Origin of the sequence: Bartonella sp. AP88HLJMH (assembly GCF_042195605.1) — a bacterium.
Taxonomy (GTDB): domain Bacteria; phylum Pseudomonadota; class Alphaproteobacteria; order Rhizobiales; family Rhizobiaceae; genus Bartonella.
Map to the genome: position 1 here is coordinate 1 of NZ_JBHIOR010000005.1, position 57671 is coordinate 57671.

51 protein-coding genes, 1 other RNA gene and 2 pseudogenes (1 of these 54 running past the window's edge) are annotated in these 57671 nt (G+C 37.8%); 32 read left to right on the forward strand and 22 right to left on the reverse strand.

Annotated features, from left to right (window positions below; all coding sequences use genetic code 11):
- From ACFIMA_RS03605 to ACFIMA_RS03620, 4 genes and pseudogenes are all read right to left on the reverse strand, one after another.
- Nucleotides 1-230 (reverse strand): annotated as a pseudogene (locus ACFIMA_RS03605) (hemagglutinin repeat-containing protein); the annotation flags it as partial.
- Between the two features lie 214 nt (nucleotides 231-444).
- A complete protein-coding gene (locus tag ACFIMA_RS03610; protein WP_375677926.1) occupies nucleotides 445-1326 on the reverse strand; it encodes an outer membrane protein in 882 nt (293 codons plus the stop codon).
- A gap of 182 nt (nucleotides 1327-1508) precedes the next feature.
- Nucleotides 1509-1733: an outer membrane protein gene (locus ACFIMA_RS03615; RefSeq protein ID WP_375652522.1), complete on the reverse strand. Its 225-nt coding sequence runs from the start codon at nucleotides 1731-1733 to the stop codon at nucleotides 1509-1511.
- Nucleotides 1726-1929 carry a hypothetical protein gene (locus tag ACFIMA_RS03620; RefSeq protein WP_375677927.1) on the reverse strand — a complete coding sequence of 68 codons (204 nt, stop codon included), beginning with the start codon at nucleotides 1927-1929 and terminating at the stop codon, nucleotides 1726-1728. The genes ACFIMA_RS03615 and ACFIMA_RS03620 overlap by 8 nt, the downstream gene beginning before the upstream one ends.
- 318 nt (nucleotides 1930-2247) lie before the next feature.
- Between ACFIMA_RS03620 and ACFIMA_RS03625 the strand changes: the two genes are divergently transcribed.
- Nucleotides 2248-2421, forward strand: a complete 174-nt coding sequence (locus ACFIMA_RS03625; protein WP_375652516.1) for a hypothetical protein — start codon at nucleotides 2248-2250, stop codon at nucleotides 2419-2421.
- Nucleotides 2422-2713: 292 nt separating this feature from the next.
- Here ACFIMA_RS03625 and ACFIMA_RS03630 read toward each other — a convergent pair whose 3' ends face one another.
- From ACFIMA_RS03630 to ACFIMA_RS03640, 3 genes are all read right to left on the reverse strand, one after another.
- The gene (locus ACFIMA_RS03630) at nucleotides 2714-3550 is read right to left on the reverse strand and encodes a porin (RefSeq protein WP_375652515.1); all 837 of its coding nucleotides are present in this window, start codon (nucleotides 3548-3550) and stop codon (nucleotides 2714-2716) included.
- A gap of 336 nt (nucleotides 3551-3886) precedes the next feature.
- Nucleotides 3887-4720, reverse strand: a complete 834-nt coding sequence (locus tag ACFIMA_RS03635; RefSeq protein ID WP_375686110.1) for an outer membrane protein — start codon at nucleotides 4718-4720, stop codon at nucleotides 3887-3889.
- 1028 nt (nucleotides 4721-5748) lie between these two features.
- Nucleotides 5749-6078: a hypothetical protein gene (locus ACFIMA_RS03640; RefSeq protein WP_375611785.1), complete on the reverse strand. Its 330-nt coding sequence runs from the start codon at nucleotides 6076-6078 to the stop codon at nucleotides 5749-5751.
- Between the two features lie 414 nt (nucleotides 6079-6492).
- Here ACFIMA_RS03640 and ACFIMA_RS03645 point away from each other — a divergent pair.
- Nucleotides 6493-6935, forward strand: a pseudogene (locus ACFIMA_RS03645) (integrase); the annotation flags it as partial.
- Between the two features lie 250 nt (nucleotides 6936-7185).
- Here the strand turns inward: ACFIMA_RS03645 and ACFIMA_RS03650 are convergent.
- The 11 genes from ACFIMA_RS03650 to gshB all read right to left on the reverse strand — a co-directional run bounded on the left by ACFIMA_RS03650 (nucleotide 7186) and on the right by gshB (nucleotide 19736).
- The gene (locus tag ACFIMA_RS03650; RefSeq protein WP_375611786.1) at nucleotides 7186-7806 is read right to left on the reverse strand and encodes a ribonuclease D; all 621 of its coding nucleotides are present in this window, start codon (nucleotides 7804-7806) and stop codon (nucleotides 7186-7188) included.
- The gene (locus tag ACFIMA_RS03655) at nucleotides 7799-9193 is read right to left on the reverse strand and encodes a M20/M25/M40 family metallo-hydrolase (RefSeq protein ID WP_375652514.1); all 1395 of its coding nucleotides are present in this window, start codon (nucleotides 9191-9193) and stop codon (nucleotides 7799-7801) included. Before ACFIMA_RS03655 ends, ACFIMA_RS03650 begins: the two co-directional genes overlap by 8 nt.
- Nucleotides 9194-9277: 84 nt before the next feature.
- Nucleotides 9278-10153, reverse strand: coding sequence for a bifunctional DNA-formamidopyrimidine glycosylase/DNA-(apurinic or apyrimidinic site) lyase (gene mutM / locus ACFIMA_RS03660; RefSeq protein ID WP_375613328.1), 876 nt, complete (start codon nucleotides 10151-10153; stop codon nucleotides 9278-9280).
- Between the two features lie 271 nt (nucleotides 10154-10424).
- Entirely contained in the window at nucleotides 10425-11672 is a 1248-nt protein-coding gene (locus tag ACFIMA_RS03665) for an aminopeptidase (protein WP_375613327.1), read from the reverse strand.
- A gap of 177 nt (nucleotides 11673-11849) precedes the next feature.
- Complete coding sequence (locus tag ACFIMA_RS03670) at nucleotides 11850-12683, reverse strand: cell wall hydrolase (RefSeq protein ID WP_375613326.1); 834 nt, start codon at nucleotides 12681-12683, stop codon at nucleotides 11850-11852.
- A 549-nt stretch (nucleotides 12684-13232) separates the two neighbouring features.
- Complete coding sequence (gene phoU, locus ACFIMA_RS03675; protein ID WP_375611791.1) at nucleotides 13233-13955, reverse strand: phosphate signaling complex protein PhoU; 723 nt, start codon at nucleotides 13953-13955, stop codon at nucleotides 13233-13235.
- 21 nt (nucleotides 13956-13976) lie between these two features.
- Nucleotides 13977-14735: a phosphate ABC transporter ATP-binding protein PstB gene (pstB, locus tag ACFIMA_RS03680; RefSeq protein WP_375632304.1), complete on the reverse strand. Its 759-nt coding sequence runs from the start codon at nucleotides 14733-14735 to the stop codon at nucleotides 13977-13979.
- 51 nt (nucleotides 14736-14786) lie between these two features.
- Nucleotides 14787-16076 carry a phosphate ABC transporter permease PstA gene (gene pstA / locus ACFIMA_RS03685; RefSeq protein ID WP_375611793.1) on the reverse strand — a complete coding sequence of 430 codons (1290 nt, stop codon included), beginning with the start codon at nucleotides 16074-16076 and terminating at the stop codon, nucleotides 14787-14789.
- Nucleotides 16073-17533 (reverse strand): phosphate ABC transporter permease subunit PstC, encoded by a 1461-nt coding sequence (pstC, locus tag ACFIMA_RS03690; protein WP_375632303.1) that lies wholly within the window; start codon nucleotides 17531-17533, stop codon nucleotides 16073-16075. The genes pstA and pstC overlap by 4 nt, the downstream gene beginning before the upstream one ends.
- Nucleotides 17534-17608: 75 nt before the next feature.
- A complete protein-coding gene (locus tag ACFIMA_RS03695) occupies nucleotides 17609-18655 on the reverse strand; it encodes a PstS family phosphate ABC transporter substrate-binding protein (RefSeq protein WP_375611795.1) in 1047 nt (348 codons plus the stop codon).
- 133 nt (nucleotides 18656-18788) lie between these two features.
- The gene (gene gshB / locus ACFIMA_RS03700; protein WP_375627632.1) at nucleotides 18789-19736 is read right to left on the reverse strand and encodes a glutathione synthase; all 948 of its coding nucleotides are present in this window, start codon (nucleotides 19734-19736) and stop codon (nucleotides 18789-18791) included.
- 87 nt (nucleotides 19737-19823) lie between these two features.
- Between gshB and ACFIMA_RS03705 the strand changes: the two genes are divergently transcribed.
- Nucleotides 19824-20618 (forward strand): molybdopterin-synthase adenylyltransferase MoeB, encoded by a 795-nt coding sequence (locus ACFIMA_RS03705; protein ID WP_375627633.1) that lies wholly within the window; start codon nucleotides 19824-19826, stop codon nucleotides 20616-20618.
- A gap of 927 nt (nucleotides 20619-21545) precedes the next feature.
- Here the strand turns inward: ACFIMA_RS03705 and ACFIMA_RS03710 are convergent.
- The gene (locus ACFIMA_RS03710) at nucleotides 21546-22109 is read right to left on the reverse strand and encodes a c-type cytochrome (RefSeq protein ID WP_375632302.1); all 564 of its coding nucleotides are present in this window, start codon (nucleotides 22107-22109) and stop codon (nucleotides 21546-21548) included.
- Nucleotides 22110-22213: 104 nt separating this feature from the next.
- On the opposite strand from ACFIMA_RS03710, the gene ACFIMA_RS03715 reads away from it, so the two are divergent.
- From ACFIMA_RS03715 to truB, 24 genes are all read left to right on the forward strand, one after another.
- Complete coding sequence (locus ACFIMA_RS03715; protein ID WP_375632301.1) at nucleotides 22214-22945, forward strand: 3-deoxy-manno-octulosonate cytidylyltransferase; 732 nt, start codon at nucleotides 22214-22216, stop codon at nucleotides 22943-22945.
- Nucleotides 22942-23805 (forward strand): prephenate dehydratase, encoded by an 864-nt coding sequence (locus ACFIMA_RS03720; protein ID WP_273790573.1) that lies wholly within the window; start codon nucleotides 22942-22944, stop codon nucleotides 23803-23805. The genes ACFIMA_RS03715 and ACFIMA_RS03720 overlap by 4 nt, the downstream gene beginning before the upstream one ends.
- Before the next feature lie 537 nt (nucleotides 23806-24342).
- Nucleotides 24343-24750: a hypothetical protein gene (locus ACFIMA_RS03725; RefSeq protein ID WP_375677930.1), complete on the forward strand. Its 408-nt coding sequence runs from the start codon at nucleotides 24343-24345 to the stop codon at nucleotides 24748-24750.
- A 1587-nt stretch (nucleotides 24751-26337) separates the two neighbouring features.
- An RNA gene (ffs, locus tag ACFIMA_RS03730) (signal recognition particle sRNA small type) lies at nucleotides 26338-26435 on the forward strand.
- A 223-nt stretch (nucleotides 26436-26658) separates the two neighbouring features.
- Nucleotides 26659-28599: a DNA polymerase III subunit gamma/tau gene (locus ACFIMA_RS03735; RefSeq protein ID WP_375693123.1), complete on the forward strand. Its 1941-nt coding sequence runs from the start codon at nucleotides 26659-26661 to the stop codon at nucleotides 28597-28599.
- Between the two features lie 14 nt (nucleotides 28600-28613).
- Nucleotides 28614-28937 carry a YbaB/EbfC family nucleoid-associated protein gene (locus ACFIMA_RS03740; RefSeq protein ID WP_375632297.1) on the forward strand — a complete coding sequence of 108 codons (324 nt, stop codon included), beginning with the start codon at nucleotides 28614-28616 and terminating at the stop codon, nucleotides 28935-28937.
- A 30-nt stretch (nucleotides 28938-28967) separates the two neighbouring features.
- Nucleotides 28968-29573 (forward strand): recombination mediator RecR, encoded by a 606-nt coding sequence (gene recR, locus ACFIMA_RS03745; protein WP_273790577.1) that lies wholly within the window; start codon nucleotides 28968-28970, stop codon nucleotides 29571-29573.
- A 69-nt stretch (nucleotides 29574-29642) separates the two neighbouring features.
- On the forward strand, nucleotides 29643-30671 hold the full coding sequence (locus ACFIMA_RS03750; protein ID WP_375677931.1) for a YeiH family protein: 1029 nt from the start codon (nucleotides 29643-29645) through the stop codon (nucleotides 30669-30671).
- A 713-nt stretch (nucleotides 30672-31384) separates the two neighbouring features.
- The gene (gene tsaB / locus ACFIMA_RS03755; RefSeq protein ID WP_375677932.1) at nucleotides 31385-32071 is read left to right on the forward strand and encodes a tRNA (adenosine(37)-N6)-threonylcarbamoyltransferase complex dimerization subunit type 1 TsaB; all 687 of its coding nucleotides are present in this window, start codon (nucleotides 31385-31387) and stop codon (nucleotides 32069-32071) included.
- Entirely contained in the window at nucleotides 32071-32562 is a 492-nt protein-coding gene (gene rimI / locus ACFIMA_RS03760) for a ribosomal protein S18-alanine N-acetyltransferase (RefSeq protein ID WP_375627639.1), read from the forward strand. The genes tsaB and rimI overlap by 1 nt, the downstream gene beginning before the upstream one ends.
- A 31-nt stretch (nucleotides 32563-32593) precedes the next feature.
- Entirely contained in the window at nucleotides 32594-33970 is a 1377-nt protein-coding gene (miaB, locus tag ACFIMA_RS03765) for a tRNA (N6-isopentenyl adenosine(37)-C2)-methylthiotransferase MiaB (protein ID WP_375621198.1), read from the forward strand.
- 159 nt (nucleotides 33971-34129) lie between these two features.
- A complete protein-coding gene (locus ACFIMA_RS03770; RefSeq protein ID WP_375621222.1) occupies nucleotides 34130-35254 on the forward strand; it encodes a PhoH family protein in 1125 nt (374 codons plus the stop codon).
- The gene (gene ybeY / locus ACFIMA_RS03775) at nucleotides 35251-35718 is read left to right on the forward strand and encodes an rRNA maturation RNase YbeY (RefSeq protein ID WP_375632293.1); all 468 of its coding nucleotides are present in this window, start codon (nucleotides 35251-35253) and stop codon (nucleotides 35716-35718) included. Before ACFIMA_RS03770 ends, ybeY begins: the two co-directional genes overlap by 4 nt.
- A gap of 109 nt (nucleotides 35719-35827) precedes the next feature.
- A complete protein-coding gene (locus ACFIMA_RS03780; RefSeq protein WP_375613314.1) occupies nucleotides 35828-36853 on the forward strand; it encodes a hemolysin family protein in 1026 nt (341 codons plus the stop codon).
- Nucleotides 36816-38450 carry an apolipoprotein N-acyltransferase gene (gene lnt, locus ACFIMA_RS03785; protein WP_375693122.1) on the forward strand — a complete coding sequence of 545 codons (1635 nt, stop codon included), beginning with the start codon at nucleotides 36816-36818 and terminating at the stop codon, nucleotides 38448-38450. Before ACFIMA_RS03780 ends, lnt begins: the two co-directional genes overlap by 38 nt.
- Nucleotides 38451-38598: 148 nt before the next feature.
- On the forward strand, nucleotides 38599-39012 hold the full coding sequence (locus ACFIMA_RS03790; protein WP_375611810.1) for a helix-turn-helix domain-containing protein: 414 nt from the start codon (nucleotides 38599-38601) through the stop codon (nucleotides 39010-39012).
- Nucleotides 39013-39142: 130 nt separating this feature from the next.
- On the forward strand, nucleotides 39143-40411 hold the full coding sequence (gene metK, locus ACFIMA_RS03795; RefSeq protein ID WP_375613312.1) for a methionine adenosyltransferase: 1269 nt from the start codon (nucleotides 39143-39145) through the stop codon (nucleotides 40409-40411).
- The gene (locus ACFIMA_RS03800) at nucleotides 40408-41109 is read left to right on the forward strand and encodes a tRNA (guanine(46)-N(7))-methyltransferase TrmB (RefSeq protein ID WP_375613311.1); all 702 of its coding nucleotides are present in this window, start codon (nucleotides 40408-40410) and stop codon (nucleotides 41107-41109) included. Before metK ends, ACFIMA_RS03800 begins: the two co-directional genes overlap by 4 nt.
- A gap of 127 nt (nucleotides 41110-41236) precedes the next feature.
- Nucleotides 41237-41887, forward strand: a complete 651-nt coding sequence (rimP, locus tag ACFIMA_RS03805) for a ribosome maturation factor RimP (RefSeq protein WP_375611870.1) — start codon at nucleotides 41237-41239, stop codon at nucleotides 41885-41887.
- 47 nt (nucleotides 41888-41934) lie between these two features.
- Nucleotides 41935-43566, forward strand: coding sequence for a transcription termination factor NusA (gene nusA / locus ACFIMA_RS03810; RefSeq protein ID WP_375639482.1), 1632 nt, complete (start codon nucleotides 41935-41937; stop codon nucleotides 43564-43566).
- Complete coding sequence (locus tag ACFIMA_RS03815) at nucleotides 43567-44202, forward strand: RNA-binding protein (protein WP_375677935.1); 636 nt, start codon at nucleotides 43567-43569, stop codon at nucleotides 44200-44202. It abuts the gene before it with no gap.
- Nucleotides 44199-46718 (forward strand): translation initiation factor IF-2, encoded by a 2520-nt coding sequence (gene infB / locus ACFIMA_RS03820; protein WP_375693734.1) that lies wholly within the window; start codon nucleotides 44199-44201, stop codon nucleotides 46716-46718. The genes ACFIMA_RS03815 and infB overlap by 4 nt, the downstream gene beginning before the upstream one ends.
- A gap of 121 nt (nucleotides 46719-46839) precedes the next feature.
- Nucleotides 46840-47247, forward strand: coding sequence for a 30S ribosome-binding factor RbfA (rbfA, locus tag ACFIMA_RS03825; protein ID WP_375613309.1), 408 nt, complete (start codon nucleotides 46840-46842; stop codon nucleotides 47245-47247).
- A gap of 4 nt (nucleotides 47248-47251) precedes the next feature.
- Complete coding sequence (truB, locus tag ACFIMA_RS03830; RefSeq protein WP_375693126.1) at nucleotides 47252-48214, forward strand: tRNA pseudouridine(55) synthase TruB; 963 nt, start codon at nucleotides 47252-47254, stop codon at nucleotides 48212-48214.
- A gap of 460 nt (nucleotides 48215-48674) precedes the next feature.
- Here the strand turns inward: truB and ACFIMA_RS03835 are convergent, their stop codons facing one another.
- Nucleotides 48675-50303: an MFS transporter gene (locus ACFIMA_RS03835; RefSeq protein WP_375611818.1), complete on the reverse strand. Its 1629-nt coding sequence runs from the start codon at nucleotides 50301-50303 to the stop codon at nucleotides 48675-48677.
- A 314-nt stretch (nucleotides 50304-50617) separates the two neighbouring features.
- Here ACFIMA_RS03835 and rpsO point away from each other — a divergent pair, with 314 nt between their 5' ends.
- The 3 genes from rpsO to ACFIMA_RS03850 all read left to right on the forward strand — a co-directional run bounded on the left by rpsO (nucleotide 50618) and on the right by ACFIMA_RS03850 (nucleotide 54397).
- Nucleotides 50618-50887 carry a 30S ribosomal protein S15 gene (gene rpsO / locus ACFIMA_RS03840; RefSeq protein WP_375611819.1) on the forward strand — a complete coding sequence of 90 codons (270 nt, stop codon included), beginning with the start codon at nucleotides 50618-50620 and terminating at the stop codon, nucleotides 50885-50887.
- A 249-nt stretch (nucleotides 50888-51136) separates the two neighbouring features.
- Nucleotides 51137-53329, forward strand: a complete 2193-nt coding sequence (pnp, locus tag ACFIMA_RS03845) for a polyribonucleotide nucleotidyltransferase (protein WP_375611820.1) — start codon at nucleotides 51137-51139, stop codon at nucleotides 53327-53329.
- A 72-nt stretch (nucleotides 53330-53401) separates the two neighbouring features.
- On the forward strand, nucleotides 53402-54397 hold the full coding sequence (locus ACFIMA_RS03850; protein WP_375613304.1) for a class I SAM-dependent methyltransferase: 996 nt from the start codon (nucleotides 53402-53404) through the stop codon (nucleotides 54395-54397).
- Nucleotides 54398-54416: 19 nt separating this feature from the next.
- On the opposite strand, the gene hslU is transcribed toward ACFIMA_RS03850, so the two are convergent.
- Both hslU and hslV read right to left on the reverse strand, forming a co-directional pair.
- A complete protein-coding gene (hslU, locus tag ACFIMA_RS03855) occupies nucleotides 54417-55727 on the reverse strand; it encodes an ATP-dependent protease ATPase subunit HslU (protein WP_375611822.1) in 1311 nt (436 codons plus the stop codon).
- The gene (gene hslV, locus ACFIMA_RS03860) at nucleotides 55728-56309 is read right to left on the reverse strand and encodes an ATP-dependent protease subunit HslV (RefSeq protein ID WP_375611823.1); all 582 of its coding nucleotides are present in this window, start codon (nucleotides 56307-56309) and stop codon (nucleotides 55728-55730) included.
- Nucleotides 56310-56529: 220 nt separating this feature from the next.
- Here hslV and ACFIMA_RS03865 point away from each other — a divergent pair, with 220 nt between their 5' ends.
- Together ACFIMA_RS03865 and coaA are read left to right on the forward strand one after the other, a co-directional pair.
- A complete protein-coding gene (locus ACFIMA_RS03865) occupies nucleotides 56530-57519 on the forward strand; it encodes an asparaginase (RefSeq protein WP_375693121.1) in 990 nt (329 codons plus the stop codon).
- Between the two features lie 122 nt (nucleotides 57520-57641).
- Nucleotides 57642-57671, forward strand: partial view of a type I pantothenate kinase gene (gene coaA / locus ACFIMA_RS03870; RefSeq protein ID WP_375693120.1) — the beginning only. 969 nt of this gene lie beyond the right edge of the window; only the first 30 of its 999 coding nucleotides appear in the window; the start codon lies at nucleotides 57642-57644; the stop codon falls past the right edge of the window.

The following is a 57671-nucleotide window of genomic DNA, read 5'->3' on the forward strand; positions in this document are numbered from 1 at the left end:
TCGGAAGCAGCCATATGGATATCGCCACCCGATAGAACAGTGGTCTCTTTTCCAGAACTTAAATGAGAGCCATTGTGCAAGGCAACATGAGATGTTTGATCCCCGCGATGGCTATTGGCACTGTTGCGTGTGGCATCAATAGAAACATTCCTCTCAGCCTGCAAGAGAAGTTTATCCGTTGCTTGAACATCAGAGCCTAGAATATTCAAATCTTTTCCAGGGACATAAGTGAGCTTGATATACTTTGAAAAATATTTCTTTAAAACAAATGTGTGAATACACAACAACAAATGTATTCCGTTGGGGCGTTCTGTTTTGCATGAGGAGTATGATCCCATTAAAAATGAAGAGATTAAGAGAAATAAAATAGAGAGATAATAAAATAAAGGCCCCGTTAAACGAGGCCTTAGTATTTTTTGTGCTGATAATTTCATTTTTACGAAATTAGAATTTGTAAGCGACACCTACACGGAAGTCATTGGTTTTGTAGTTGAATTCACGTGTATCGTTGGCGAATTTCTTTTTACCAAAATCGGAGTAACGGTATTCTGCACGTAAAAGAACGTTGTCGGTCATTGCAAAGTCAACACCGCCGCCAATAGTGAAACCAACCATTGTCTTCGTGTCATCAGCCCAAGTACCACCAGTCAAATCTACATTTTGCTTAACTGATGGGTTTTCAACCACACCAGCTTTCTGTTCAACTTTAACTCTCTCTCCTTTTCCTGTAACTGATTGAATACCCTGTACCTGCGCATAGGCAATACCACCAGCAACATAAGGCATAATGCGGTCAACAGCAGCAAAACCGATACGAACGCGTGTAGCACCAGACCATTTTTCTTTGTAACTGTGCTTTTCCGTTACCTTGTCGCCTTTTTCAAACTGTTGCTGACCTTTTAATTCAACCTTAGCTTTTTCAAGGGCAGCATTAAAATCTGCTGCATTTTTTTCAGTAAGAGTCAATTCACGGGCTGTTTTTGATTCTTCACGGTCTGCCCAAACTGCATCGGTTTCAACACCGAGAATGAGACCATTTCCAAGGTCTACGTTAGATCCGGCATAAATCCCACCCATGAAACCAGAAGGACTAGGTGTGTTATCTTTTTTGACAAGTTCTTTATCTTCTCCTGGAATAGTTACTTTAGTTTTACTCGAAAAGTTACCAACTTGACCACCAAGATAAAAGCCTGTCCAAGAAAACGAAGGGGCTGCTGCGATAACTGCTGGGGCTGTTTCACGAGGGATCACCACGTCAGCAGCTTGTGCTGCAGAAGCTGAAATTAAAGCGGCAATAGAAGTTGCTATTAAAGATTTTGTATTCATAATTTTGCTCCTAAATTAACTATAAAACGACCTTACAAGATTATAAATAGAAAAGCTGTAGTAAAAATGTCACAATCACACAAATAAACCCCAGAAAAACAGTGTTTTGATCAAAGTCAAGATCTCTTGAAAATTTAATTTTTTATTAATACTTTTTATTCATAATTGCACTTTTGATGAGATTAGAACTTGTAAGCGACACCTACGTGAAAGTCATTGGTTGTGTAGCCTAGTTTAAGGTAATACTTTTTATATTCCTTCTTACCAAAGTCTGAGTAACGGTACTCCGCACGAAGCAGAACATGATCTGTCATCGCGAAATCTATACCACCACCAAGGGTGAAACCCTCCATCGTTTTTATTTTATCAAATACTGTAGCAGAAACTTCTTTACTTGGCTTACCCATTTGCCAATTTTTTTTGTTCCTGAAACTTTACCAACACCTTGTATTTGCGCATAAGCAATACCATCGCAAGATAAGGCATAATACTGTCAGCGACAGAAAAACCAACACAAACCCGTGTTGCACCAGACCTTTTTTCTTTGAAACCAATGCGATACACTGCTGTGTCACCCTTTTGAAACTTTTTATTTTCATCCAATGTAACACCAGCAATGCAACACCAGCATCTTCAAATTCATCATTAAAATCATTAAATTCATCAATCACAAGAATCTTTGAGACCGTCTTCGTCTCTCCTCAGTCTGCCCAGACTGCATCGGGTTCAACACCTAGGACATTTCTAAGATCTACGTTGAAACCTAAAATAAATACCACCTATGAAACCTGAAGGCTTAGGTAGTGCATCTTTATCTGAAGTTTTTTTCTTTTGTCTCTAAATCAAATACATAAACTTTGACTTGAAAAGTTGCCAACTTGACCACCAAGATAAAAACCTGTCTAAAAAAACGAAAGAGCTATGATAACTGTTGGAGCTTTTTTACGAGGAATGACAATATCAGCAGCTTGTGCCGCAGAAGCTGTAGTCATAGCGATAACAAAAGTTGTTACTGAAGATTTTATATTCGTAAACTTTGCTCCTCATTTATTTACGAGCACAGTATTATACGACTACAAAAAAAAAACGCTGTAGTAAAATGATACAATCATAGGAAACGAAAGCTGACGCAAGATAAAGTCATTTCATAACTTCACGTTTCACAAGAAATTGTAAGTTATGAATACGTATAATTCATTGATTTTACCGCGTAATTATTGCCTGTCGTTTATAAAAATCTTTTTAAGGAAATCTGAATAATATCTTTTACACCGCCAATAAATATGGAGTGTGTAATAATATAACAATAGAAAAATAACAGAGGCTCCGTCTTTAACAGAGCCTCATGACAATTTATTTTATCTTCATCATTTCGTTGTTGACGAAATTAGAATTTGTATGCAACACCTACACGGAAATCATTGGTTTTGTAAGCTATTTTATCCCCGTCCTTTACAAATGCTTTTTTACCAAAGTCTGAGTAACGGTATTCTGCACGCAACAGAACATTGTCTGTCATTGCAAAGTCAATACCACCACCTACAGTGAAACCAACCATCGTTTTCGTTTCATCAAACACTTTAGCAGAAGCGATTTCGGCACCATCAGCTCCTTCCGCCTTAAGAGAATCGACTATCTGGAGCTGCGTATAAGCAATACCACCAGCAACATAAGGCATAATGCGATCAACGGCTGCAAAACCAACACGAACGCGTGTTGCACCAGACCATTTTTCTTTTATAGAGGTGCTATCTACACGTTTGTCAGTCGCCGCGATACCAGTAATAGTTTTTCCTGTAGCAGGTGTAGCTTTCGCTGCTATAAGCTCATCTTTGAAAGCATCAAGGCCAATTGCTCCAATGACTGCTGAATGCGCTTTTGAATCTTCGCGGTCAGCCCAGACGGCATCAGTTTCAACACCTAGAATGAGGCCATTTCCAAGATCCACGTTAGAACCTACATAAATACCCCCCATGAAACCGGAAGGCTTAGGTGTCCAGTCTTTATCTGTAATTTTCTTTTTTGTTTCTGAATCATATTCATCAACTTTACCTGAAAAGTTACCAACTTGACCACCGATATAAAAGCCTGTCCAAGAAAATGAAGGGGCTGCTGCGATGACTGCTGGGGCTGTTTCATGAGGGATGACAACATCAGCAGCTTGTGCTGCAGAAGCTGCCGCTATAGCGATAACAGAAGTTGTTACTAAAGATTTTATATTCATAAACTTTGCTCCTAATTTATTTATGAGCACAGTGCTACAAGATTACAGAAAGAAAAGCTGTAGTAAAAATGATACAGTCACAGAAAATGGAGGGCACATCCCAGACAAAATTGCTTCATAGCTTGATTTTGTACGAGAAACCTAAAGATTATATATAAATAACTTATTGATTTTTAAATGTAATTTTTGTTTGTTGTCTATGAATTTTTTTAAGAAAATCTGAATAATATCTTTTCACATCCACAATAAATTATGTATTGTGTGATAATATAGCAACAAAGAATAACAGAGGCTCGGTCAAAGACAGAGCCTCTTCGTTATTTAACTTACCATCTATTAAAATTTGTAAGCAACACCAACTCGGAAATCATTGGTTTTGTAAGATGTCTCATATTTATCATTTGAGAATTTCTTTTTACCAAAATCTGAGTAACGATATTCCGCACGTACAATAATATTATTGGTCATTGCTAAATCAACACCAGCACCAAGGGTGTAACCAACAAGGGTCTTTGTTTCATCAGACAGAGTACCAGAAGCGATTACTTTGTCTGAATCTTTATCTGTTATTGAAATCAACGCACTATCTTGAAGCTGTGTATAAGCGATACCACCAGCAACATAAGGCATAATGCGTTCAGCTGCAAAACCAATACGCACGCGCGTTGCACCAGCCCACTTTTCTTTAAAAGTGAAACTGTGGGTTCGTTTAGCACCAGGTTTAAGCGCATCTTTACCAATATTAATTGCAGCGTCTTTTAATACCTTGTTAATATAATTGATGTGTTCTGGGGCAATGACATATGTTTTTCCTGTCTTCGTGTCATCTTTATTAGACCACATGATATCTGTATCAACACCTAGAATAAGGCCATTACCAAGATCAACGTTGGAACCTGCATAAAGACCCCCCATGAAACCAGATAGTTTAGGCAAAAGGTCATCAGGCGCTGGAATCTTGTTTCCATTACTGAGAATATCCATTTTCGTTTTACCCGAAAAACCACCAATCTGGCCCCCAACATAAAAACCTGTCCAAGAAAAATTTGGAGCAACAATAACGGGAGCAACAGGTGTTGGTCTTGGGGGAACAATAACATCTGCTGCTTGTGCTGCTGAAGCTGAAACAAAAGCGAAAGCAGAAGCTGTTATTAACCATTTCATATTCATATTTTCTCTCCATAGCTGAATATTTATTTGAACACACCGTTTCATATAGAGCACCATCTTCAGATATCTGTAGCAAAAATGATACACTTATAAAAAAAACAAAAAGCCAATCAAAGTACCCTTAATTGCTTGATCTGTAATAAATGAGAATAAAACTATGCCCATGCACAAATGGTCTCTTTTCCTCACGTTTTCTCTCCTTTATCATTTTGATAAAAAAACTGCGTCACAGTACCCTCCGTGTAAAGCGTGTGCTATTGACATAAAAATATAATATATTGATTTATAATGAAAAAATATCTTTTATATTAATTCGTCTGCAATATTGACGATGCTCTTATCTTAAGCCTTTTTATATTAAAGAAACCAAAACCATCCCTCTGCACCTCACAAACAAGCAAGTGTGTGAATAAATAAAACTATTTAAAAGCTAAAATGCTTCCTATTAATACTCTCAATATTATAATAGTGAAGACCGTTACAATATTGAGGGCAGCTAAATCTAACTGTTCCATTTAAATTCATACAAACAATGTTTTTAGCTTCATCCTTCGCATAACCAAATGTGAATAGCACTTTGATTATTTTTTCATCATTGTAAAGAACGCTTGTAGCGCACATGAACAAGATCTCCACTACCCTATGGACTGCAACAAGATTACATGCAATTTCATCACGCTTGCTCTTTGTTTTTATTTAGGCATTTATTCCTTTTTGACATATTTACCATTTTTTTCTTCTCTCAACCTTATAGTAAAGTCTTTTTCAGAGATTCAGCCTTATTTGTAGGCTATCATTTCATACTCCTTTACAAGACGAAATTGAAAAAAATACCTAAAGACAGACAACCGGTATGATAAACATTAAAACTTATATAGAAATCTCCTTAAAGCTGAAAAAATGAGAAATCTTTCTGAAAGTTTTCAACCCACCCCTTGCTTTAAAAATCATGAATTTGGCAGAAAAAATATCCCTCTTTTTCAACTTCAAAGCATATATTATACTTCTTGATGTTGTTTTTTCACTTTTTAAAAACTCATTGGACCTCGTGCAAATAGGTTTGGCCGTCCTTTTTTCCCTGGTCTTCTTTTAGGATAATGATCTCTTTTTTTACCAGAATGTAACACAGGTACTAACTTAGCTGCTGTTATGCTTTCGCTGTTATTTGTGCAAGAAAGTTCTATCTGAAAAACTTCAGATAATAACTTGCGAAGCTGTTCACCAGTAAAAAAACCTATTGGAGGAACAGCCGAAGATGCTCTCTGTATAAGGTTTTGAGACGCTAAAAAACTTGCACCTTGAGCCATAGAGATTGAAGCAAAAGTAGCAAAAGCTGTAATAAAATATTTTATGTTCATAAATTTAACCTCATCAAATATTCATAATGGATTTTATCTAGTGCCTTCATTGCAAATTTCCAGAAAAAATAGCATGTTTATAGATAAAAAGTGAGAATCCTTAAAAATAAAGCTTTGGAGCATTTTAATTTTAAAATAAAAGAAAATTGCCCTGCTCTGCCAACATAGAAATTACTTATTGAGTAATAAATAAAGGCACGAAGTATCGTCTGAAAATAATAAACTATACGAACTTCATATAATATACTGATTTATAATGATAATATAGCGTTATCCATATTGACTGAGAATCCTAAATACCATAAGATTCTCTCATTCCAAATCTTTTTCATGTTGAATCAATCAAAACCATTTGTTTGCACGTTACAAGTTGAGAGAGCTGTGTGGATAAAAAACACTAAAAAAAGACTAAAAATGCCTCTTATGAACCGTCTCAAGTGCTAAGGACTTACACAACATTGGGAATTGGTACAGTTGTGTGGATGGTAGCGGCTTGTTACTCCATAAGCATAAAGATGGTAGTGTTCAATAGATTTTATATTGGTATTGGAAGCTTTATTGTTATATCTTTTATGAGCGCCACCGTAAAATGAACTTGGGTGTCGGTTTCTTTACAAAAAGCACATGAATTAGCAACACAAATATATTCCGTTTAGGGCGTTCTGTTTTACACGAAGAACGTAAATCCATTAAAAACATGAGGCAATGCGTAATCTCTATTATTTAACAGACATTGCTTTAAATACTTTTGAAAGTCGTAAAGCAGAATTAAAAATGATGGTAAAGATGAGATTTGGTTTTTACATTTACACATTCATATTCTCCCCCAATTAGGCTGTATACCGGTTTCAGAGATTTAAGTCTTCCAACCTACCGTATGTTTCCAGCCTCTCCTCAAAATTGCTTTGTTTCAAATAAAAGCTGTTACAAAAATAAAAAATATGGATTCGCAAAAGTATTTTTATTGCCTAAACTTCAAATGAAATAGCACTTAAGAATTTATTATAATTCTTATCAGAAAAGATGAGAGGATAAAACGCCCATAATGTACAAGCATTTTGTCCTCTCACATCAATAATTAACTCTATTTAAAAGCCAATTTTAAAGTTAGCTATGCGCAAAAATATCAACTTCCGCCCATCCTAAAAGATCAAGCCTAGCTCTCATAGGCAAAAATTGAAAGCATGCCTTGGCAACATTTTCTCGCTCTTCACGTCTTAAACGTTCTTCAAATATAACCTTTAAACGATGTAAATATAACACATCCGACGCAGCATATTCAATTTGTGCCTGTGATAACGTTTCTGCCGCCCAATCCGAAGATTGTTGCTGTTTAGAAATATTCACATTCAGCAATTCATTACAAATTTCTTTCAAACCATGACGATCCGTATAAGTGCGCGTGAGTTTCGAAGCAATCTTTGTACAAAAAATAGCCTCTGGCATAACACCAAATGTATGTGCTAAAATAGCAAGATCAAAACGCCCAAAATGGAATATTTTTACGACCGCTTTATCTTCAAGAAGCTTGACCAAATTAGGTGCATTCTTTTGTCCTTTAGCAATCTGTATAATATCGGCAGTACCATCTCCAGAAGAAAGCTGAACAACGCATAAACGATCACGATAGGGTTGTAATCCTAAAGTCTCGGTATCAATCGCAATGGCATCAGTTTTATAATTGTCTAAGTTTGGTAAATCACCTTGATGAACGCGAATCTCAGCCATTTACCCTCCTACTTGCTAAAGCAGCAAGAATACGCGCCCAAGATCGCTGCCCCTTATGAAACGATTTTAAATTATATTTTTCATTAGGAGAATGAATACGGTCATCAGCCAGTCCAAAACCAACCAAAAGAGTTTCCATACCAAGAATTGACCGAAAATCTGCTACAATTGGGATCGAGCCCCCCATGGCTGTCAAAACAGCAGGCACTTCCCACTCTTGTGATAAGGCATCCTTCGCCTCCTTGATAAAAGATGAATCATCAGAAATCTGAAGTGCCGGAGAAGAACCGTGATTCTTAAATTCAACCTTACAATCAGCAGGAATTGAGCTACGTACATAATCACGCAACGCTTGGCGTATTTTCTCTGGATCTTGCTTATGCACCAAACGACACGATACTTTTGCACTCGCTTGAGAAGCAATAACTGTTTTCATCCCTTCCCCTTCATAGCCGCCACTAATACCATTAATTTCCATGGTAGGACGTGCCCATACAAGCTCTAAAATGCTCCGCCCTTTTTCACCAGCTGGAACGGAAAGTCCTATAGGACCAAGAAAATTTTCAGCAGTACAATTAAGTGCATTCCATGATTGTAAAATCTGTGGAGGTGTTTCTTCTACGCCATCATAAAAACTAGGAAGTGTTGCCCTATTATTTTCATCGTGAAGTCCTGCTAAGATTTTCGTTAAAATACGAATGGGATTAGCTGCTACTCCTCCAAAATAACCAGAATGTAAATCACGATTCGCTGCTGTGATAATAATCTCTTCTGCCATAATTCCCCGAAGAGAAAGAGCAATAGATGGTGTATCCGCATCCCACATTGACGTGTCACAAACCAATGCATAATCTGCCTTAAGTTCATCTGTATTTGCTTTTAAAAAAGGAATAAGGGAAGGAGAAGCACATTCTTCTTCTCCCTCAAATAAAACAGTAACTTTAATAGGAAGCTGCCCTGTTTCTTTCTTAAATGCACGACATGCTTCAATAAAAGTCATCAACTGACCTTTGTCATCTGAAGCTCCACGAGCACAAATAACTTTCTCTCCATCTCTCTCTTTTAAAGAAGGTGTAAATGGATCATCCTCCCATAAACTCAATGGATCAACAGGTTGAACATCATAATGTCCGTAAAACAACACATGCAAACAATCATCTGAAGGTCCAGGATGATGCCCAACAACCATTGGATGCCCCGGCGTATCACGGCGTGAAGCCTCAAAACCAATGCTTTTTAAATCCTCCACTAACCAATCAGCTGCTTTACGACATGCATCCTTGTAAGCCGAGTCTGTAGAAATCGATTGAAAACGTAAAAGAGAAAAAAGGCGTTCAAGGCTCTTCTCTATATTTCCATCAAGATGTGTTAGTACTTTATTCAGCATAAAAAAAACCTTTCAAGCCTTGTGTAATTATATTATAGATGCGATGACTTTAAGCCTCTTGTAAGATTTTGCAAGACACCTTATTCATTTTTGACATTGTGAGCAGTAAAAACTTGAACGTCCAGCCTGTAAAATGCGCATAATAGGCGCTCCACATTCCAAACATTGCTTGCCTTCTCGTCCATAAACTGAAAAAGCATGCTGAAAATAACCAAGCGAACCATCTATATGCATATAATCACGTAAAGAAGAGCCACCAGACAAAATGGCTTCAGAAATCACATTGCGTATATTTTGTGCTAAAGAATCTGCAAATTCACGTGCACGTGCCGTTTTTGATGCCAATGTAAATGCACCACGTTGTGGAGACAAACGACTCCGCCAAAGTGCTTCACAAACATAAATATTCCCAAGACCTGCAACAATAGACTGATCAAGTAAAACACCCTTGAGAGACATTTTTTTATTAACAAAAGCCTTTTGTAAATAACGACCAGAAAACGAATTACTTATAGGTTCAAGACCTAGCTTATTTAAAAGTGGATGTTCATAAAGCTTATCCGTATCGACTAAAAGCATAAACCCAAAGCGACGCACATCATTATAAATAAGACGATAAACGTCACCATTCTTTGTCTGAATATCCATGACAAAATGATCATGTTTAACTAATTTACTTGACGCTGAACAAGCTTTTCTTAAAAAATCATTCTCTATACGCCATGAACCAGACATTCCTAAATGGCTTAAAATCGTTTCATCCTGAGAAAGATGAAATAATAAATATTTCGCACGCCGACCAAGTTCTATAATTGTTCTGCCAATAAGGCGCTCAGAAAAAGCCTCAGGAAAAGGAAAGCGCAAATCTCTACGATTAAGTTTGACAGATACTATCTTTGCATCAGTTACAACGGACTCAAGTCCACGACGAACTGTCTCTACTTCAGGAAGCTCAGGCATTACTCTTCTTTAATAATTATACACTTTCCAATCGTATCACTGATAAATTGACTTCTTCCCCCCTCAAAAAACGAAGACTTCCTCTACATCTACTAAACAAATTCTTGATGAGTCGATTTTACTTGGATTCCTACTCATGTGAATCATTTAACTAAAGGCTTTATGGACAAACCCTGCCTTGAATATATACCACACACTCTAAAATACTTAACGTATCAATAAAGCTTACATCCCACCCCACCTCAAATGACCGCGTTTTATGGTAACAAAATTAAGCCCATTCACCCTTACGAAATACAGGAACTCTTACACCATCTTGGGTAATGCCATCTATGTCAATTTCACCAGAACCAATCATCCAGTCAATATGAATGACACTTTTATTCCCACCACGTGCTGCAATCTCTTCTGACGTCAATGATGCCCCATCTAAAAAGCATTTGGAATAACACTGCCCTAAAGCAATATGACATGCAGCATTTTCATCAAATAAGGTATTATAAAAAAGGAGGCCACTCTTAGAAATTGGTGAAGAATGGGGCACAAGGGCAACTTCGCCCAACCGGCTTGCACCCTCATCACTTTGCAAAACCTGCTGTAAAACTTCTTGGCCTGTTGATGCACGAGCCTCAACAATACGCCCGGCTTCAAAACGTACTTCAATATTATCAATCAGAGTTCCTTGATAGGAAAGGGGCTTTGTTGAGCGAACGAAACCTTCAACCTTATGAGCATGAGGAGTCGTGAAAACTTCTTCTGTCGGAATATTCGGATTGCAAATAACACCATTTTGAGCAACGGATGCACCACCATGCCATTCATGATCATCTGCCAAACCAACAGTTAAATCAGTCCCTGGCCCTGTAAAGTGTAAGGCAGAAAAACGCTGCTCATTAAGCCAAGATGACCGTTTCTTCAAATGTGCATTATGAACAGTCCACGCCTGCACCGGATCTTCTCCTGTAACACGTGAAGCAGAAAAAATTGCATCGGCTAATTTTTTAATCGCCTCATTAAGTGGTAAAGAAGGAAACATTGCCTCAGCCCATCCTGCTGTTGGATAAGCAACAATCGACCAATTCATAGCAAAATTTGATATTTGCTTGAGTGCCGGCTGGTAAGCTATTGAAGTGGCTTTATTTAAACGTGAAACCTTATCAAAATCCTGATTGGAAAGGAGCAAAGGATTATCACCAACAATCGCTAAACGCGCTGCCCCATTTTCAAAAGCCTTTGCCATTCCCTCATAAAGCCAAGAAGGGGCACAATCAAAACTAGCTGTATGGGCATTTTCAAACCGTGTAAGCGATAACATATCATCACTAAAAATTGGTGTAATGACACCAGCACCAACCTTATAAGCATGATATGCAATACGCCGAACAAAAGGTAACGCTGAAACTGGAGCAGTTAAAACAAGATCCTGCCCCTCTTGTAAATTCAACCCCACTTTCACTGTAATTTCTGCAAGACGATTAAGCATTTCAGGCAAAATTGTCTCATGAATATCAAAGTACATTACCAATACCCTTCTTTAAATAGAATGCGTTCTTTATGTCGTCATATTATAAATTGTTTTTCAGATCCTTTGAGTTCGCTTTCTCTACGTATATTTATGCGTATCATTATCGCTAAAATTCACTTAATTCATAAACCGCAATGGGTATATCATCCTTCTTTGGTCATGAAAAACTTACTAGTTCCTGTGTCGTTTTTCTAACATTGCAACAATTGCATTTAACTGATCAGATGAAGGTAAAACCATAATCGTTTTATTTTCCTCTTTCCTAGCTAGATGTTGAGGTGCATAGGCAGGGATAGGAACTTTATCAAGCTGTACCATAGCAAAAGGCGCAGGATGTGCCATCTTGGACTGTGCTACTTCTGTCGAAGGAGATGTACTTTTCTCTGCCTTTACGCCCCTACTCTCTAAGCCTTCATCTATAAAGCTTGGCGCATGACCAGAACGTTCTTGAGCAAAAGCATAAGCAACATCATAAGGGCGATTATTTGTAGGAACTTGAAGCTCTCCATCACGTGATCGTTTTTCATAAAAAGCATTTCCCCCTGCAACCTGAACATAATGCATGTTTTTATACGGAAAAGACAAACCAGCGGTATGAAAAAACTTAGCGTGTTTAACTTTCTTATCTCGTTCACCCCGTAAAACGGCATCAGCCGCCTCTCTTACACGAGCAACAGATGCTTTCTCCGTCATAGGACGCGTTAAAACACCAGGAGCAAATTGCCTATATTGACCAACAACACCACAAATCGTCTTAGGATAGGCGGTTGAATTAACACGATTCATAACAACCGTTCCAACGGCAATCATTCCTTCACGGCTTGTGCGATTTGATTCAAAATACATCGCTCGCATAAGACATTGACGCTCTGTCAATGGATATGTAACCGCTTTTGTCTTATTATTATTTATTTTTCCAGCATCTAAATGACTTGAAGCACATCCCACAACAACTAACGGCGCTACACAACAGGTAACAAAAACATTCCAACGATTTTTTTTCATCTTATGCAACACATTCCTATAATCTCTGAGATATTCAAGTCTTGAAATGAGCTTTAAATGTATCTCTCAATAAAGTACATAGCTAATTGTTACCACTCAGTAAAATTTTAATACAAGAGGTAATCAAAAAGTATCTATGCAAAATAAAAAATAAAAAACTCTTAATTTACAGATCGATATTGTTATTCTTCATGGTTCAATATAGGCTATAATAACCCACACGTTTCAATTACAATAAAGTAACACTATCCACTTCTTCTACATACGAAAAAATAATACAGATATCCCCTTTAATATAAAATTTTAACAAAATGATCTGAAAGGAAATTCCCCTAGAAAACTCCCCTCCTGCCACAATACGAGTGATGATATCATCCAATATACAAATATGTCAAACCAAGAGTTAACAATCTGCCATGCTTCTCTGAAAAAGCTCTTTGTTGCTTCTTTGTGCTTTGCCATAAAATGGTTATCTTATTCTTCTTATAGCTGCACTGTAAGAAAATACTCATATATCTACAAACTTATTTTATACATATAAGAAAAATTTTAATCTATTTTCTTCTCACCTACCCCAACTTTATAAGTAAGGTCATCACGAGGACGATCAGAGGACATATGGTAACCCGTTATGATATAATGCAGCATTTCAGCAATATTAGTAACATGATCACCAATTCGTTCAATATTCTTTAAACAAAACAGTAAGTGCGTACAAACCGTAATATTGCGCATATCTTCCATCATATACGTCAAAAGTTCACGAAAAAGAGAAGTATACAAAGCATCAATCTTCTCATCACGCTCACGCACCGCGTCAACACGCTCTAATAGGCGACTCGTATAAGCATTTAAGACTTCTTTTAATTGATTGAGTGCTAAAGCTGTAATTGTTTCAAGCCCATGATAAACAGAAGCAGATTGACGTATTTCTGAAAGTGCAACAGTCCTTTTAGCAATGTTTTTTGCCATATCCCCAATCCGTTCAAGATCAGAAGAAATACGAATGGCTCCAATAATTTCACGCAAATCGACAGCCATCGGTTGGCGTTTGCAAATAATAGCAACCGCTTTTTCATCAATGTCACGTTCTGCTTCATCTAAAAACACATCATCGGCAATCACTGTCGTTGCAAGTTGAAGATCACTACTCACAACCGATGCGACAGAACGTTCAATCATCCTTTCTGCATGGCTCCCCATTTCTGTAATCCTTACTCTTAAATATTTTAGTTCTGCATCATAAGAACGGACAGTATGTTTCATAGACATATCTTACACTCCTCAATTCACCTATCCAAAACGCCCCGTAATATAATCTTGCGTCCGTTGCTCTTTTGGTGAGGTAAAGATCATTTCAGTCGCACCAACTTCTACCAAATGCCCTAAATGAAACATAGCCGTATGTTGAGAAACACGTGCGGCCTGTTGCATGGAATGCGTTACGATAACAATTGTATAATTTTGCCGTAACGCATCGATAAGCTCTTCAATCCGTGCTGTCGCAATGGGATCAAGAGCTGAACAGGGCTCATCCATCAAAATAACTTCAGGACTAACCGCAATAGCACGTGCAATACACAAACGCTGTTGTTGTCCCCCTGATAAACTTGTTCCAAGATCATGAAGGCGGTCTTTTACTTCTTCAAACAAACCTGCCTGCCTCAAACTCTTTTCAACTACATCATGCAATTCAGAGCGTGTTTTAACTAAACCATGAATGCGTGGACCATACGCAACATTCTCAAATATAGATTTTGGAAAAGGGCTGGGCTTTTGAAAAACCATTCCAACACGAGCGCGCAATTCTACAACATCAATCCGTGTGTCATAAATATTCTCCCCATCTAAGGTAATAAGACCAGTTGTTTTAGCGCCTTCAATCGTATCATTCATACGGTTAAAACAACGCAAAAAAGTTGACTTTCCGCATCCTGATGGACCAATCAAAGCAGTTACTTGATGTTCAGGAATATCAAGTGTAATACCGTGGAGTGCTTCTTTATCTCCGTAAGAAACCTTCACATCCTGACCGCGCATTTTAATCTTCATTACAAAAATTCACCTTACAAAAATCTTATCAAAGCTGTTGTTTTATTAAAATTACTGGCGGCGTTCAAATCGTCGACGTAAAAAAACCGCAGAAATATTCATGATCGCAAGAAAAATCATCAATACAATAATAGCACCTGATGTCTTTTCAACAAAAGCACGCTCTGCTTCACCCGCCCACATAAAAATTTGAACAGGCAAAGCCGTTGCTGGATCCATGGGGGTCGTAGGAATATTAACAACAAAAGCAACCATTCCAATCAAAAGCAAAGGAGCTGTTTCACCCAAAGCCTGAGCGACTCCAATAATTGTGCCTGTTAAAATGCCAGGCGCAGCTAAAGGAACAACATGATGAAAAATCATTTGTGTTTTTGATGCTCCCAACCCCAAAGCTGCAGAACGAATAGAGAGAGGAACAGCACGCAGAGCAGAACGTGTTGCAATAATGATCGTGGGAAGAGTCATGAGCGCTAAAACAAGACCACCAACAAAAGAGGCTGAACGTGGTAATCCTAAAAAATTAACAAAAAAAGAGAGTCCTAAAAGACCAAACACAATTGAAGGAACAGCTGCAAGATTATTGATATTAACCTCTATAAAATCTGTAAATTTATTTTTGCGTGCATATTCTTCTAAATAAAGAGCCGTTGCTATGCCTATCGGAAGGGAAACTAATAAAACGATGCCTATCATATAAAGAGAACCAATGATCGCAACACCTAATCCCGCAGTCTCAGGACGACTTGAAGCGCCAAATGTAAAAAAACCAATATTAAATGTTTTATAAAGCGTACCATCATGCGCTAAACGCTTTATCCATTCTATCTGTCGATTAGAAACTTTACGGTTTTTTTCTGCTACACGCAGATCAATCTGTCCCTTATAAGCAGAATCAATATCCGCAGATGCCAAAACTTTAACTTTTTGCATTGTGCCAATCAGTTTTGGATTTTTTGTCACCATTTCACGCAGTTGAACACGGACACCATTTGAAAACATACGGTTAACGTCCAAAAGAGAGGCTCGATCATTTTGATTGATATTAAGTTTCTTCGCTAAAGCATTGCGTACAAGAAGTGGATAATTCGCCGTCATGAGCACTTGTGGTTTTGTTTTACGTTGACCACTTGGATCAATGATCTTTTCATCCAAATAAATCGATAATGTCATTTCACTTTGAAAAAAAGCTGTATAACCCTGACTAATGATAGACCATAAAAGCGTAAATAAAAAAAATAAACCAATAAAAATGGCAATCAAACCATAGGCACGAAAACGACGTTCAGCCCAATACCGACGCTTGAGACTAATATTGCGACGAGGAAAAAAATCTTCATTCATTCATATTGTTCCCGATATTTACGCACAATATAAAGAGCTAGAATATTCATCAAAAGTGTCATAACAAAGAGCGTCATCCCTAAGGCAAAAGCCACCAGAGTTTGTGGAGAATTAAACTCAAAATCACCGGTCAATTGATTAACAATCTTAACAGTCATCGTAGTCATTGCTTCGAAAGGATTGAGTGTTAAATTTGCTGCAACACCTGCCGCCAAAACCACAATCATTGTTTCTCCAATTGCACGCGATGCCGTCAACAAAATAGCCCCCATAATCCCTGGAAGCGCTGCTGGTATAACAACTTTTTTAATTGTTTCAGATTGCGTTGCGCCTAAACCATAAGAACCTTCACGTAAAATGCGTGGAACAGCCGTAATAACATCATCCGATAAAGAGGAAACAAAAGGTATCAACATAATTCCCATCACAACTCCAGCAGTCAAAACACTTTGTGCCATAATAAAACTAACCCCGTCTGAGAGAGAAGCAGAGAGATCTCGTAAAAATGGTCCCACAACCTTCAAAGCAAAAAAGCCATAAACAATCGTTGGAATGCCAGCAAGAACTTCTAACAATGGCTTCACAATTGCTCGCAATCGCGAAGAAGCATACTCCGCCATATAAAGAGCTGAAAATAGTCCTATAGGTACAGCAAAAAGCATGGCAACAAATGCAATATAAAACGTACCAGCAAGAAGCGGTATTAAACCAAATTGTCCTACTTCATCGCTGGAACCGCTCGCGGAAAAACGCGGATCCCAAACTGTTCCTAAAAAGAAATTTGAAAAGGATACAGACTGAAAAAAGCTTACTGTCTGAAAAAGCATAGAAAGCGCAATGGCTATTGTTGTCAAGACTGCAACAATAGATGCACAAATCAATCCAATAATAATAAAAGATTCAACCTTATTACGGGCACGTTGATGAGGCGCAATTTGCATCATTCCACAGATAAAACCAAAGGACGCAATAGCAAAAAGAAAAACATAACCTATAAACTTAAGCTTTTCAGAAGAGAATACCCACGACTGTGCTATTTTGAACACATCATCCGATGCTTCATCGGATAAAATCAATCCCTTCGCGAGTAATTGTGCCTGCATTTCCTTATAGGAAGCGGTAGAAAGATTCCCCTCAAAGCGATGAATCTTTTTGACGAGACTTCGAAGTGTCTCCCAAAGTAGATCGTGATTTACAGGCTCTGTTACATGCGCACTATACGCCCCCAGCTCTCGAGAGGCATTATACTCTAAATAAATTGTACTCCCAGCATCCCAAACAATTAAAAAAATAAAAGCTGGAATAACCGTAATCAAAAATGTCCACCAGCCATAATAATACGCACGAGAATGCATTTTATGTTGTCTGTATTCAAGAATGCGTGCTCGCATATAAGAAATACAAAAGCCACAAAATCCAAAAATCAATAATAGCAAAACAATGAAGGAAATGCGCATTTTATCTTTCAGTTTTTATAAAAAAATAGCACCCAAATTTCCTATCTCAGAAATCCAACAAATTTTCCCTGCAAATTATTTCAATGTCATTACTCGACCAGCAGAAAAATCAGAACGCTGTGCTTGACGTTCCTTTTCAGGAGAAACAATCAAACCATATTCAGCCAAAGGACCCTCTGGACCAATCATTTGGTCAGAAAGAAAAAAATCAACATACTCTCGCAAACCTGAAATAATACCTAAATGTGCTTTCTTAATATAGAAAAAAAGCGGACGAGAAACTGGATATTGTCCACTAGAAATCGTCTCAACTGTTGGCGCAAAACCGTTAATATCGGCAACCTTTAGCCTATCAGCATTATTTTGATAAAAAGACAAACCAAAAATACCAACCCCTGTTTTATTAGAAATTAGACGCGCAAATGTTTCAGAATAATCACCATCAATATCAACCGCTTTTCCATCCTTACGTACCGCAATACAAGCAGTGTGTATCTCCTTATCATCCATTCCTAAAGACTTCATCACCTCAACTGCCCCACTCTCTTTACACCCCTCAGTAAGTAATTTTTCCTCAAAAACTTCACGTGTCCCATGCTTCTCTCCAGGAATATACGCTGCTATCGTCCAATCAGGAAGAGCACTATTGACTGCACTCCATTTCAAAACATTATTCGGTTGCAACTTTCCGTCTATAATAATTCGAGCAGCAAGGGCTTTATAAACATCTACTGGCTGTAATTTCCAATCAGGTCCCTTAATATCAGTTGCAAAAACAATGCCATCATACCCAATACGTATTTCCTCAACATCTTTTACACCAGCATCAAAACAAGACTGTAATTCACTCGGTTTCATTGCTCGCGAAGCATTAACAATATCAACAGTGTTCTCCCCAATACCACGGCAGAATTCCTTAATACCAGCTCCTGTTCCTCCCGATTCGATAACAGGAACCTTAAAATGGGGATAAATTTCTCCAAATGTTTCAGCAACAATCTTTTGATAAGGTAAAACTGTAGATGAACCAGTAATCTGTATTTGATCGCGCGCATTGCCTCCATTTGCTGACAGCAGTAGCGCAAAAATCAATCCCACTCCAATTGATAATACTTTGTTCATCTATAAACTCCCTAAAAATTGAAAACAAAGCCTCTTAATTTATATTATACGGTCATTCTAGTTCACATTTGCAACATAACAAATATAAAAAACAACATGGATCATTTTTTTAAAACCATGTTTTTGTCCTCTGTCAAATAAATTCGTTTGAACGCTTGAACTCAATAACATCCCAAAACAAATGAGCAACATCCGTACCGCAGAAGCGTTTAATTTCACGAATTCCCGTAGGAGACGTCACATTAATTTCTGTTATATAATCTCCAATCACATCAATCCCCACAAAAAGAAGACCGCGTTCCTTTAAGGCTGGACCAATGCGTTCACAAATTTCATAATCACGTTTTGTTAACTCCACATTTTCCGCGCGACCTCCAACATGCATATTAGAGCGCACATCTGTTTCTGTCGGAATTCGATTAATAGCTCCAACAGGTGTACCATCAAGCAAAATAATCCTTTTATCTCCTTTTCGTACTGCCTCTAAATAGCGCTGAACAATAAAAGGTTCGTGATAAATTTCTGCAAACATTTCTAACAATGATGCTAAATTGCGATCATCTTGTCTTAAATAAAAAATACCAGCGCCCCCATTCCCATAAAGTGGTTTAACAATAATATCGCCAAATGTCTCTCTAAAAGCTGTTATTTCTTCAATATCTTTGGTAATTAATGTTTCTGGCATCAGATCAGAAAATTCAGTAACAAAAATTTTTTCTGGACTGTTGCGTACCCATGCAGGATCATTCACAACGAGTGTTTTAGGATGAATACGCTCTAACAAATGAGTTGTTGTGATATAATTGAGATTAAAAGGTGGATCTTGGCGTAAAAGAACCACATCCATATCTGTTAATTCCGTACGAACAGGCTTTTCTAATCGATAGTGGCTTCCCTCTTTATCATGTACAATCAATGGCTCTAGTCGTGCAATCACACAACCATCGTATAGAGATAAACGATCTGGTGTATAATGGAAGAGAGAGTGTCCACGTTCTTGGGCTGCTAAAGCGAGTGCAAATGTCGTATCTCCTTGAATCCGAACTGTTGAAATATGATCCATCTGAATGGCAATTTTCATAAATAAATCCTCTCTATCCTAAAAGCAGACTGGTCTATGCATCATAAACTTAGTAAACAATAAAAGAACTATGACAAGAGAAAATTTATGACACAAGAAACAGATATAAAATTAAACAACAAAGAAATCGAACGCTATGCACGCCACATCATTTTGCCTGAGATTGGTGGTGCAGGGCAACAAAAGCTAAAAACAGCACGTGTTCTTGTTGTAGGCGCGGGTGGTCTTGGTGCTCCTGTCTTAACCTATTTGGCTGCCGCAGGTGTTGGAACCCTTGGAATTGTCGATAACGACATCGTTTCACTTTCCAATTTACAACGCCAAGTTATTCATAAAACAAATGCAATCAACAAAAGCAAAACAGACAGTGCTGAAACCACTATAAAAGCAATAAATCCCCATGTTGTAGTTGAAAAACACACCCTACGCTTAGATAAAAGTAATGTGGATAAACTGCTCAATGCTTACCACATCATTGTTGATGGAAGTGATAATTTTACCACACGCTATCTTCTCGCTGATCACGCTGCCCAATGCAAAAAACCTCTAATAAGCGGTGCTGTAGAACGTTTTAATGGCTCATTAACGGTCCTTATGCCGTATAAAGACAATAATCCTCACTATCGCGATTTATTTCCCACCCCTCCAGCTCACGGGACCATCCCAACATGCGCTGAAACTGGAATCATCGGTGTTTTACCTGGCGTTATTGGGACCCTACAAGCAATGGAAGTTATTAAAATGATCACAAACATCGGAGAGCCATTAGTAGGAAAGATTCTTCTCTATAATGGATTATTAGCGCAATTTAATATTATTACTTATAAACGCTCAAATTATAAAGAAAATACCATAGTTATTAAGAAGCTTGGAGAATCATGATTATGTCCTCTCTTCCACTAATTTTTAGCACTCTCGCAATATGTATTGAAATACTAATTAATTTTATCGCAAGTCATCGAAACATTGTAACCAATGAAACCTATTAAATTTATCACAAATATGGCAAACCTTTTGTGAAAAAATAATTCTCTATAATGGATTATCAGCATAATTTCATGTCATCGTCTATAAATGGACAGAGACTCGTGGGAACGCAGCTGCTATCAGTATTCTTGTGTAAAAAATTTTCGACGTAGATAAAAATACAATCAGCAGAACTCTATTCAACTATTTTACTATTCACACATAAAAATTGTTTCACATGAAAGTGCTTCCTTCAAACCATAACCTATAAATAAATAATTTAAGTCATATTTTAGTGATCGATACTATAAAAGGTCAATGATCTGTCCGTACATCTCTAACCTCAAGAGAAAACGTCTATTCATCGAGCATCATAAAATGCAGCTTAGGAATTATTGCACGTATAAGAACAATCAATTGTCTCTGTTCATAAGAAAAATACATGGGACTTGATGTAAAAGTACATAGGGATTGATGTGTATAGAAGGATTGAGATAAACCTCATGGAGAGCTTTAATTACATAATTATTGCATTCAGAAGCAGAAAGCTGCGGCTCATGAATTGATAATCCTTCAGCAATAATTTCACAGACAAGTATATGTAGAAAAAGTGAAGCACACAAATCTTGAAAACCAATCCACAGACGACAGTGTAAAGAGTGCATTTTTATAAAAGATCTCTTTAAAATAAGCGAGTAAATATGCAATGTTAAATGTGTTCTGTTTTGCGTGAGGGGCGTTCCCCCTAACAAAACATCAATAAGAGCTCTTTTTATAAAACTGTGAAACTAAAATTACAAAAAAAATCAGACTTCTTTCTAAAATTAACATCTATGGTATAAGTTAATTTGGCTCATTCGCTTTATTATTATCCATTGGTAAAGGAACAGGATGATCGGATAAACTGCGTAAATAAAGCAAAAGATCGGCACGATCTTGGTCATTTTTAATTCCACGAAAAGACATAATGGTCCCAGGAAAAGCTTCACGTGGAGAATGTAAATAACGATCTAACGTTACAAAATCCCATTTTTGATCAGAATGAGCACGTAATGCCCGTGAATAAGCAAAACCTGCTGCTGATGCCAAAGGGCGGTTAACAATCTCCCAGAGAACTGGACCAACACGCCCTGCTTCATTGCGTCCAGATGTGTGGCATATGGCACATTGGCGAAAAACTTTACGGCCATTTTCAAAATTGCCTTGTTGAAGGCGGCTATTTAGTGATAGGGAAACATCAGGTGCTTTTTGTTTTTCTTGAAATATATCATTCTTGGCAACTGTATGATGATATTGGACTGATGTAGGATGATCGTAAATTATATTGCTGAGTGTGGAAATCCCCACAACAGCGACCAGCACACATAAACAAGCACAAATAAAATAAATAAATCTCCGGCGATTCATAAAAACTCAAATGTTCACGGTTTCATTACCATTTTTAGTCTAAGCTTTTTCTTTATAACACACAATATCATAAATGCATCACAGATGACATTGGGAATCTTACAATGGCTCTTGAACCAATTATTCTTATTCCTGCCCGTATGGGCTCAACCCGTCTTCCTCAAAAAGCTCTCGCTGAAATTGGCGGAAAACCGATGATTGTTCATGTCGTAGAACAAGCCAAAAAAGCTGGAATAGGACGTACAATCGTTGCAACAGATCATAATGATATCGCTAAAGCTGTTGCAGATTATGGGCATGAATATATCATAACACGAGGTGATCATAAGTCTGGATCTGATCGTATTTATGAAGCTTTAGTGCGTATTGATCCTGAACAACGCTACAACGCCATTTTAAATATACAAGGTGACTTACCAACAATCATGCCTCGTGAAATCATTCGTGCGCTACGCCCTCTAGAAAATAGCTTTACTGATATTGCAACCTTGGGTGCCAAAATCATTGAAGAAAATGAAACAAGAGATCCCAATGTTGTCAAAATCATTGGTACACCGCTTTCTCAAAATCGCCTTCGTGCTCTTTATTTTACGCGCGCCAAAGCACCTTATGGAGAGGGTCCTCTTTATCACCATATTGGAATATACGCCTATAGGCGCGAAGCACTTGAGAAATTTGTATCATTCAAACCCTCACCACTTGAGAAACGTGAAAAACTTGAACAATTACGTGCATTAGAAAACAATATGCGTATCGATGTGGAAATAGTCGATACAATTCCCTTAGGTGTAGACACACAACATGATCTCGATAGAGTTTGTGAGATTTTAGCATGAAAATACTTAAAAAAACCAATAAAATTTCTTTCCAAGGAGAATACGGCGCTAATTCCCATATTGCTTGCTCCAATATGTTCCCCAATATGGATGCTGTTCCCTCTGCTACTTTCGAAGACGCCCTTAATTTAGTGGAAAGCGGGAAAGCTGATCTTGCTATGATCCCTATTGAAAATACCCTTGCGGGACGCGTTGCAGACATTCATCATCTTTTACCACAGTCATCTCTTTATATTATTGATGAATATTTTTTACCTATCCATTTTCAACTCATGGTTTTGCCCGGCGTTACACATGACGAAATTAAAACCGTCCACAGCCATACGCATGCCCTTGCACAATGCCGAAAAATCATACGAAACAACGGTTGGAAACCTGTTGTTTCTGCTGACACCGCTGGAGCTGCAAAATTTATTAAAAAAAATGCTAAACGTTCACAGGCTGCCTTAGCACCTTTAATCGCAGCAGAACTCTATGGACTTGATATTCTTGAAAGAGATGTTGAAGATAACCCTCATAATATTACCCGTTTTGTCATCCTTTCACGCTCCAAACGACATGTCCCCAAACCTCAAAATGGCGAAAAAATCATCACCAGTCTTCTTTTTCGAGTGCGCAATGTCCCCGCTGCTCTCTATAAAGCTATGGGAGGATTTGCAACGAATGGTATCAATATGACAAAATTAGAAAGCTATCAAATTGGTGGAAATTTCAATGCAACACAGTTCTTTGTTGATATTGAAGGACATCCTGAAGACCCGATGATGAAACTTGCCTTAGAAGAATTATCTTTCTTTTCTGCAGAACTGCGTATTATCGGTACTTATCCAGCACAAAACGATCGAACATCGTATATATAAAAGCAATTAAGCTGCTATCATTTTTTGTTGATATCAAAAAGCATCGTAAAAATTTCATAATGCAACGTATCTTGAAAGAGCTCGTTTTTTTCTACTCAACACCCTTCATAAAAACTGAAGAAGAAAAAACGGCTCATAAAAGAATATATAAATTATTTCCATAATATTTTTTCACAAATTATATCATGATAAAAAGCACTTCAACTTGTATAAAAACCAGTGTAAAAAAACACAGTAACCAAAAATAAAAACGCTTGTACCATCTATTTCCCTTTATATATTCAAAGAGAGCTTCTTGAGAAAAGTCATTTCCTCTGACAATATTCCAATAAAGATAACGAACTTCTAAATTAGCTCTCAAAACAATTCAAATTATTATACATGATAGAGCATTCAAATTTCTTAGACTGATATCAGTCTGAACATGGTTTAAAGCTAGAAAATGCAACTCAACCCTGATTTTAGCGTTAAGTTTGAGCTTTTATCTTTATAAAAATTGATTTATGATTCACCTCACTTTAGAAAAAGGAGAGGATAATGAAAAAAATCTTCATGCAAGTATTATTAGCCGCAAATATTCTTGCCTACTCTAGTGTTGCATTTGCTGGCTTTGGTGAGAAAAAATGGAATTTTGGGCTGGATGAAAGTGTTGTGATCATCCCATCCGATACAATCCATCAAGGAGCTGAATACTCTTGTAGTATCTTTGAACCGAAGAAAGTATCCTTTACTTTATCGTACTCTACCCCTTCTGATTTAAACAAATTGAGAATTGCTGTTGATGATGAAAAGAAAATAACCCATGATAAAGAAAAGAAGATCTTTATCCTAAAAAATATAAAATCTCTTCATATAAGTTTTCCTTCGTCAGGACATTATATTTTTAAAAATATTACGAAGAAAAAAGTTGTTGGAACAAATTGTGACACAGGAGATTATGATTAACAATATTTCTATAACATCTAAATTTGAGTAGAGTTATTCTTTTTTCAGGTATTTTTTTCAAAATAGGGCATAATGAGCCATTAAAACTAATCGCTGAAAAGGTTATTTTTATCCTAATATGGCAAACCTTAAGCTGCTTATAAGGTTAGATATTAAAGAACTTTTTCGAAAACTAAAAGACTAAACTTAAATTGTTCTGTATTTTCTACTATCAGAGCTATTTTTTTAATAAGAATATGACTTCTATCTTCGCAACTGCTTTATTTTAAGTACTATAAAGCACATCGTACCCAAATCACTTAGATAAACAGAAAAGTAAAATTTGCTCTACAGATGCATTCCTCGCTGCATTTTAAATCATACTCATTCAGCTTTTGTAAAAATTCATCTCGCTTTTCCCTCCTTATTAAAGGATATAATTATTTGAAACTATAAAATATCGCTTATATCGAATAAGAACCATTTTTATGCTTATAAAACCAGTATCCCCTTATTTCTATAGCGTTGAATGTTGCATCTTCTCTTGTATAAGTACAGCCCCTTAAAAATATATGAAATCTTTTCTCAAATAATGAAACTTCATATATTGATCCATTTTGTGATAAACATCAATGTTTTTTAATTAAAAGAACAAGCACGCAAAAAAAGAGCGATAACATCTACTCAGTATTTATATATTTATATTATGTTAAAAGAAAAAACATTACATATTTTATATTCTCATTCACTATAGAAATGAGGTGGTACTCTTATAAGATACTGGCTTATCATTATAAGACTTTGATTTTCTTACACTGAATTACAACCACAAATAAAGTAAGATCCTCCCATCTTAAATCTCATATTGAATCAATTAAAATCGTTTCCTTGAAAGTTACAAATGGGAGTGATGCGTGAGTAAAAACGATTAAAAAAGGAATAAAAATGCTTCTTATAAAGCCTCTCAAGTGCAAGGGATCGCAACATTGGGAGTTGTTAAGTAGTATGAGGGCTAAAATTTATACTTTGTATTAAGCATAAAGAGGGTAGCGCAACAATAGATTTATAACTCAAGGGAAGCATGTATACTATTTATGAGTGGAGTTTGAAATATAGTTAAGAGTATTGAGCAATCGCTCTTTCAAAAGCCTGTGAATGTATAACATTAAATGTATTCTGTTTGGGATGTTCTGTTTTGTATAGAGGAGCAACACCATTAAAGCAATATTTTATAATTCTTTAAATAGCACTCTTCCCCCTGACTTTCGAATGTTAGCCAATTACATGATCTATCTGCTTTATTTGCTTCTTTGACTGTTGTAAATTTTTGATGATTCAATTTCGTAGTTTTAGAACAGATGTATCTATCCTAAAACTCTTACATGTTTCAGCGAATGAGATAATTATACATTCAGACTATCTTAAGCGAAAAAATATTTTCATACCAAATAAATATGCAGAGCTACTGCTATAAAAACTGGTAAATCCACAATCTCTTTGTTGTTTATATATCAATAAATTAAATGCAAAGGAAAATTCTTCGTCGTTCTTAGGATATTTTTCGTTTCTGATCTTGATTTTTCATTCCAAATCGACAATATGAGCTTGGGAGGTTGGTGGTGGACGAACTACTCGCCAACTGGGTCAGGTCTGGAAAGAAGCAGCCCCAACGAGTTCTGGTACGGGTCATCGTTCCAACCTCCTATTTTGCTGAAAAAATTATTTTTTATGCTGTCTTTTAGCGAGGTATTTTTAATCTTCAGAGCAGCATTTGTATGCAGTAAATAAAGGGGTTTTGTTATTTTTAAACAAATTGTCCCATAAATAATTTGATTAAGAAAAAATCCTTTTATATGAGACTACAGTATTGATCTATGCTTTTGTATTATCAAAATGTACGCATAAAGAACTTCGAAGTTGGAAATACTCATGGAAAATTTACCGGTAGAAACAGCCTATCGTGTTCTTGCTCGTAAATATCGACCCCAAAACTTCTCTGACCTCATTGGTCAGGAAGCTATGGTGCGTACTCTCACCAACGCCTTTGAAAAAGGTCGTATTGCACAAGCGTGGATGTTAACAGGGATTCGTGGCGTAGGTAAAACCACAACAGCACGTATTTTGGCACGTGCACTTAATTATAAAACAAAAGATATTGACCAACCAACAACTGTATTGGACTCTCTTGGTGAACATTGCACACAAATTATCGAAGGACGCCATATTGATGTTATAGAAATGGATGCCGCTTCTCATACGGGCATTGATGATATTCGTGAAATTATTGAACAAATACGCTATCGTCCTGTTTCTGCACGCTATAAGGTTTATATTATCGATGAAGTACATATGCTCTCAACACAAGCCTTTAATGGTTTATTGAAAACTCTTGAAGAACCACCTTCCCATGTGAAATTTATTTTTGCCACAACAGAAATTCGCAAAGTTCCTATTACAATTCTTTCGCGTTGCCAACGTTTTGATTTACGACGTATTGACTCAAAAGCTTTGAGTGCACATTTGCGTCAAATTGCGAAATATGAAAAGGTAGAAGTAGAAGATCAAGCACTTTCTATGATTGCCCGTGCTGCAGAAGGATCTGCACGTGATGCATTATCCATTTTTGATCAAGCAATCGCCCATAGCAATGGCAATGTTAATGCTATTGCGGTGCGTACAATGTTAGGATTAGCGGATCAAGCACGTATTATTGATCTTTTTGAATTTATCATGAGGGGCGAAGTTGTCAATGCGTTACATGAATTACGCAGTCAGTATGAAGCAGGTGCTGATCCTCTTACTATATTGACAGAACTAGCCGATTTTAATCATCTGGTCACACGTTTACGTTTTACACCAGAAATAGTGGAAGATTTTTCTCTGACTGAAGAACAACGTTTAAGAAGTTTAGACTTTTCAAAAAAACTTTCCGTTCCTGTTTTATCCCGAAACTGGCAAATGTTACTCAAAGGTTTACAGGAAGTTAATCAAACTGCACGTCCTCTTCAAGCCGCTGAAATGCTTTTAATTCGTCTTGCTCACACGGCTGACTTACCAACTCTTGATGAGGCTTTAAAAAAGCTTACGCAAGAAAAAACGCCTCTCACACTGGTTCAAAACTCTTCTCATCAAGAATCTACAAATGCAAATAATATAACAAAAGAAACAATGGTCGGAGCCCATGCTTCCTCGAGCGTTTCAAATACATTAGCCGATCAATCAGATTTAAAAACATCTTTGAAAAACCAATTAGATCATTCCTTACAACCAGAAAATTTAGTTAAAAATCAAAACCATGACAAAATCAGCGCTCAAGAAGTAACAGAAATTCTAGAAACTTCTCAATCTACTGATCTTTCTGAAAAGATTGCAAATTCATCGCATTCTGTCATGCAAAAAACAGAAAAGATTACTGAACCTAAAACTCTCGTGATTAATTCTTTGCACGATATTGTTCAATTAGCCGAACAGCATAATGACGTTCCTTTCAAACTCCTTGTTAAAGAATTTGTTCATCCTGTTTCTTTTGAAGCTGGGCATATTACCTTGAGACTTTCTGAAAATACCCCACAATTTCTTGCTCATGATATAGAAAAAAAGATATCTCAATGGACTGAAAAACGCTGGACAATAACTTTTGTTAATGAAGGAGGTGGCCCAACCTTACAGGAGGAAAGTATAGCGATTCAAAAGACTCTTTTTTCCAATGCAGAAACAGATCCTGATATCGCGAAAATCCTCAATCATTTCCCAGAAGCAAAAATTGTCGATATTCGACTTAATAAAGAAGAAAATGATCTTGATTTACTCCCCAATACCTTTAAAAATGCTGATATTTTTAAAAATAAAAATGATATCAATGATGAATAAGGATACCTATTCCTATGCGTGAAATGATGAGCATGATGAAAAAAGCCAAAGAAATGCAAGAAAAAATGCAGAAGATTCAAGAAGAAATAGCTAATCTGCAAGCTGTGGGCACTGCAGGGGGTGGTCTCGTCAATATCACTTTAAATGGCAAAAATATTATAACAGCAATTCAAATTGATCCTTCATTACTCAAACCTGAGGAAGCTGAAATTCTTGAAGATCTCATTATGGCAGCTTATAATGAAGCAAGAACAAAAATCGAAATCGCAATAGAAGAAAAAACCAAAAGTATGACGGCAGGACTACCACTCCCATCAGGTTTCAAGCTTCCATTTTAATGAAACGGATTTTTTCCGTGGGACAAAAATATGTCTAAATACATTGCAGGACCTGAGATTGAACGTCTCATTCAGATTTTATCACGGTTACCAGGTCTTGGTCCACGTTCAGCGCGTCGTGCTGCACTTCATCTTATCAAAAAAAAAGAGACATTGCTGGAGCCTTTAGGAGCAGCTATACAAGCAGCTATAGAAAAAGTCGGCATTTGTTCTGTTTGTGGAAATGTCGATACCATTGATCCTTGTTCAATTTGTACAGATTTGCGCCGCGATGATACAACAATCATCGTTGTTGAGGATATTGCTGATCTGTGGGCTCTTGAACGCGCAAAAACTTTAGCCGCACGTTACCATGTGTTGGGTGGACGACTCTCCCCCTTAGATGGAATAGGTCCTGACGAACTCAACATTGCCACCTTAATACAGCGTGTTGTACAAAACCCTATTACGGAAATTATTCTTGCTGTCAATGCGACTGTCGAAGGTCAAACAACTGCTCACTATATCACCGATCAGCTTTCCAATTTTCCAGTTAAAATTACGCGACTTGCTCATGGTGTCCCTGTAGGAGGCGAGCTTGATTATCTTGATGACGGAACTTTAGCAGCAGCTGTACAAGCAAGAACAAATCTTTAAAAATTTCTTTCTCTTACCTGTTATCTCGTTTTATTTACTATTATTTCTTTGTATGGGGAAAATATTCAAGTGATAAAGAAAAAACTCTCACTTTTAAACGACCTTGGTCCTGGTATTCTAGTATGTTTACTCATATCAGCCTTAGCTTATGGCTTAGAAGTCTTAGAAAAACAGCTTTTGGGACAAGCTTGGCTTGAAAGCCTTGTTTTGGCAATTCTTTTAGGATCGATTATCCGTAGTTGTTTTCCTTTGCCAACATATTTTCAAAAAGGTATCACCTTTTCTGCAAAAACACTTCTCGAAATTGCTATCGTTCTTCTAGGAGCAAGCATTAGCATTAACGCAGTCCTTTCAGCTGGTTGGAATTTGCTTGCTAGTATCATTTTCGTGATATTCGTAACGATTATCCTGAGCTTTGCCATCGGCCGACTTTTCGGGCTTTCTACACATTTAGCAATGCTGGTCGCTTGTGGGAATGCTATTTGTGGCAATTCAGCTATTGTCGCCGTTGCACCTGTCATAAAAGCAAAACATGACGATGTAGCTGCGTCAATTGCCTTCACTGCTCTTTTAGGAATTCTTATTATTTTATTTCTACCCTTTTTACATCCATCTCTGAATTTGTCATTTAGCCAATATGGTGTGCTTGCTGGCATGGTTGTGTATGCTGTACCACAGGTTTTAGCAGCAACAGCACCTATCTCTTTTCTGAGTGTTCAAATTGCAACAATTGTCAAATTAGTACGGGTTCTCATGTTAGGCCCTGTTATTTTTACTCTATCAATCATTTATCGCCGATCAGCACAAACACGCTTGCGTTTACATACCCTCGTCCCATGGTTTATCATTGGCTTTATTATCATGATGCTTGTTCGCTCAAGTGGTCTTATCCCTGAAAAGGCTATCAATCCCATCAAATTTATTGCCCAGTTGTTTACTGTTATCTCAATGGCTGCACTAGGATTAGGTGTTGATATCCGATCACTAAAAAAAGCAGGATGGCGCGTCATTTTGGCTTCAACCTGCTCCATAATTATTCTCGGTATTTGTAGCCTTATCATGATACAATTGAATGATTTAAATCATATAACATTTTAAATGTGCATTGATTATTATTTTTTCAACGTAGTATGCAATCAACCCAAAGTCCTCATTATTATTAAAATCAGTTCTTTCATAAACCAGAAAAAATTCTAAAATACTGCTCATTATTCTATACAAAAAATTGAAAGAGCTGATATTTAAGTGAAAACTGTCAAATGTGCTTTTCAGTCCATAATGATTTGCAACAGGGTAGTATCAAAATACGTAACTCATGCAAAATAATGCCATTTCTTTCATCTGCTCTCATTACGCTAAGGTTTTTATACAAAGACTGATAAAATATATTCTTATTTGGAAAAAATGTGGGGTCATAACTTTTCCTCTTTTAAATTACTTTTACTTACTATGTAATACAAGTGGCATCAAAGTACTATTTGATAGCTTACAAGTTGTGACAACCCTTACATTTAAACGATTCGTGAAAGGAGTTTTGATTCATACGCTAACTCCGCTTGTAATATACAAGCTAATAACTTTAATTGTTTCACCATAAGTAGACTTAAAATAAGAGAATCTTACAATACTCAAGGTACTCATTCAAAAAGTGATAAAAATAAGGATTAAATCAACATCTCGTTCTATCCCATAAAAAGATATTGTTGCTTATTGGCACTAGTAACTTTCTTACAAATGAAATATACGATAATGAAAAGATTAAAAATACAGCAGGACTTTTATTTATCGTTTTATTCAACTAAAATATTTTTATGCTTATCCTTGCTATAGATACTGCTTCAATTTATTGTGCTGTTGCGCTTATTCGTCATAAATCTGTTATTGCGCGTATCAATGAACGCATGAACAAAGGACATGCCGAAAAAATTATTGGGCAGATTACACAAATAATGAAACAAGCCAATATGACGCTTGATCAAGTTGAGCGTATTGCTGTCAATATTGGACCTGGATCATTTACTGGTGTACGTGTCGGTGTTGCAACAGCGCGCGCTTTGGCATTAGCACTTGAAATACCAGCTGTTGGAGTGAGTGCTCTTGAAGCGTTAGCAGCACAAGTCATAAACAGTAAAAGTACAGTATCAGCAATTACTGTTGTCATTGAAGCAGGGAGAGGGATGTTCTACCATCAAAATTTTCATAATGATCTCACACCTTTGGGAGCGCCGGGATTAAAAACAATTGAAAATATCCTCGAAGATTTGCCAAAAAAAACCCGACTGACTGGCCCAGCTGCTGATGTTGTTGTGGAGCATATTAAAAACCATAAAATACACGAAAAAATTGTCCTAGAAAAAATTCCCTGCGAAGCGGCCGATATTGTAAACTATGCTTATCTTGCTGCAAACAAACAATCAAAAAATTCACCTCGCCCACTCTATCTACGCAGCGCTGATGCAAAACAACAAACCAATTTTGCTTTACCACAAAAAAAATAATGCCCAAATTTTCATTGACAAAAAAGAATTTTGGAATTGCTCCGCTACAAGTTAATGATAGTGCTTCTCTTCATCAAATTCATCAGCATTGTTTTACCCCTTCTTGGGAAAAACAAGCTTTTGATAATTTCTTAACAGATCACTCTATCTTCGGATACAAAGCTTTTCTCATTGATCACTCTGATCAAATTTTAGGCTTTTGCCTATGCCGTCTCATCCTTGATGAAGCAGAAATCATCACAATTGCTGTTCACCCTCATTATCGTCAAAAAGGAATTGGTACCTTTCTTATTGAAAGCACAGTTCACTATCTTCACGACAAGGGCGCCATAAAATTATTCTTGGAAGTAGAAGCCACAAATCTTTCTGCTTTGAACCTTTATCAACGCTTTGAATTTCAAAAAATTTCTGAACGTCTTGCCTACTACGCGTCAAAAAATGGTCGTGGTGATGCAATTATCATGCAAAAAACTTTTAAGCAAATAGATTGAGATTTGTGTAAAAAACATTTACACATGCGCTATGAATAAAGTAAATCCTAAAAATACGCCTCCTGTTGCTCCTAAAAAGGTTTTTATCAAAACCTATGGATGTCAAATGAATGTTTATGATAGCCAACGGATGACTGATAGCCTCAGTTCGCAAGGCTATGTGACAACACAAATTCCCAATGATGCCGATCTTATTCTTGTTAATACCTGTCATATTCGTGAAAAAGCAGCAGAAAAACTTTATTCTGATCTCGGTCGTTTGCGCGTTATGCGTCAAGAGCGCACACCTGATAAACCCCTTATGGTTGGTGTAACAGGTTGTGTTGCACAAGCTGAGGGAAGTGAAATCTTGCGCCGTGCTCCAACAGTGGATCTTGTTATTGGTCCGCAAATGTATCATCGCTTGCCAGAATTGTTAGAAAAAGCCAAACAAGGGAAAAAAATTATCGAAACAGACTATGCTGTTGAAGATAAATTTGCTCATTTGCCGCCCCATAATAAACATGCAGTAAGAAAACGAGGTGTTAGCGCATTTTTAACAGTACAGGAAGGTTGCGATAAATTTTGCACTTTTTGTGTTGTTCCTTACACACGCGGTGCTGAAATATCACGATCCGTTGAGCAAATTACTGAAGAAGCCCTTCAACTCATCGAAGCGGGTGTCAAAGAAATTACGCTGCTTGGACAAAATGTCAATGGTTGGCATGGACAAAGTGCTGATGGCAAAACTTGGCGTCTTGGCGATCTTCTTTATCATCTCGCAAAACTCGATGGTTTAAAGCGTTTGCGTTACACAACCAGCCACCCACGTGATATGGATGATAGCCTTATTGCCGCGCATCGAGATCTTGATATGTTAATGCCTTACCTCCATCTTCCTGTTCAATCAGGTTCAGATCGCATCTTAAAAGCCATGAACCGACAACACAAAAGCTCTCATTATCTTCATCTTATCGAAAAAATTCGAACCGTACGGCCAGATATTGCCTTTTCAGGCGATTTTATTGTAGGGTTTCCAGGAGAAACAGATGAAGACTTTGAAGAAACCATTAAACTTATTCAACAAGTACAGTACAGTTCAGCTTATTCTTTTAAATATTCCCCCCGTCCTGGAACAGTGGGAGCCACAATGAAAAATCATGTTGATGAATCTGTAAAAGATGCCCGACTTCAACATTTACAAGCCCTTCTCCTTGAGCAACAAAATGCGTTTTTGCGTTCTAAAATTGATCAAAAAACGAACGTTCTCATCGAAAAACCTGGACGTCACTCAGGGCAAATGGTAGGGCGTTCCCCTTGGCTTTTACCTGTTGTTGTCGATACAGAAGCCTCTACAGGTAGCGTGATAGAAATTCATATTAAAAATGCAAGCTCAAACAGTTTTGTTGGTGAAGTGACAAATAGATAAACATGCCTCTAATACCTTGTTCAAAAATAAATATTTTGGAAAACTCTTTTATTTTAAAAGCAAATGATTACATCTAAAGCGTGCACTTTTTGTAAAAATTGTCTTTTATAAAGTTTACTTAACAAAATGTGCAATATTTATGTAGATATGGAGAATAGGCTGAAAGCTTCAACCGAAAAAATAAAGCGTATTAAAGAAAAAGTAAATACGTCCCTTGAAAAGGCTGATACCTTGAAACAAACAAGCGCTTCAGATGTGAGCCAAGTTGTTTTGATTTTCGAAAATAATAAATATGCAAAAGCAGTTTTTGGTAAATTTGACGAAAATCTCGCTTATATCGAAAAAAAACTCGAACTTAGTATTCATCCGCGTGGTAATGAAGTCTTAATCCGTGGAAATGTTTCTGTTATAAAACGTGCGCAATATGTATTGCAGCAGCTTTATGAACGTGCCAAAACACATCAAGAGCTCACTTTATCAGATATAAAAGGAGCGATTGCTATGGCAAATATACCAAAGAAGCAGAAAGAAGACACAATAACACACAAATCTGCAACGAAACGTATACCAGCTCGGTTGAGTACCCATAAAAAAATAATTCATGCAAGAACTCCAACACAAGACGCTTACATAAGTGCTATGGAGCATACTGAACTTGTGTTTGGTGTAGGACCAGCAGGAACAGGAAAAACATATCTTGCTGTTGCTCATGCTGCAATGCTTCTAGAACGTGGTATCATTGAGCGAATTATTCTCTCACGTCCGGCTGTTGAAGCTGGAGAACATCTTGGTTTTCTTCCCGGTGATCTCAAAGAAAAAGTCGACCCATATTTACGACCACTTTATGATGCTCTTTATGATATGATGCCCGCTGAAAAAATAGAACGCATTTTAGCCTCTGGTGTCATAGAAATTGCTCCTCTCGCCTTTATGCGCGGACGAACACTTGCCCATGCTGCTGTTATTCTTGATGAGGCACAAAATACTACCCCCATGCAAATGAAGATGTTCCTCACACGTCTTGGAGAAGGAACGCGTATGATCGTTACCGGTGACGTAAGCCAAATTGATTTGCCTACAGGGCAAAAATCAGGTCTCATTGAAGCAATTCGCATTCTTTCAAATGTAGAAAATATTGCAATTGTGCATTTTGATGAAAAAGATGTTGTACGCCATCCACTTGTTGCTGCTATTGTTCGTGCTTATGATCTTGATTCCGAAATACAAAATAAAAAAAAATCATTCGCATGCGATGCATTAAAAAATGAATTTGATTCATCATGATTATTATTGATATAATGATTAAAAGCGCAGGGTGGAATGATGAGAAAATGCTTTATAATATCACTGAAAAAGCATTAATGACAACTATGCATCATGTTTCATTGGCAAATGTTGTAAGCGAGATTAGCCTGCTTTTTACGGATGATGAACATATGGCACAAATCAATGCACAATGGCGCAACAAAAACAAATCTACTAATGTATTATCCTTTCCTGCTTTTCCACTTAAAGCTGGAAATCGACCTGGTCCCATACTCGGTGATATTATTATTGCCCGAGAAACTGTTGTTTTCGAAGCAGAGAAAGAAGGAAAAACATTTCAAGACCATTTAACACATATGATTGTTCATGGTATCTTGCATCTGCTTGGTTATGACCATGAAACTGATGATGAAGCATATAAAATGGAAAAGCTCGAAAGAGAAATTCTTCAAAAGCTTTCCATAAAAGATCCTTACGCATAATTGTCTATCAATGATAAAATTTAACTTTTAAAATCAATATTACCAGCATACCATTTAAAGCCTCTTATTTATCTATTATAAAAAAGAAAGTCTAAAAGATTTCAAAACCATGGCAAACAAAATAAATGCACAAAATAATAGTCAAGCATCTTCTAATAATGAAAAAGACCCCTCTCAACAGACGAATCATACAGAGAAATATTCCCTGATGAATCATTTATTTTCATTCTTACGGGGTCGTAATTGTGCATCTACGTCACTGCGCGATGATCTTACCGTTGCACTCACGACTAACAATGAAAAAGATACCGCCCTCTTCTCACCTGAAGAACGTACTATGCTGCATAACATTTTACGCTTACGTGAAGCACGCGTGGATGATGTTATGATACCTCGTTCTGAAATCGAAGCATTAGAAATAAACACCTCTCTTGGAGAAACCCTTAAATGTTTTGCAAAAATTGGTCATTCTCGTATCCCCGTTTATGCTGAAACTTTAGATGATCCGCGCGGCATGATCCATATCCGCGATATTCTTAACTACATCACTCGCTTTATTATCAACCCAACAAAAACCGAACAAAAATCCGATTTGCTTCAATTAAACCATACAGACTTGCATACTCCAATCGGTGAATTGGATTTGATCCGAACAGTTCTCTTTGTTCCCAGTTCTATGCTTGCAAGCAAATTATTAACACGGATGCAAACTACACGAACTCAAATGGCTTTAGTTATTGATGAACATGGAGGAACAGATGGTCTCGTTTCAATGGAAGATATTGTTGAGTTAGTCGTTGGGGATATCGAAGATGAACATGATAATGTCGACAATGCTATCGTACGTGAACCAAATAATAAATGGCTCGTTGATGCAAGAACTGAACTAGAAGATGTGGAGAAAGCTCTTGGTCCTGATTTTATCGTAGGGGAATATGGTGATGAAGTTGATACTATTGGTGGTTTGATCGTCTCAATTCTTGATCGCATTCCTGCTAAAGGTGAAATTGTCGAAGCTGTACCTGGCTATAGATTTCGTATTTTAGAAGCTGATAAACGCCGGATTAAACGATTGCGCATTTTTCGCATTCCCAAAAATGAGAATCTTGAGAACAATGCCATCCCTAAAGAATAGTCCAGCATTTTTAAACAATTTCATCGTTTTTTTGTTCTCTGTTACAGGCTGGAAGCGCCAAGCATGGATATTTCTGTGTGGTGCTCTTACTTCTTTTGCACTTCCACCCTTTTATTTAACACCTCTTTGCTTTTTAACTTTCCCTCTCTTTATTGTTTTACTTGACTCAATACGGGCCACCAAAAACAATAAAAAACATTTTTTTACTTACGCTTTAAGCTGTGGAACCTTTGGTTTTAGTTATTTTATTTGCGGCCTTTGGTGGCTATGCAATGCTTTGTTAACAGATCCAGATTCTTTTGGTTGGGCCGTCCCATTAGCCATTTTAGTCCCTCCACTCTACCTTTCTCTTTATTGGTTTTTTTCTGGTTTCATTGTCGGTTTATTATGGACAAAAGGAATAGCACGCTTTTTTGTTTTAGCCTTTGCATTAGGATTATCCGAGTGGTTGCGTGCGTTTTTATTCACAGGATTTCCATGGAATTCTCTTGGCTATACAGCCATGCCAACCCCAATGTTCATGCAATCTGATGCAATCGTAGGACTTTACGGAATGAATATTCTTGCTGTCTTAGCCTACAGTTTGCCAACTGTTTTATTAACGAATGAAAAAAAGAAAGTGGCACTTTCTCTTTGCTTATCACTTATATTCATTCACTGTGGTTTTGGGTTTTATCGTCTTCATACTATAGAAAACACAACTGAAGATCAAAAAAGTGCTTATTGGGTGCGCATTGTTCAACCGTCCATCCAACAAAATATAAAATTGCGTGATAATACACGAGAATCTATGTTGGAAGCGCATATGAAGCTAAGTGCAACGCCAACAACCGATCAAAATTCAGAACCCGATTTTATCGTATGGCCTGAAGCTTCCGTTCCTTACCTTCTCTATGATAATTCATCTATCACAATGCGCATTGCCTCTTTTTTAAAACCTAAACAATGGGCTATTGTTGGAGCAATACGCGCCAGCAATGATCTACCTCATTCCCAAACACAATATTTTAATACAATTGCAGTCATTAATGCTCAAGGTAATATTTTAAATACTTCCGATAAACTTCATTTGGTTCCTTTTGGTGAGTATCTTCCTTATCAGAATTTATTGAAAAAAATTGGATTGCGTACCCTTGCTGATAATATTGGTGGATATAGTGCTGCAAGTGTGCGCAAAATTGTTACAATGCCAAACGGATTTTCTTATCTACCCTTAATTTGTTATGAAGCAATATTTCCCCATGAAATGACTTTTAAAGGCTCCCCGCCTCAAGCAATTATTAATATTACAAATGATGCATGGTTTGGTGTAACACCTGGACCCTATCAACATCTTCAACAAGCACAGCTTCGTGCCGTTGAACTGGGAATCCCCCTCATACGGGCCGCCAATAATGGCATATCAGCTGTTATTGATTCTTATGGACGAATCGTTGTAGCTCTTCGACAAAATGCTGTAGGCATTATTGATTCACAAGTTCCATCATCCATTACCCCTATAGGAAGCAATGAATACAGAACTTTCTCTACTTTTATCTTATTCATCCTTATGCTATTGTGTCGTATTGGTTTTGGTTTTACAAAACAGCTTAAATGATTCAAGTGCCCTTTGTACGGTATTGTGTTGCGTGTACCAGTGATATTGGGAAAAAATATTACATATTGTTTTAATTATATGATAAATCAACTGCGCATAAATATGATGTTGGTTTAGAAGAAAAATGCTGGAAATAAAGAGTTGCATTATGACCGAAACTAGAAAAAAACCTGACCCTATAGATATCTATGTTGGAACTCGTATCCGTTTACGTCGTAATATTTTAGGACTCACTCAAGAGAAACTAGGTGAAAAATTAGGAATTACTTTTCAGCAAATCCAAAAATATGAAAAAGGAACAAACCGTATTGGTGCCAGCCGTCTTCAAGCGATAGCGGAAATTATGGATGTTCCTGTTTCTTACTTTTTTGATAAAGGTATTACCTCCCAACAAGTAGAGGGTTTTGCTGAAAGTGAACACAATTTTATAGACTTTTGTTCTAGCAGCGAAGGGATTCAGCTCATGCGCGCTTTTACAAATATATCTGATGCTAAAGTGCGTCGAAAAATTATTGACTTGGCAAAAGCACTTTCTGAGGAAGATTTGACAAATAAGTTATAACTTAAAATTATATCTTTTCTCTTTTATTCATATACATTTGCATTGACTATTTGCTGTAGAATTAGCAAATGGTGACGACTTTAGTAAGCAATTGATTAAATCGTTGGTTTTCTTTTTTGAAGGAGTTCCTATGCCGCATCAAGATTATCTTTTTACGAGCGAATCGGTATCGGAAGGACATCCTGATAAAATTTGTGATCGTATTTCCGATGAAATTGTTGATATGATCTATAAAGAAGCTGAAAAGACTGGTACTGATCCATGGTTAGTACGCGTTGCCTGTGAAACTCTCGTCAGTGTCAACCGTGTTGTTATCGCTGGTGAAGTACGTGTTCCCGATACGCTATTAAAAAAAGATAAAAATAAAGAATTCATCTATGATGAAACTAGCTTTCCACTCATTAATCCTACACGTTTTCGTACAGCAGCGCGCCGTGCTATTCGTACCATTGGCTATGAACAAGCAGGCTTCCATTGGAAAACTGTTAAAATTGATGTTCTTTTGCGCCCACAATCAGCTGATATAGCAAGAGGGGTTGATAATGCTACGGATCGGCATGGTGAAGAAGGAGCGGGTGATCAAGGTATCATGTTTGGATATGCTTGCCGTGAAACACCTGATCTCATGCCTGCGCCAATTTATTATGCGCATAAAATTCTCAAACTTCTTGCCGCAGCTCGTCATAAAGGAGAGGGAGAAACTGGAAAATTAGGACCAGATGCTAAAAGCCAAATAACCATACGTTATAAAAATGGAAAACCGATAGAGGTCACATCCATTGTTCTTTCAACGCAGCACCTTGATGAAAGCTGGGATTCCAATAAAGTACGTACAGTGGTTGAACCTTACATTCGCCAAGCTTTACATGACATTCCCATTGCAGCTCAATGCAGTTGGTATATTAACCCAACAGGAAAATTTGTCATTGGAGGCCCTCAAAGCGATGCCGGATTAACGGGACGCAAAATTATTGTGGATACTTACGGAGGTGCAGCACCCCATGGAGGCGGTGCTTTTTCAGGAAAAGATACAACAAAAGTTGATCGTTCTGCTGCCTATGCGGCACGCTATCTGGCTAAGAATATTGTTGCTGCTCATTTAGCAGAGAGATGCACCATTCAACTCTCCTATGCAATTGGTATTGCACAACCTTTATCTATTTATCTTAATCTTCATGGAACAGGAAAAGTCGATGAAAAGGTTATTGAAGAAGCCATCCGCAAAATAATGGACCTTTCACCTACCGGCATTCGAAAACATCTTGACCTCAATAAACCTATTTATGCGAAAACAGCTGCCTATGGTCACTTTGGTCGTAAACCAAAACACGATGGTTCGTTTTCATGGGAAAAAACTGATCTCGTGAAAACGCTTCAAACAATGATCCAAATCCCATGATTAAACATAATATACGTAAGAGTGAAGCATTTTTTGGACGCCGACAAGGAAAACAACTTCGAGACAGTCAGCTTACACGTATACAAATGCTTCTCCCCAGTTTGAATATTGATTTAAATGTCCCTCCTCCCTTAAACCTTACATCCTTATTTTCAAGCAAAGTAAGAGAAATTCGACTTGAAATCGGTTTTGGTGGAGGTGAACATTTACTTCATGAAATGGCATATTTTCCAAAAACCGGTTTTATCGGCGTCGAGCCCTTTATCAATGGCATGGCAAAAATATTATCGTCTCTTGAACAGCATCAAAACCATCAAAATCGTCTTCGCCTCTATAATGATGATGCTACACGCCTTCTTGATTGGCTCCCTGATAACTCGCTTGATGGAATAGACCTCTTCTATCCTGATCCTTGGCCGAAAAAGAAACACTGGAAACGACGCTTCATCAATATAAAAAATCTTAACCGTTTTGCTCGTGTTCTTAAAATAGGAAAATTTTTTCGCTTTGCTAGCGATATAGACAGTTATGTAAACTGGACTTTGTACCATTGTGCACAACATGATCACTTTGAATGGAAAGCAGAAAGCCCTCAAGACTGGAAACTCCCTTATCCACTATGGAGTGGAACCCGCTATGAAGCAAAAGCTTTACGCGAAGGACGAACGCCTGCCTATCTTACCTTTATCAAGAAATAAATGATCAAGCGCTTTTCTCATAAACAACTTGAAAAATTTTGAATTTAAGAGTATCAATAGTTAAATTCTTGGTCTTATGATGAAGAGTGGGCCGTTGGACCCGCTCTTTTTTAATATCATAAAACTGATGAAACCAACTTGGATAAAATGTATGAACGAAGCTGAAAAAATAAGCAATCTTGACGAACCGCGCCTGTTTGAAGAAGATGGTATCGAAGCACAGGTTGCTGCTCTTGTCATACCACTACTTAAACCTTTAGGTTTTCGTTTGGTTCGTGTAAAACTTCTTGGTCAAAATGGTTTAACACTTCAAATTATGGTTGAACGTGCCGATGGTTCTATGACCATAGAAGATTGTGAAACTGTTAGTCGAACTGTTTCTCCCCTCCTTGATGTACAAAATGTTATTGAACGCAAATATCATTTAGAAATCTCATCACCTGGAATTGATCGTCCATTGGTAAGAAAATCTGATTTTTTTCATTGGCAAGGGCATCTTGCAAAAATTGAAACCAAAATAACAATTGATGGGCGCCGAAAATTTCGTGGGACACTTACAAATATCACGCAAGATGGATTTATTTTAAACACTGATAAAGCTGCTTATGGAGAAGCCATGTATACCCCTATTTCCTTTTGTGATATCATAAATGCGCATTTAGTGCTTACCGATGAGCTTATTCGCGATGCATTGAAACAAAATAAAGATTTAAGTCAACAATTCATTGCCGAAGAGAACGCTAACGACTCTATACAGACGCTCAATTTCAAAAAATAATATCACTGGGAAATACCCATCGTGTGGCACAAAGAAGGAGAAAATTGATGGCTACAAGCGCTAACAGGCTTGAGATTCTGCAAATTGCAGATGCTGTTGCACGTGAAAAGTCAATCGACCGTGAAATTGTCATTTCTGCGATGGCTGATGCTATTCAAAAAGCAGCACGTTCTCGTTATGGTCAAGAAACCAATATTCGTGCTGAAATCAATTCTAAAACAGGTGAAATTAAATTACAGCGCCTGCTTAAAATCGTTGATGTCGTTGAAGACTATACAACGGAAATTACTTTGTCTGATGCTCTCAAACGTCAAGCAGAAGCAAAAATTGGTGATTTTTTTGCTGATCTTTTACCTCCTATGGATTTTGGACGTATCGCAGCACAATCTGCTAAACAGGTTATTGTACAAAAAGTACGCGATGCAGAGCGCGATCAGCAATATGAAGAATTCAAAAATAAAGTTGGTGAAATTATTTCTGGTACAGTTAAGCGTGTGGAATATGGTAACGTCATCGTTGATCTAGGGCGCGGTGAAGCTATTGTGCGCCGTGATGAATTAATTCCTCGTGAATCATTCCGCTATGGAGATCGCATTCGTGCTTTTGTCAATGATGTACACCGTGAAACGCGTGGTCCGCAAATTTTCCTTTCACGCACACATCCCCAATTTATGGTAAAACTTTTCACTATGGAAGTACCAGAAATTTATGATGGTATTATAGAAATCAAATCTGTTGCTCGTGATCCAGGTTCACGGGCTAAAATCGCCGTTGTTTCACGTGATGGTTCCATTGATCCTGTTGGAGCATGCGTTGGAATGCGAGGAAGTCGTGTACAAGCTGTTGTTGCTGAATTACAAGGCGAAAAAATTGATATTATTCCTTGGTCGCCTGATGCGGCAACATTTGTCGTTAATGCACTGCAACCTGCTGAAGTTTCTAAAATCATCCTTGATGAAGATGCTGAACGGATTGAAGTTATTGTGCCAGATGATCAACTTAGCCTTGCTATTGGACGACGTGGGCAAAATGTTCGCTTGGCTTCGCAACTAACAGGATGGAACATTGATATTTTAACGGAAAAGGAAGAATCTGAAAATCGTCAAAAAGAATTTACTGAACGAAGTAAATTGTTTATGGAAGCCTTAGAGGTTGACGAAATGATCGGACAGGTTATGGCATCAGAGGGTTTTTCTTCTATTGAAGAAATCGCCTATATTGATCTTGAAGAAATCGCTTCTATTGATGGTTTTGACCATGATACCGCCGCTGAAATCCAAAGTCGTGCCCGCGAATATCTTGATCATCAAGAAAAAGAACTTGATGAAAAACGCAAAAAGCTTGGAGTTTCTGACGAATTGCGAACACTTCCTGGAATGACAAGTGCTATGTTGGTTGCTGTAGGTGAAGATGGTGTAAAAACAATAGAAGACTTTGCTGGCTATGCCGTTGATGATTTAGCTGGTTGGAGAGAACGTAAAGAAGGTCAAACACAGAATTTTTCTGGTATTTTAACCCCTTTTGACATTACACGCGCAGATGCAGAAGCTATGGTTTTAGCCGCACGTGTACAAGCAGGCTGGATAGACCAAGCTGATCTTGTTACAGAAAGTCCTGTAGAAGATGAAAATTCTGCAGAAAATGAAAAAACAGATGATTTGGATGTGGATACACTTTAAATGAATGAACGGACTTGCATTGTGACCCGAAAAAATGCTTCAGCACAAACGCTGATCCGTTTTGTTATTGGTCCCAATAACCAAATTGTTCCTGATCTTAAAGCGAATTTACCAGGGCGTGGCGTTTGGATTTCTGCCCATCACGCTGTTATTGAGAAAGCAATCAAACAGAAAGCTTTTCATAGAAATTTTAAAACAGATGTTGAGGTTGCACCAAATCTTGTGCATGTTGTTGATACGCTTTTACTAAAAGCCGCTCTTTCAAGCCTTTCCATGGCACGAAAAGCGGGAGCAATTGTTATGGGAGCAACAAAGGTTGACGCTGCTATCCGCTCTGGTAAAGTTATTCTTGTACTTCATGCTAAAGAAACAACAGAAGATGGGAAACGAAAAATTGCACAGGCCATCCATTCAATACAACAACAAACAAATCGGACTATAAAAACCATATCTTTATTTACAAGTAATGAAATGCGAGTGGCTTTTGGCTCTAATCCTGTAATGCACGCGGCCTTACTGGACACAAAAGCTGCTGAAGGATTTCTCAAAACAACATGTAAATTGATCAGCTATCGTGACGACAAGCATAGTAAGTCTAGTGAGATGACGGCCCAAGCCGTGAAGGAAGTACAATGAGTGAAAATAACAACGACAAAACAACCGTCAAGAAGACACTAACTCTCAAGAGGTCTGTCTTGGAAACGAGTACGGTTAAACAAAATTTTAGTCATGGCCGTACGAAGGCTGTCGTTGTCGAAACCAAACGGCGTAAAATTACGCGACCTGATGAAAAAGTTGAAACCCTACAGCCCATTACAAAGCCGCATGTGGCCCCCCAGCGTTCTAAACCGCGTTTTGAGGGAAAAAAGCCTCAAGAATCTGTGACCAAAAGCAATCTTTCATCAACTGAAATGGAAGCGAGGCTTCGCGCGTTAGAAGAAGCACATATCCAAGAAAAAATAACGCGAGAACAAGCCGAAGAAGAAGCAAGACGCGCTAAAGAGCGTGAAGAAATTTTACAGCAAGAAATTAAAGAAAAAGAAATACATCTCCAACAAGAAGAAGAAATATCGCCAGTACAGACTCCACCTGTTCCCCCTCTCATTGAACAGACAGATATTCCTATTGCCCCTAAACAGACAACCGTGGTTGAAAAACGCAAAATAGATGACAATAAAGAGGAAGAACGGCATAGTCGACGTGCTAATCCTGCTAAATCAGAAATACGTGTACCCAAAGTTGTCAAAGGAGCTGATGAGCGGAGACGCGGAAAGTTAACTCTGAATAGTGCACTGGATGAAGAAGGAAGCGCACGTGGGCGCTCAATGGCTGCAATGCGGCGTAGACAGGAAAAGTTTAAGCGTGCACAAAATCAAGAACCAAGAGAAAAAATTTCTCGCGAAGTTGTTCTTCCTGAAACGATTACTATTCAAGAGCTCGCACAACGTATGACTGAGCGTTCTGTTGATGTAATTAAATTCTTGATGAAACAAGGACAAATGATGAAACCTGGCGATGTTATTGATGCAGATGTTGCCGAACTCATCGCTGTTGAATTTGGCCATACTGTTAAACGTGTTTTAGAATCTGACGTAGAAGAAGGTATCTTTAATATAACAGATAATCCTCAAAACATGCAGCAGCGCGCCCCTGTTGTAACCATTATGGGCCATGTTGACCACGGAAAAACTTCGCTTTTGGATGCTATTCGTAAAGCAAATGTTGTTTCTGGCGAAGCAGGAGGTATTACGCAGCATATTGGTGCCTATCAAGTAGAACAAAATGGTCAAAAAATTACCTTTATTGATACACCAGGTCATGCTGCATTTACCGCTATGCGTGCACGCGGAGCTCGTGTTACTGATATTGCTGTTCTCGTTGTAGCCGCTGATGATAGTGTTATGCCTCAAACGATTGAATCAATCAATCATGCGAAAGCTGCTGGTGTACCTATCATTGTTGCTATCAACAAAATTGATAAACCAGCTGCGAATGCACAAAAAGTGCGTACAGAACTTCTACAACATGAAGTGTTTGTTGAAACTATGGGTGGAGAAACTTTGGACGTTGAAGTTTCTGCTAAAACTGGTCAAAATCTTGATAAACTTCTCGAAGCTATCCTTCTTCAAGCTGAAATGCTTGATCTGAAAGCAGATCCTCAACGAACTGCAGAGGGCGTTATCATTGAAGCCAAATTGGATCGCGGACGTGGGTCTGTTGCAACAGTTCTTGTTCAAAAAGGTACATTACACCCTTCTGATATTATCGTTGCTGGAAATGAATGGGGTCGTGTACGTGCTTTGATTGACGACCATGGCCGCCATGTCAAAGAGGCCGTTCCCTCTACACCAATTGAAATTTTAGGCATGCAAGGAACACCACAAGCCGGAGACCGTTTTGCTGTTGTCACACATGAAGCAAAAGCACGTGAAATTTCTGAATATCGGCAACGATTAGCACGTGATAAAGCTGTTGCGCGGCAAACTGGTTCGCGTGGTTCTCTTGAACAGATGATGACAAAATTGCAAACGACTGGTGTTAAGGAATTTTCTCTTATTATAAAAGGAGATGTGCAAGGATCAATTGAAGCAATCGCTTCAGCATTGGAAAAACTCGGAAATGACGAGGTTCGTGCGCGTATTGTACATTCTGGTGCTGGAGGAATTACCGAAAGTGATATTTCTCTTGCAGAAGCTTCTAACTCTGCTGTAATTGGCTTTAATGTTCGAGCCAATAAGCAGGCACGTGATTTTGCTAAAACACAAGGAATTGAAATTCGTTATTACAACATCATTTATGATCTTGTTGACGATATCAAGGCTGCTATGTCTGGATTACTCTCACCAGAACAGCGTGAAACTTTCCTTGGTAATGCTGAAATTCTAGAAGTCTTTAACATTACAAAAATTGGAAAAGTTGCAGGATGTCGTGTTACAGAAGGTAAAATAGAACGAGGAGCCGGTGTTCGCCTTATCCGCGATAATATCGTTATTCACGAAGGAAAGCTGAAAACACTCAAACGCTTTAAGGATGAAGTCAATGAAGTGCAAAGTGGTCAAGAATGTGGGATAGCCTTTGAAAATTATGAAGACATGCGTGCAGGAGACATCATTGAGACCTTCCGTATCGAACATATTAATCGCACATTATAAAATAATCCAATAACTTTACTCTGTTGTGAAATGAGAAAAGTTATTAGGTTTTATACACAATATCTCTTTTTCCTTATCTAAATGGTCAAAAAAGAGATCTTGTAGCAAGGATAAAACTTTGATGAAAAATGCAGGGCCATCACAACGGCAACTTAGAGTAGCAGAGCAAGTACGTCATGCAATAGCGCATATATTACAGCGTGATATTTTGCTTGATGATATCTTAAAAGATATTGTTATTTCTGTCTCTGAAGTACGCATGTCACCAGATTTAAAAATTGCTACTTGCTTTGTATCACCTCTCAGCACTCTTAAAAATGCTTCTCATACCGATGTTGTTGATACCCTCAATAAACATAGTCGTTTTCTCCGTGGAGAAATCAGTCATGCGTTGCGACAAATGAAATATATGCCAGAACTGCGTTTCCGACTTGATAATAGTTTTGATAATTTTTCAAAAATTGATGCCCTCCTTCGCTCGCCTGAGGTTGCACGCGATCTTCACCATAGTGATACAGATGAGGATTAAAGATATGGCGCGGCAACACAAGAAAAAAGGGCGTCCTGTTTCTGGCTGGGTCATATTTGATAAACCAAAAGGAATGAAATCAACAGAAGCTGTCTCACAAATCAAATGGCTCTTCCATGCTCAAAAGGCAGGACATGCGGGTACACTTGATCCTCTTGCTTCTGGTCTCCTTCCCATTGCATTGGGCGAAGCAACCAAAACCGTCCCTTACGTGATGCAAGGCAAAAAAACTTACCGTTTTCATATTGCTTGGGGGCAAGAGCGCTCAACAGATGATTTAGAAGGAGAAATAACGAAAACTTCTCTCATACGTCCAATACAAGAAGAAATACTTGCTCTTCTTCCTCAATATACAGGTGTTATTTTGCAAACACCTCCACAATTTTCAGCAATCAAAATTGCCGGAAATCGTGCCTATGATTTAGCGCGTGAAGGGGAAGTTGTTGACATTCCGCCCCGTGAAGTGGAAATAGAAACTTTCAAGTTATTAGAAATGCCTACCAAAGAGCATTCTATCTTTGAAATAACCTGCGGAAAAGGAACTTATGTGCGCTCTTTAGCACGCGATATGGGACGTGATCTCGGTTGCTATGGGCATATTGCTGATTTAAGACGTATTGCCGTCGCACCTTTTGATGAAGAAGATCTCATTACATGGGAGGAACTAAAAGCGGCCATTCCGCCAAATAAAAACACTACAGATGAGAATAATCGTTCTTTTGAAAAAAACTTCTCAACACTCGATGGGCTCTTAATTGACACAAGCGCCGCATTGGATTGCCTCCCTCACTATATCCTTAATGAAACTCAAGCACAGAGAATTATAAGAGGCCATTCTATCCTCTTGAATCATCACAAAGCACCTCTTGATGAAGAGGAAATTTGTGTCCTCTATAAGGAACAACTTCTTGCTATTGGCACTCTCGACAAAGGTCTATTTAAACCAAAGCGGATTTTCACAATTTAATCGATTCTTTTCCCAACCACCTTTTGCGGAAAGATATTTTTCTCTATCAATTAAGAAAAATATGGTGCTTTTCATTGTCTATATTTACCGTATTCATATCAAAATTTAAGTCAGTGCTATAAGCTAACACCACCACACACTTTTTCCTCTTAATGTCGCAATAATCCTTGCATTTAAAGGATTCATAAAAGGCTTTTTATTTCTTTTTCAATCGTTTTTTACTCATACTTTAGTCCTCGTTTATAATGTACAAGCAAAGATATGGACTGATTTACTCTAAATAGATTTGAAACGAGAAAAGCTTAAGATTTTCAGAATCTATCACTCAACATGAAAAATGAAAAATAACCATTATAAATCAATTCATTAAATATTGAAACAGCAATTTTTTTATGATTACGCTAACAAATTGATCGAAATAATATTAATATATGTAATATTTACAAAAACTGTTTTAACCCTAAGGGAGATGATCAGAGGAAACTTTTAAAAGCATCTCATTGGCTTGAGGTATTGTTTGGCGTTCAATCATACGGTGCACTCTTATACCGTTAGGAGCACAATTTAAATGACGTAGACGCTTATTGACTTCTGCATCTGCTTTTGTACGACGATGATTATGGCGTAAATAATCTACCCATGTTGGCATATGATAAGCCTCTGTCCAATATTCAGGTCTTTCAAGATCTCGTAAAAGGACCCACTGACGCGCACCATCACGTAATCGAATATGGCGTCGACGCGTCATCACTTTGAGAAACTCTTCAAGATCATTTTCATGAATTTTATAATCGATCATTATCATGATCGGGCCACTTCTTGCTTTGAGGTCGAGTAATAATTCCGGCTCTCTAAAATGATCAAGAGGATTTAAATCTATCTGAGGAATTTCTTGAATTCTAAATTTTACCCCTGCAAGAGCACCAAAAATCAAGAATAAAGAACAAACGCTCAAAGCAATTGTTGGAGAATAACCATCAGCTAAACCTCCCCAGATTGCACTTCCAATAGCCATCCCCCCGGCAGATGCCGTTTGATAAAGAGCTAAAGAACGTGCAACAACCCAGCGTGGTGTAGAGAGTTGTACAGATGTATTAAACAATGATAAGGCCAAAACCCAACATAACCCTGCAGGAAATAAAGCAATATGGCTTATAATCAGTGAACGACTGATTCCCAATAAAAAGCAAGAAAAGGCGAAACCAATAAATGCACTTGCAATAATTGTTTCTGAACGAAAATGATGCCGTACAACTGCATTAATAATACCTGCTGTCATGGCTCCTAACCCAAAACAACCGAGCAATGTACCATAAAGAAGGGCACTTCCTCCAAGAACTTTATGCGCAACAATTGGCAAAAGTGCTAAAATAGAAGTTGCTCCTATACCAAAAAGGAACGCTCGAACCATAATACTTAAGAGATTAGGTGACATCGCAACATAACGCAAACCATCTGAGACAGCTCCTAACAGCCTTTCTCGTGGCAATGAGTTGTTTTCATAATTCGACTTCCAGAAAAACAACGCACCAATAAGAGGAATATAGCTTATAGCATTAAACAAAAAAGCAGCCGATGCCCCTAAAGTTGCAATGATGGCACCACCAATCGCAGGACCAACACTCCGCATCAAATTAAAGCCGACACTATTCAAACTAACAGCAGCAGGAATATTTTCCCTGCTCACAATATCTCCTATCGTTGCTTGCCAAGAAGGATTATAAAAAGCTGTGCCACATCCAATCAAAAACGTAAAACATAACAAAAGCCAAGGTGTTAGAAATCCCATATAGGCTAAAACAGATAAACTCATCGATATGACCATCATCATAATCTGTACACACAACATAATTTGACGCCGATTAAAATTATCAGCTAATGCCCCTGCCATCAAAGAAAACATAACAAGTGGTAATGTTGTGGCACTTTGAACTAGCCCAACCATGGAATGCGAAGAACTAATCAACGCCATTAACCACCCTGCTCCAACAGCTTGTATCAGCCCCCCTAAATTAGAAATAAGAGTAGATGACCATAAATTTCGAAATACCGAATTACGAAAAAGTTTTAATGTTGAAATGCTCTGCATCTTTTCCCTCCAACGCTATTTATCACTTTTGTTACCACTCACACACACTCATAATCTTTGTATCAAAAGGATGCATAATTGTTTAAAACACTTCTCATAAAACTCTATTTAAATCAATATTTCAAAACAAAAGCTTTTATTTAAAGAAAGACTTCAAAATGCTGTCAAGGACTAGTATTTTAACCTTCTTTCCTATATAAGAACGAAAATAGGTAAGAGTCTTCGACTTTTCCTGTTTTCTCACAGACCCTTGCTGAACGACATCTCGGCTATGGGTGGCTTTATGTTTCTTCGTTTTTGGAAAGGATAATACGATGTCGATTACAGCTGAACGTAAAAAAGCTCTTGTCGCAGAATACGCAAACAAAGTTGGTGATACAGGATCACCAGAAGTGCAAATTGCTGTACTTTCTGAACGTATTTCTAATTTAACAAACCACTTTAAATCTCACAAAAAAGATAATCATTCTCGTCGTGGTCTTTTGAAGATGGTATCTCAACGTCGGCGTCTTCTTGATTATCTTAAAGGAGTTGACCAAAATCGTTATCAGACACTTATAAAGAAGTTAGGTTTGCGTCGCTAAAAGAAAAATGGAAGTGGTATTAAAAAAACACCCATTTTTTCAACGTGTTGCTTTTAATTAAAAATTTTAAAAACTGATAAGTTATTATGGGATAGAACTGCTCATCGTTTCGCATTTAATACGATTTACTTCTCTCTTCGTCGTAACAAAGGAAGTAATTTGTTGTTCACCCCAGAATTTGCAAATATGCTATGCACAACCAGAATGTAAGCAATCAAAGATTTAAACACTGGTCATTAAGGATAAAAAATGTTCAAAACGCACAAGATAGAAATTGAATGGGCTGGGCGTCCTCTCACCCTTGAGACAGGGAAAATAGCGCGTCAAGCTGATGGTGCAGTGATTGCTACCTATGGAGAAACTATTGTCTTAGCAACCGTTGTATCGGCCAAAATCCCAAAACCAGACCAGGACTTTTTTCCACTCACCGTTAATTATCAAGAAAAATCCTATGCTGTTGGTCGAATACCTGGGGGCTATTTAAAACGTGAAAGTCGACCAAGTGAAAATGAAACTTTGGTTTCACGTTTGATTGATCGCCCAATTCGTCCCCTTTTCGTTGAGGGATATAAAAATGATACACAAGTTATTGTTTCCGTTATACAGCATGATCTCGAAAACAATCCCGATATCCTTGCGATGATTGCATCTTCTGCGGCATTGACCCTGTCAGGTGTTCCTTTCATGGGGCCTATAGCCGGTGCCCGCGTTGGCTATTGTAATGGACAATATATTCTTAATCCTCATATCGATGAAATGCCTGAATCAAAACTTGATCTTGTTGTTGCTGGAACAGAAAGTGCTGTTTTGATGGTTGAATCAGAAGCACAAGAATTACCGGAAGATATCATGTTGGGGGCCGTAATGTTTGGTCACAAAGGCCTTCAACCTGTCCTTGATGCCATTATAAAGCTTGCTGAAGTTGCTGCAAAAGATCCTCGTGATTTTGTTCCTGAAGATCTTTCTGAGCTTGAAAAAGCGATGCAGAAAATGGCAGAACAGGATATACGAAAGGCTTACACAATTACTGATAAGCAAGAACGTTATGCTGCAATTGATGCACTAAAGACAGAAATCCTCAATAAATTTATGCCAGAACCAGAAAAAGACTGTCAATTTAGTGCAGATCAAATTGCAACCGTATTTAAACAGTTGCAAGCAAAAATTGTTCGCGGAAACATTCTTGATACCCAAAAGCGGATTGATGGACGCAATCTTTCTACCGTACGCCCTATCCAATCAGAAGTAAGTATTTTACCCCGCACACATGGATCAGCACTCTTTACCCGCGGAGAAACACAAGCGATTGTCGTTGCAACATTGGGAACTGGTGAAGATGAACAATATGTTGATTCTTTGACAGGAATGTATAAGGAAACATTCCTTCTCCATTACAATTTTCCACCATTTTCAGTGGGTGAAACGGGACGCCTTGGTTCTCCAGGTCGTCGTGAAATTGGACATGGCAAATTGGCATGGCGGGCAATTCACCCTATGTTACCAACGAAAGAATCTTTTCCTTATACCATTCGTGCTGTCTCAGAAATCACTGAATCCAATGGCTCTTCTTCTATGGCAACGGTTTGTGGAACCTCACTTGCTCTTATGGATGCTGGTGTTCCTCTAGCACGCCCTGTTGCTGGTATTGCTATGGGCTTGATTAAAGAAGGAGAACGCTTTGCTGTTCTTTCTGATATTTTAGGGGATGAAGATCATCTTGGAGATATGGATTTTAAAGTCGCAGGAACAGAAAATGGTATTACTGCCTTGCAAATGGATATCAAAATTGATGGTATTACCGAAGAGATTATGAAAATCGCGCTTGAACAAGCCAAAGGTGGACGAATCCATATCCTTAATGAGATGGGGAAAGCTTTAACCAGTGCACGTGCTGAGCTGAGTGAATTTTCTCCACGAATCGAAGTTATGAATATTTCTGTCGATAAAATCCGTGATGTTATCGGCTCTGGTGGTAAAGTTATTCGGGAAATCGTGGAACAAACTGGAGCAAAAATTAATATTGAAGATGATGGTACCATTAAAATTGCTTCTGCTGATGCTAAAACCATTGAAGCAGCAAAACGTTGGATCCATTCTATTGTCGATGAGCCTGAAGTTGGTGCTATCTACCAAGGAACAGTTGTAAAAACTGCAGAATTTGGTGCATTTATAAACTTCTTTGGTTCTCGTGATGGACTCGTTCATATCTCTCAGCTTGCATCAGAACGCGTCACCAAAACAACAGATATTGTAAAAGAAGGTGACAAAGTTTGGGTTAAATTAATGGGCTTTGATGAGCGTGGAAAAGTTCGGTTATCAATGAAGGTCGTTGATCAAACAACCGGAAAGGAAATCACCGGTGATAAAGCGATGAATGAAGAAAAGTGCGTGGATGAAAAAAAACAACCTGAAAATAAGCGCCGCCGTAAGAAAGAAGAGTAAGTTTTTCCTCTTATCGTATCATGAAATGCCATCCCAATATTGGAGTGGCATTTTTCTTTGAAAGAGTCATATGTGTTATTATTTTTGCCTTTTGAAAATCATGAACTCCCGTATCCTGATCCAAACCAGTGTTGGCTAAGTTTTGGTTTAACACAAATCCCAGCTCCAGAATGGGCACAAAATTTAAAAGTTATTACGCCTTGGCGACCAGATTTTTTAAAATTTGTCGATACTCAATTTCACTGCTCTCCTCAAATAGATAAAACTTTCAGCTATGATGGTGCATTTTTACATTTGAGCAAATATCGTGGTTTGAACCAAAATTGTTTTCTTGATTTATTAGAATGCGTTAAACCCAATGGATGGATTGTAATCAGTGGGAATAAAACTGCTGGTGCTGCTTCAATGATGAAATGGGTCAAAACAATTGTTCCCATCACCAATAAATTGTCTAAAAATCATGGTCTTGTATTTTGGTTGCAAGTTCCTCAACAAATTGAGAGACATAACATTGCGCAATTGCGCTCACCACCGCTCACTTTTGGTAAATTTCAAACCACTTCTGGTATGTTCTCACACGGACGTATTGATCCAGGATCTGCTGCCCTTGCTTCTTATATGCTCAAAGTTATTTCTGGAAAAACGGCTGATTTTGGTGCTGGATGGGGTTATCTTTCTCACGTTGCGCTTGAAAGAAGTGAAAAACTCACCGCTCTAGACCTTTATGAAGCAGACTACAATGCTTTGAGAGCAGCAAAACAGCACCTTAAATCCATAACAGCTCCTTTTCCAATTCATTTTTATTGGCATGACCTTGTACATGAACCTATCACAAATCTATATGACACAATCATTTCAAATCCACCGTTTCACACACAACAAACAACAGATGTTGCATTAGGAAAAAATTTTATTATAAATGCTGCAAAGTGCTTAAAGCCAAGCGGCAGTCTGCTTTTTGTTGCAAACCGCCACCTGCCTTATGAAACATTATTAAAAAATATTTTCCGCACAGTGTTGATACATGAACAAGCCCATGGTTTCAAAATTATCGAAGCACGCAGATAAACAGAACAAGCAATAACTTTCAAAGAATAAAACGTGAAAGATCGATATCAGCAGCAAGCTCGCCAATAGATTTTCTCACGTAAGCAGCATCAATTTTAAACGATGTTCCAGCTTTATCAGGTGCAGTGAAAGAAATCTCATCCAAAACGCGCTCCATCACTGTTTGCAAACGACGTGCCCCTATATTTTCAATCCTTGCATTTAAATCTACAGCAATATCTGCTAAAGCATCAATTGCATCATCGGTAATTTCCAAATGAACCTCTTCCGTTGCCATAAGAGCGATATATTGTTTAATCAAACTAGCTTCTGGTTCCGTTAGAATGCGCCGTAAATCTTCCCTTGTTAAAGGGTTCAGCTCCACACGGATGGGCAAACGTCCTTGAAGTTCCGGTAATAAATCAGATGGCTTGGAAACATGAAATGCACCTGAGGCAATAAAAAGAATATGATCTGTTTTGATTTGCCCATATTTTGTAGCAATTGTTGTTCCTTCAACCAAAGGCAAAAGATCCCGTTGAACGCCCTCACGCGAAACCGCAACACTTGCTCCACCATCCCTAGTTGCAATTTTATCAATTTCGTCGATAAAAACAATACCGTCATTTTCAGCAACACGAAGCGCCTCTTGAATAATTTGCTCCTGATCAAGGAGTTTTTCAGATTCATCATCAATGAGCGGTTTAAAAGAATCCTTTACTGTCGTCTTACGGACTTTTGTACGACTGCCCATTTTACCCAAAATATCTGATAAATTCATAATACCCATTTGTGCCCCAGGCATACCAGGAATATCAAAGGTTGAAGCACTATTGCTATTATTATCGGCGACTTCAATTTCAATCTCTTTCTCATCCAATTCACCTTCACGCAATTTTTTACGAAAACTATCACGGGTAGCAGGACTTGCTGTTTTACCAACAAGGGCGTCTAAAACCCGCTCTTCAGCATTCACGTGAGCCTTTTCTTTTATTTCATCCCGTTTCTTTTCACGCACAAGAGAAATGGCAATTTCAACAAGATCTCGAATAATTTGCTCAACATCACGTCCCACATAACCAACTTCAGTAAATTTCGTCGCTTCTACTTTAACGAAGGGTGCTCCAGAAAGTTTTGCTAATCGACGTGCAATACCAGTTTTACCAACTCCTGTTGGCCCTATCATTAAAATATTTTTTGGCATAACTTCTTCACGCATCGGCTCATCAAGCTGTTGCCTACGCCACCGATTGCGCAGTGCAATAGCTACAGAGCGTTTGGCATCATTTTGGCCAATAATAAAACGATCAAGTTCAGAAACAGTTTCACGAGGGGAAAATACAACACACATTTAAATAGCTTTCTCTAAAGAAGATAATTCTGCATCCAATGTTTCAATCGTAAAATGATCATTGGTGTAAACACAAATTTTAGCGGCAATAGCCATAGCTTTACGAGCAATAGTTTCTGCATCCAAATCCAAATCCATGAGTGCACGCGCTGCTGAAAGAGCAAAATTTCCTCCAGAGCCAATTGCCATAACCCCATCTTCTGGCTCTAAAACATCACCAAGCCCTGTTAGAGCCAAAGTTACTTTCTTATCAGCCACGAGCATCATTGCTTCGAGACGACGCAAATAGCGATCTGTTCTCCAATCTTTTGCAAGTTCCACACAAGCACGCATAAGCTGATCAGGATATTGTTCAAGCTTTGTTTCCAATCTCTCCAGTAATGTAAAAGCATCTGCCGTAGCACCAGCAAAACCAGCAATAACCACTCCGTTCTTTCCAAGACGACGCACTTTACGTGCATTGCCTTTCATAATTGTCTGTCCAAGAGAGACCTGACCATCCCCGGCCATCACGACTTGTCCACCTTTTCGTACCGTAATAATTGTTGTACCATACATTATGTCTGGCTTATGTTCTGTCATAAGGAAACTCCTTAATATTAACTTTACTTTTTAATATTGATTTCTTTTCATACAATGTAAAACTCAATTACTATTGTCCTATTTAAGAACATATACAGCAAAACACAATGATTCAGCATAACTCAATTTGTTGAAATTGGAAAAATGATATCATTGTTGTCAATGTAAATTACTGCTAAATAGCTTTATATAAACAGTTTGTGCTTTTTAGAGGAAAATTATGAAAAAAATAGCCATAGGGACCTTAGGTGGAACAATTGCAATGACTGCTGATAGTTTTGGTCACATGCAACCGACTTTAACTTCAGATAACCTCATAAAAAGTGTTCCTGATTTAAATAACGTTGCTGATATTCATGCACAAACATTAATGCAAATACCAAGTGGATCTTTATCGTTTCAAATGCTTTTTGAAATAATTAAGTGGGCAAAACAACAAATAAACGCTGGTGCAGAAGGTATTGTTTTAACACAAGGGACTGATACTCTGGAAGAAACAGCTTTTTTTCTTTCTCTTTATTGGAAAGAAGCCGAACCACTCATCATAACCGGTGCTATGCGCATGCCTCATGAAGCAGGCGCCGATGGCCCCGCCAACATTTTAGCAGCCACTCGTGTTGCAGCAGCCACACAAAGTCGTAACAGGGGCGTTCTCGTTGTCATAAATGATGCAATTCATTCACCTTATTGGCTCTATAAAAGCCATACCGTCAAAGTCGAAACATTTCAATCAGGTCTTACAGGTGTTTTAGGAACTATTTTAGAGGGAAAACTTATTTATTTCAATGATCGAAAATTTTTCCCAAAAACGTTTGATCTTCCCCAAAACCATGATCATCAAATTGCACTCCTCTATTCCTCTTTATCATCTGATGCAAAATTAATGAAACTATGCCTTGAAAGTGGGTATTATGCTGGAGTTGTTATTGCTGGTTTTGGTGCAGGACACTGTAGTTTTCAAGAAGCAGACCTTGTACAACAATATGCACAAAAAATACCAATCATTATTGCTAGTCGTTGTTGTAATGGCTCAACAACTCGTATAACTTATGGCTATAAAGGCTCCGAAATCGATATGATTGCTTCTGGTGCTCTTATGTCTGGTTATTTATCAGCCGTAAAAGCGCGCCTACTTTTATGGGCTTTTTGGGCGCAGGGGTACTCATTAGCACAAATCCGTGCAAACTGGAATGACTGGACTATAAGTTAATGAAAAATGATCTATTATCTTAAAAGAAGAGAGCATGCAAAACAAAATTTATATGAAAATAAAGCCGCTCATCTGTCTACTCTTAATCAATTGCTGCTGCAAAAAAATCTCGACAAATACAAATGATTGATACGACTATACAAAAAATTAAT

Excerpts from the sequence above, each read along its gene's own strand:
- ACFIMA_RS03610 (WP_375677926.1), bottom strand. The coding sequence starts at position 1,326 with ATGAATACAAAATCTTTAATAGCAACTTCTATTGCCGCTTTAATTTCA.
- ACFIMA_RS03615 (WP_375652522.1), bottom strand. The coding sequence starts at position 1,733 with ATGGGTAAGCCAAGTAAAGAAGTTTCTGCTACAGTATTTGATAAAATA.
- ACFIMA_RS03625 (WP_375652516.1), top strand. The coding sequence starts at position 2,248 with ATGATAACTGTTGGAGCTTTTTTACGAGGAATGACAATATCAGCAGCT.
- ACFIMA_RS03630 (WP_375652515.1), bottom strand. The coding sequence starts at position 3,550 with ATGAATATAAAATCTTTAGTAACAACTTCTGTTATCGCTATAGCGGCA.
- ACFIMA_RS03635 (WP_375686110.1), bottom strand. The coding sequence starts at position 4,720 with ATGAATATGAAATGGTTAATAACAGCTTCTGCTTTCGCTTTTGTTTCA.
- ACFIMA_RS03640 (WP_375611785.1), bottom strand. The coding sequence starts at position 6,078 with ATGAACATAAAATATTTTATTACAGCTTTTGCTACTTTTGCTTCAATC.
- ACFIMA_RS03650 (WP_375611786.1), bottom strand. The coding sequence starts at position 7,806 with ATGGCTGAGATTCGCGTTCATCAAGGTGATTTACCAAACTTAGACAAT.
- ACFIMA_RS03655 (WP_375652514.1), bottom strand. The coding sequence starts at position 9,193 with ATGCTGAATAAAGTACTAACACATCTTGATGGAAATATAGAGAAGAGC.
- mutM (WP_375613328.1), bottom strand. The coding sequence starts at position 10,153 with ATGCCTGAGCTTCCTGAAGTAGAGACAGTTCGTCGTGGACTTGAGTCC.
- ACFIMA_RS03665 (WP_375613327.1), bottom strand. The coding sequence starts at position 11,672 with ATGTACTTTGATATTCATGAGACAATTTTGCCTGAAATGCTTAATCGT.
- ACFIMA_RS03670 (WP_375613326.1), bottom strand. The coding sequence starts at position 12,683 with ATGAAAAAAAATCGTTGGAATGTTTTTGTTACCTGTTGTGTAGCGCCG.
- phoU (WP_375611791.1), bottom strand. The coding sequence starts at position 13,955 with ATGTCTATGAAACATACTGTCCGTTCTTATGATGCAGAACTAAAATAT.
- pstB (WP_375632304.1), bottom strand. The coding sequence starts at position 14,735 with ATGAAGATTAAAATGCGCGGTCAGGATGTGAAGGTTTCTTACGGAGAT.
- pstA (WP_375611793.1), bottom strand. The coding sequence starts at position 16,076 with ATGAATGAAGATTTTTTTCCTCGTCGCAATATTAGTCTCAAGCGTCGG.
- pstC (WP_375632303.1), bottom strand. The coding sequence starts at position 17,533 with ATGCGCATTTCCTTCATTGTTTTGCTATTATTGATTTTTGGATTTTGT.
- ACFIMA_RS03695 (WP_375611795.1), bottom strand. The coding sequence starts at position 18,655 with ATGAACAAAGTATTATCAATTGGAGTGGGATTGATTTTTGCGCTACTG.
- gshB (WP_375627632.1), bottom strand. The coding sequence starts at position 19,736 with ATGAAAATTGCCATTCAGATGGATCATATTTCAACAGTTCGGATTCAA.
- ACFIMA_RS03705 (WP_375627633.1), top strand. The coding sequence starts at position 19,824 with ATGACACAAGAAACAGATATAAAATTAAACAACAAAGAAATCGAACGC.
- ACFIMA_RS03710 (WP_375632302.1), bottom strand. The coding sequence starts at position 22,109 with ATGAATCGCCGGAGATTTATTTATTTTATTTGTGCTTGTTTATGTGTG.
- ACFIMA_RS03715 (WP_375632301.1), top strand. The coding sequence starts at position 22,214 with ATGGCTCTTGAACCAATTATTCTTATTCCTGCCCGTATGGGCTCAACC.
- ACFIMA_RS03720 (WP_273790573.1), top strand. The coding sequence starts at position 22,942 with ATGAAAATACTTAAAAAAACCAATAAAATTTCTTTCCAAGGAGAATAC.
- ACFIMA_RS03725 (WP_375677930.1), top strand. The coding sequence starts at position 24,343 with ATGAAAAAAATCTTCATGCAAGTATTATTAGCCGCAAATATTCTTGCC.
- ACFIMA_RS03735 (WP_375693123.1), top strand. The coding sequence starts at position 26,659 with ATGGAAAATTTACCGGTAGAAACAGCCTATCGTGTTCTTGCTCGTAAA.
- ACFIMA_RS03740 (WP_375632297.1), top strand. The coding sequence starts at position 28,614 with ATGCGTGAAATGATGAGCATGATGAAAAAAGCCAAAGAAATGCAAGAA.
- recR (WP_273790577.1), top strand. The coding sequence starts at position 28,968 with ATGTCTAAATACATTGCAGGACCTGAGATTGAACGTCTCATTCAGATT.
- tsaB (WP_375677932.1), top strand. The coding sequence starts at position 31,385 with ATGCTTATCCTTGCTATAGATACTGCTTCAATTTATTGTGCTGTTGCG.
- rimI (WP_375627639.1), top strand. The coding sequence starts at position 32,071 with ATGCCCAAATTTTCATTGACAAAAAAGAATTTTGGAATTGCTCCGCTA.
- miaB (WP_375621198.1), top strand. The coding sequence starts at position 32,594 with ATGAATAAAGTAAATCCTAAAAATACGCCTCCTGTTGCTCCTAAAAAG.
- ybeY (WP_375632293.1), top strand. The coding sequence starts at position 35,251 with ATGATTATTATTGATATAATGATTAAAAGCGCAGGGTGGAATGATGAG.
- ACFIMA_RS03780 (WP_375613314.1), top strand. The coding sequence starts at position 35,828 with ATGGCAAACAAAATAAATGCACAAAATAATAGTCAAGCATCTTCTAAT.
- lnt (WP_375693122.1), top strand. The coding sequence starts at position 36,816 with ATGAGAATCTTGAGAACAATGCCATCCCTAAAGAATAGTCCAGCATTT.
- ACFIMA_RS03790 (WP_375611810.1), top strand. The coding sequence starts at position 38,599 with ATGACCGAAACTAGAAAAAAACCTGACCCTATAGATATCTATGTTGGA.
- metK (WP_375613312.1), top strand. The coding sequence starts at position 39,143 with ATGCCGCATCAAGATTATCTTTTTACGAGCGAATCGGTATCGGAAGGA.
- ACFIMA_RS03800 (WP_375613311.1), top strand. The coding sequence starts at position 40,408 with ATGATTAAACATAATATACGTAAGAGTGAAGCATTTTTTGGACGCCGA.
- rimP (WP_375611870.1), top strand. The coding sequence starts at position 41,237 with ATGAAACCAACTTGGATAAAATGTATGAACGAAGCTGAAAAAATAAGC.
- nusA (WP_375639482.1), top strand. The coding sequence starts at position 41,935 with ATGGCTACAAGCGCTAACAGGCTTGAGATTCTGCAAATTGCAGATGCT.
- ACFIMA_RS03815 (WP_375677935.1), top strand. The coding sequence starts at position 43,567 with ATGAATGAACGGACTTGCATTGTGACCCGAAAAAATGCTTCAGCACAA.
- infB (WP_375693734.1), top strand. The coding sequence starts at position 44,199 with ATGAGTGAAAATAACAACGACAAAACAACCGTCAAGAAGACACTAACT.
- rbfA (WP_375613309.1), top strand. The coding sequence starts at position 46,840 with ATGAAAAATGCAGGGCCATCACAACGGCAACTTAGAGTAGCAGAGCAA.
- truB (WP_375693126.1), top strand. The coding sequence starts at position 47,252 with ATGGCGCGGCAACACAAGAAAAAAGGGCGTCCTGTTTCTGGCTGGGTC.
- ACFIMA_RS03835 (WP_375611818.1), bottom strand. The coding sequence starts at position 50,303 with ATGCAGAGCATTTCAACATTAAAACTTTTTCGTAATTCGGTATTTCGA.
- rpsO (WP_375611819.1), top strand. The coding sequence starts at position 50,618 with ATGTCGATTACAGCTGAACGTAAAAAAGCTCTTGTCGCAGAATACGCA.
- pnp (WP_375611820.1), top strand. The coding sequence starts at position 51,137 with ATGTTCAAAACGCACAAGATAGAAATTGAATGGGCTGGGCGTCCTCTC.
- hslU (WP_375611822.1), bottom strand. The coding sequence starts at position 55,727 with ATGTGTGTTGTATTTTCCCCTCGTGAAACTGTTTCTGAACTTGATCGT.
- hslV (WP_375611823.1), bottom strand. The coding sequence starts at position 56,309 with ATGACAGAACATAAGCCAGACATAATGTATGGTACAACAATTATTACG.
- ACFIMA_RS03865 (WP_375693121.1), top strand. The coding sequence starts at position 56,530 with ATGAAAAAAATAGCCATAGGGACCTTAGGTGGAACAATTGCAATGACT.